We start from the raw sequence: 57,671 nt of genomic DNA on the forward strand, positions 1-57,671 counted from the left end.
TTGCGCCCACGCGCTACCGCGCGATAATACAGAAATGAAGACGGCAATCGCAATCGGATTTTAAAGGCAGTTTGTATCAGGTCGTAATTGCCGGATTAAATGGATGCCCATTGCATATCGGCAAAAAACACCCTGAACGCACGCATAGGATTTAACAATTCGATTGAACGGCAATCATCTCCGGATTGCGTTGATAATCAAACGTTAATCGGCGTTTCACAATTCCAATGCATGAAGGATAACCGCCGATTGCGGCTACCCAGCCGTCTACCCCGCACTCGGATTGAACGCGTCAGAGCAGAATCACATGGTCGCTGACGCAGACGCAGTTGCGGCCACTGCGTTTCGCGTTATACAGCGCCTCGTCGGCATCTCTTGTGAGTTGCTCGATGGTTGCTTCGCTTGCGGCCATACACGACACGCCAATGCTGCAGGTGTAGCCCGGCAGCGTCGCGTCGTCTTTCTGTGTGATGCGCTCGCGAATGCGTTCGGCATGATCGCGCGCTTCGTCGGGATGCGCGCGCGGCAGCAGCACTGCAAATTCTTCGCCGCCCCAGCGCGCGACGTGGCCAGATTCCGGCAGCATATCGGCGACGCGTTTCGCGAAGTCAGTCAGGATGCGGTCGCCGGTTGCGTGCCCATAGGTGTCGTTCACCCGTTTGAAATGATCGAGATCAATCAGCAGAAACGACAGCAGTCCACCCGTACGAAGCGTTCTATCGCGCTCCTGCTGATGCACACTCAGAAATGCGCGGCGGTTGAGCAGACCCGTCAGCGGGTCCATGAACGATTGCTGCTCGAGCTGGTTGCGCAGGCGTTCCATGGCGACGAGCAGCAAACCGACCGTCACGGTGAGCGACATTAGCGCACCCGTCGTCAGGTAGATCTTCTGGACGAGATCGGGAGCGAACAGCCCGGTACTCGCCCACGACGGCATGAACATCGACACGCCGCGCGCCGCCGTCGCGACGGTCTGCACCAGTTGCATCGAGCCGACGAAGAGTGCCGTATTGCTGCTTTTGCCGAAGCGCAGCATCGTGAGGCTGTTCAAGCCGAACGTTACCGTGAGCATCGCGGACATGCACAGCGTGCGTCCGCCCGCCGATGAATGCACCCACGTCATCCAGCTCATCGCGATCGTACCGACGACGAGCAGCAGCGCGATGAAACGCCGCGACGGACGCAACCCGAAGAACATCTGACTGCCGATCAGCCACAGACCCGTGCCGAGAATCAGACCGACGTTCGCGACGACAATCGAAAGCCAGTCGGCGATACCGCCGCGCAGCGCGAGCAGAATTGCCGACAACGACACGACGAGAGCACCCGACGCCCAATGTCCGACACCGCGAATGTTCGCGGGAAAACCGCGCCCCAACGAAAACATCACGAGCGCCATCAAGCCGGGCATGACTGACGACATCAGAATGACGGTGCGAAGATCGAAGGCTGGCATACGGTTCCGGAGGCGGGCACGGTGCTTGTGGTCCCGTGCGGGTAGCCTCGCAATATACCTTAGTGCGATGGGGGTGCGCGGTTGGGTTTTTTTGTGGTTTGGGTTTGGGTTTGGGTTCGCGGTGCTTTGGTGTGGTCTGCTTGTGTTTTTGCTGGCATCCGCATTTTGTTATCGGTGCTTCACGCGTTGCCCCTGTGCGGGGCGGCACTTACTTTCTTTGCCGCCGCAAAGAAAGTAAGCAAAGAAAGCGGGCTAACACCGCCCGTTCTTGACCTCCGCCTGAGGGCCCCCAACAGTTCCTCCACTTCACACGCCAACCGCTCCGTTCAATGCCCGTTGCCAGCGGCTTGAACCGGCGCCTCACCCACTTCAATCACCCGTAGCGCAGCCAGCGGCAGCGAATGATAACGGCCGCCCAGGTGGCAAACTGCGTGTACGTCGTAGTACTCCACACCTCAGCGCTCCTACGACACCGATGGTGCTTTTCAGTCCGGAGTGGTGCGTGTATGGCGCGACAACCTACACACAGTTTGCCGCTATAGAACGTGGGCGATTTGATCGCGCATGCGGCGACGCGGGAGTGTGAAGTGGGTGAGGCGTTTAGCCGAAGCGTTAGCAGCGGGCATTGAGAAGAGCGACGCCGCCTGAAGGAGAGGAACCGTTGGGGGCCCTCAGGCAGTGGTCAAGAACGGGCGGTGTTCAGCGGCTTTCTTTTGCCTACTTTTCTTTGCCGCGGCAAAGAAAAGTAGGTGCCGCCCCGCACAGGGGCGACGCGTTAACGACCGATAACAAATCGCGGATGCCAACAAAAAACAAAACAAAGCAAAACAAAACAAAACAAAGCGAACCACCCGCATGCAAAAAAAACCAACATGCGGGGCCCCGCATCAAACAGACACGCTATTAGAACTTATGACGAATGCCAACAATAGCAATCTCTTGCGTACTCGTCCCGTTATACCCATACGAGCCGATCGATGCCTGCGCTGCCTGCGTCGTGCCATCCGACAGACGCTGCGTGCCACTCGCATGCTGATAAGCCGCGACAGCGTAAAGATCGGTGCGCTTGGACAGGTTGTAATCCGCGCCCAGGCTGACCTGATGATAATGCGCCGACGTATCGCCCGAAGCAGCCGTATACGCGTAACCCACACCCGCGATCAAAGCAGGCGTTGCCTGATAGGCGAGGAATGCCTTGCCGCTGTTGTACTTCTCGGTCGTCGAGAAGCTCGAGCTCGCATCCGCCTTCAGCTGCGTGTTGCTGTACGACGCACCCATCGTCAGGGAACCGAGCACGTACTGGCCGCCCACCTGCGCAATGCTCACCGACTTCGCGCTCGCGTAGCCGTCGTTGATGCGGCTGTCGAAAATCGAATCCGTCGTGCTGCTCGCCCAGCTCGTGCGTGCGCCCGTCGCGGAATCGTTCGTGGCGCGCAGATAGCCTGCCGCCAGCGACAGATTGCCGATCGAATACGTCGCCGCGCCGCTATACGTGTAACCCTGGCCCGCCTGGCCAGCCACGCCGCTGAATGCATACAGGCCTTCGAACTGGAAGCCCGCGTAACTCGGCGACACGTACTTGACTGCGTTCGACACGCGCGCGCTGTTGTCGTTGTTGTCGACGTCGCCCGGCGTTGCGAACGTGGAGCCGAAGTAGTTATCGGCGGTCACGCCTTGAACCGTGTCCGTGATCGGATCGTATTGACGGCCCACCGTGACGGTGCCCCACTTGTCGCCCTGGAAGCCAACGTAAGCCTGGCGGCCGAACAGGCGCGAACCCTGACCCATCTTGCCCGTGCCGACGTCGAAGCCGCTTTCCAATGCGAAGATCGTCTTCAGACCGCCGCCAAGATCCTCACTGCCCTTCAGGCCCCAGCGGTCGCCGCTGAGATTGCCGTTGATCATGCCCGTCAGGTTCTTGTTCGAGTCTGCGTTGTGCACGTAGCCGACGCCTGCATCGATAAGCCCGTAGAGCGTGACGCTGTTCTGCGCGTGAGCCGCAGCCGTCATCGTGCCCAGTGTCACTGCTACAGCCGCAATGGTAGTTCTCTTCATCTGTTCCTCTATCACTCGTTTAAAAATGTATTGCGCCGCGAGAATACAAGTGCCGAAAAATAGATAAATTACTTGTTGGTTATATACAACTAGTTAGCGATCCTATGTTTATAGAAGCAAAAAAGGCTATGTGAATACACATAGCCGAAGTCTGAAATCAATATTCATCTGCGTGGAATAGAGAATATGAAGCGAATTCCAGACAGGCGCCAATCTAGGTGACACGATTTTTGGCGTCAACGAATGCGGCGCGATTGCGCGTTTCCCAATCTTTCTTTCTTGCCGCGAATAACGTGATAGATACCGCGCACAAGTGCTATCACTCATGTGCGCGACATATGCGCGATGCGATGTCCGACAAGCTGGAAGATCGGTCGACCATCGCCCCGTTCCGAGCTTTAGCCACGCGTCTGAGATGGTGGCACGATCGTGCGCCAGCCTCGGCTTTTCGTTGTAGGACAACGTATAATGAAGGCAAATCTTGAAAATCCCAGGAGCGTTACATGGCCGCGTCTGCAGCACCAGGTTCGACCCCAAGGCGGGCACGCGGGAGCCTTGCTGATCAGGTCGTCGCTTATGTCAATGAGCAGGTCGCTTCGCACGCGCTCAAACCGGGCGATCAACTGCCGACTGAAACGACGTTGATGTCCTTGCTCGGCGTGAGCCGCACTGTCGTGCGCGAAGCCATTTCGCGCCTGCAGGCCAATGGCGTGCTCGAGACGCGTCACGGCATCGGCAGTTTCGTGCTGGAACCGCGGCGCGAACCGCTCGGCCTCGAAATGGTGCCAGCCACCACGTTGAACGACGTGCTGTCGGTACTCGAATTGCGTATCAGCCTCGAGACGGAATGCGCGGGGCTCGCGGCACAGCGCGCGAGCGAACGCGACATCGCGAAGATTCGCGCGGCACTGGACGCCGTCGAAACAACCAGCCGCGCAGGCGGCGACAGCACGGCCGCCGATCTGCGCTTTCATATTTCCATTGCGACCGCGACGGGCAACCGTTATTTCGTCGATATCCTCTCGCAACTGGGCACGGCGCTGATTCCGCGCCATCGCGTGGATTCGCCGTCGCTCGCGCAAAGCGATCTGAACGCATATATGGCGCGCGTCAATCTCGAGCACGAGAATATTCTCGATGCAATCGCGCGTAAGGATCCCGATGGTGCGCGCGCCGCAATGCGCATGCATCTGTCCAGCAGCCGCGAACGCTTGCGCCGCGCGAGCGCGCAGGCAGAGGAAGCGGCCGCGACGCGCACGCCTTGAGGCGCGAACCGGACAAAACAAAAAGCGGCCATGTGGCCGCTTTTTCATTACACCGGTAACGTAGTCAGATCATCACGCGTTGACCATATGCCCATCGCGACGTCGCCAGAGTGCGAGCGGATTGTCGTCGGCCAGCGCCTCGGGCAACAGCTCTGCCGGAAAGTCCTGGTAACACACGGGACGCAGAAAGCGATCGATCGACGTGGATCCGACCGACGTCACGCGGCTATCCGCCGTAGCCGGGAACGGTCCGCCGTGCACCATCGCGTGACACACCTCGACGCCCGTCGGAAAACCATTGACGAGCAGGCGCCCCGCCTTGCGTTCCAGAATCGGCACCAGCTTCTTCGCCAGTTGCACGTCGTCGCGGTCCATGGCGAGCGTCGCCGTCAACTGCCCTTCGAAATGTTCAGCCACGGCAAGCAGTTCCTGCACGTCCCTGCATCGCACGATGGTGGAGACAGGACCGAACACCTCGTCTTCCAGCTCGGACTTCTTCAGGAAAACAGCGGCATCGGTAACGAACAGCGCCGCGCATGCCTGCGTCGGTCCCGTCGCTTCGAGACCATGTGCGACGGCTTGTACGCCTTCGATAGCCGCAAGCCTTGCCTCGCCTTCCTGATAGGCGGCGTGAATGCCTGACGTCAGCATCGTCTGCGCGGGCTTCTGGTTGAGCGCCTGCGACGCGGCTTGCTCGAAGGCACGCAACTCAGGACCGTCGATACCGATCACCAAGCCAGGGTTCGTACAGAACTGACCTGCGCCGAGCGCGAGCGAATCGACGAATCCGCGCGCAATTGCTTCGCCACGCGCGGCGAGCGCAACAGGCAACGCAAACACAGGATTGATGCTGCTCATTTCCGCGTAGACGGGAATCGGCTCGGGCCGGTTCGCCGCAACCCGCATCAGCGACGTGCCGCCCGCGCGCGAACCCGTGAAGCCGACTGCCTTGATGGCCGGATGCGCGACGAGCGCCTCGCCGACCGTTGCGCCCGCGCCGACGATCATCGAAAACACGCCTTCGGGCAGATTCATCTCGGCCGCGACGCGCTGAATGACGCGCCCGACCATCTCCGACGTGCCGAGGTGCGCGCGATGCGCCTTGACGACGACGGGGCATCCCGCGGCGAACGCTGCCGCCGTATCGCCGCCCGCCACCGAAAACGCGAGCGGGAAATTGCTCGCGCCGAACACCGCCACCGGCCCCACCGGAATCTTCTGCATGCGCAGATCCGAACGCGGCAGCGGCTTGCGCTCAGGCAACGGCGAATCGAGCGTAGCCGACAGCCACTGGCCCGCGCGTACTTCGCTCGCGAACAGCTTCAACTGACCCGTGGTACGTCCGCGCTCGCCTTCGAGACGCGCTTTCGGCAGCCCGGACTCGGCGTGCGCGCGCTCGATCAGCGCGTCGCCGAGCGCGGTGATGCCGTCCGCGATCCGTTCGAGAAATTCCGCACGCGTCGCGAGCGGGAGCTGCCGGTAGGCGTCGAAAGCCTGCGCGGCCAGTTCACACGCACGCGCGACGTTTTCGACCGTACCGCTGCCGAACACGGGCGAGTCGATCTCCGCGCCCGTCGATGGATTGAATGCGCGCAGCGCCCTGTCCGTACCACGGACCGCTTGCCGCCCGATCAGCATGTCGCCTGTCAATTGCACGATGTCTCTTCTCCATTTCACGGTTAACGTCGGTCATCGTACAACACATCTGTCAGCCAACGCAATCCGAACCATACGCCAGCAGGCCCAAGCCGTAATGGGTCAGGGTTTACCAGCCTACCTCCCGGTCAACTGACAACGTATCTTGTGTTCGGACGTCCTATGACATACCATGTTTCGCAAGACGCACTTTGCCGGGCAGGCATCGCCCTGCCCCAAGGAGATCAAGATGGCCTTGTCGTCACCGTATCAACCGCTGCCGAACGGCTTTCGCGCCGCTGTCAAAAACGGCGATCGCCTGATCGGCTGCTGGGCTTCGCTGGCCAGCCCGATCACGACCGAACTGCTCGGCGGTGTGGGCTTCGACTGGATCCTGCTCGACGCCGAGCACGCGCCGAACGACGAACTCACGCTGATACCGCAGCTGATGGCACTGAAGGACAGCCGCTCGGCGCCCATCGTGCGCCCGCCGGCCAACGACAACGTCATCATCAAGCGCATGCTCGACGCGGGCTTCTTCAACTTGCTGATTCCGTTCGTCGACAGCGCCGACGATGCGCGCCGCGCCGTGGCTGCAACGCGCTACCCGCCGCATGGCATTCGCGGGGTGTCGGTGGGGCATCGTGGCAACCGGTATGGTTCGGTGACAGACTACCTGCAGGTGGTCAACGACAACATCTGCGTCATCGTGCAGATCGAGAGCCGCGCGGCGGTGGCCGCGATCGACGACATCCTTGCGGTCGAAGGCGTGGATGGCGTCTTTATCGGCCCATCGGATCTCGCTGCTGCATACGGCCACCTGGGCAATGCCGGTCACGCCGACGTTCAGCAGGCCATCGCGCATGTCTTTGCGCGAGCAAAAGCGGCGGGCAAGCCGTCCGGCATCCTCGCGCACGTGCAGCAGGACGCCGACCGTTATCTCGGCATGGGCTGCACGCTGGTTTCCGTCTGCGCGGACATGGGCCTGTTGCGTAGCGGCGCGCTGGGCGTGCGTCAGCACTTCATGCCCGCCTGAGCCGCGCAAACGGACGTCACCACACATCACACACTGGAGTAGCGAATGCAAACAGCAGGCTTCATCGGACTCGGCATCATGGGCAAGCCCATGGCCGCCAATCTCCGCAAGAACGGCGTCGAACTCTCGGCCTTCACGCGCAGCGGCGTGCCTGACGAGCTGACGCAAGCGGGCGTGACGTCATGCGCAAGTCCTGCCGACGTCGCGGCCAAAGCGGATGTGATCTTCATCATGGTGCCCGACACGCCCGACGTCGAACGCGTGCTGTTCGGCGAAAACGGCGTCGCCAGCAAGCTGCGCGCGGGGCAGATCGTCGTCGACATGAGCTCGATTTCCCCCATCGCCACGCGCGAGTTCGCAGCCCGCGTGCGCGAGAAAGGCGCGGATTATCTCGATGCGCCTGTTTCGGGCGGCGAAGTGGGCGCGAAAGCGGCATCGCTGACCATCATGGTCGGTGGCGCGCAAGGCACGTTCGACAAGGTCAAGCCGCTCTTCGACATGATGGGCAAGAACGTGTCGCTGATCGGCGAAGTGGGCGCGGGCCAGATCTGCAAGGTCGCGAACCAGGTGATCGTCGCCGCGACGATCGAAGCCGTCGGCGAAGCGCTGCTGCTTGCATCGAAAGCGGGTGTCGACGCCGAGAAGGTACGCAAGGCATTGATGGGCGGCTTCGCATCGTCGCGCATTCTCGAAGTGCATGGCGAGCGCATGACGAAGCGCACGTTCGATCCGGGCTTCCGTATCGAACTGCATCAGAAAGATTTGAACCTTGCGCTTTCCACCGCGCAATCGCTCGGCGTTTCGCTGCCGAATACGGCAACCTGCCAGGCGCTGTTCAACGCATGTGCCGCGCACGGCGGCAAGGGTTGGGATCATTCGGGCATGGTTCGCGCGCTCGAATATCTCGCCGATCACGAAATCGGGCAGCAGCAGAAATGACGTTTTTCGCGATCGTTTCGAACGCGGTGGACGGCGATCTCGCCGTGTTTCGTGTCGAGGGCGCGACGGGCGGCATCGAACGCATTGCGCGCCATCCAGCGGGCGACACGGTGATGCCGCTCGCGCTCTCCGCCGACCAGCGCACATTGCACGCCGCCACGCGCGGTGCACAGCGCAGCATCGTCACGTATTCGGTCGATTCGCACACGGGCCATCTTGCGCATCTTCACACCGCGTCGATTGAACCGAGTTTCGCGTATGTATCGCTGACACCTTCGGATGACTGGCTGCTCGGCGCGTCGTATGGCGAGTCGTGCGTGAGTCTGTATCGCGCCGCCGCATTGCAGAACGCTGAAGCAAAACCGCGTCAGGTCATCGAGGGCATTCAGCATGCGCACGCCGTGATCGCATCGTCGGACGGACGCTTTGCGTATGCAACCTCGCTCGGTTCCGACACGGTGTTCTGTTTCGCAATCGCGCGCGACGCAGACGATACGACGCTCGAACCCGTTCAGAAAGTGCCGGTGGAACCGGGCTTCGGCCCGCGTCATCTGCGCTTCTCGCCCGATGAAAAAACGCTGTATGTGTCGAGCGAATTTCGCGCGACGGTCGCCGTCTTCTCACGCGATAGCGAAACGGGCGCGCTATCGGCCCGCAGCGTCGCGCCGCGCGCACCGTCGCTCGCGCATCTGAACGATGGCTGCCCGCGCACCGCTCAGATCGACCCGGCCACGGCCGCAAAGCTTGTCTGGGCCGCCGACCTGCAGATGACGCCCGACGGGCGCTTCATCTACGTTGCCGAGCGCACGTCGAGCCAGTTGATCACTTATCGCGTGAACGACGAAGGCTCGCTCGATTACGCAGGCTTCACGGAAACAGAAGCGCAACCGCGGGGCTTCAGGATCGACCCGACGGGCCGTTTCCTGGTGGCGTGTGGCGAGCGGTCCACGCAGGTCGTCGTGTACGAGATCGACGCCAGCTCCGGCGCCCTCTCCGCCGTATCGCGCTGCGAAGGCGGACACGGCGCGAACTGGGTCGAGATCGTCACGCAGACCTAGCCGTTCGCAGCACGCGACACTCATCGAATTGCACTGATTTTCACAGGCCCATCCCAGGGCCACTTATGGGCACCCAACCCAGGACCGACTCACATGTCTACGATTGCATCCCAGACCCAAGGCGCTCCCAAAGTCACCGAATTGCGCGTGGTTCCCGTCGCCGGCCGCGACAGCATGCTGATGAACCTGAGCGGCGCGCACGGCCCGTTCTTTACGCGCAATATCGTGATTCTGCGCGACAGCGCGGGTAATACCGGCGTTGGCGAAGTGCCGGGCGGCGAGAACATCCGCAAGACCATCGACGACGCGCGCCCGTTCGTGGTCGGCCAGTCGATCGGCAATCTGCAGGCGGTGCTCAACACCGTGCGCAAACAGTTCGCGGATCGCGATGCGGGCGGCCGCGGCCTGCAGACCTTCGATCTGCGCACGACGATCCATGCCGTGACGGCGCTCGAAGCCGCCTTCCTCGATCTGCTCGGCCAGCACCTTGGCGTGCCCGTAGCCGCGCTGCTCGGCGAAGGCCAGCAACGCGACGAAGTCGAAATGCTCGGCTATCTGTTCTACATCGGCGATCGCAAGAAAACGGATTTGCAGTATGCGAGCGGCGCCGAAGGCCGCGACGACTGGGAGCGTCTGCGCACCGAAGAAGCGCTGACGCCCGAAACCGTCGTGCGCCTTGCTGAAGCTGCGCAAGCGCGTTACGGCTTCAACGACTTCAAGCTGAAAGGCGGCGTGCTCGCCGGCGATGCCGAAATCGAAGCGGTGACGGCACTCGCCGAACGCTTCCCGGAAGCGCGCGTGACGCTCGACCCGAACGGCGCCTGGTCGCTTGCCGAAGCGATCCGCCTGTGCCGCGACCAGCACGACGTGCTCGCCTATGCGGAAGATCCGTGCGGCGCGGAGAACGGCTACTCGGGCCGCGAAGTGATGGCCGAGTTCCGCCGCGCGACGGGTCTGCCCACGGCGACCAACATGATCGCGACGGACTGGCGCCAGATGGGCCACGCAATCCAGCTGCAATCGGTCGACATTCCGCTTGCCGACCCGCACTTCTGGACAATGCAGGGCTCGGTGCGTGTCGCGCAGATGTGCAACGACTGGGGTCTGACGTGGGGCTCGCACTCGAACAATCACTTCGACGTTTCGCTGGCGATGTTCACGCACGTCGCGGCCGCCGCGCCGGGCAAGATCACCGCAATCGACACGCACTGGATCTGGCAGGACGGCCAGCATCTGACGCGCGACCCGCTGAAGATTGTCGGCGGCAAGGTGAAGGTGCCTGCGAAGCCGGGCCTTGGCGTCGAACTCGACATGGACGCAATCGAAAAGGCGCATGCGCTGTATCAGCAGCACGGTCTCGGCGCACGTGACGACGGCGTCGCGATGCAGTACCTGATCCCGAACTGGAAGTTCGACAACAAGCGCCCTTGCCTCGTGCGCTGATCGATCGAACAACCTCTCGACTTTTGAACGATGCGGCCCACGTGGCCGCCAACACTGACTGACATTTCAACGCGAACACCATCATGACCACGCCACAAGAACTCAAAGCGATCGTTTCCGAAGGCCTTCTGTCGTTCCCCGTCACCGACTTCGACAGCAACGGCGACTTCCGTCCCGACACTTATGCTGCACGTCTCGAATGGCTTGCACCGTACGGCGCGACGGCTCTCTTTGCTGCAGGCGGCACGGGCGAGTTCTTCTCGCTGACGAAGTCGGAGTACTCCAATGTCATTCGTACGGCGACGGAAACCTGCAAGGGTAAGGTACCGATTCTTGCGGGCGCGGGCGGCCCGACGCGCGTTGCGATCGAATACGCGCAGGAAGCCGAGCGTAACGGCGCGCATGGCGTATTGCTGATGCCGCACTATCTGACGGAGGCATCGCAGGAAGGCGTTGCAGCGCACGTCGAGCAGGTGTGCAAGGCGGTGAAGAACATGGGCGTGATCGTCTATAACCGCGCTAATTCGAAGCTCAATGCCGATTCGCTCGAGCGTCTTGCGGACAAGTGCCCGAACCTGATCGGCTTCAAGGACGGTGTGGGCGATATCGAGAGCATGGTGACGATTCGTCGTCGCATGGGCGACCGGTTCTCTTATCTGGGTGGTCTGCCGACGGCTGAAGTTTATGCTGCCGCGTATAAGGCGTTGGGTGTGCCGGTTTATTCTTCTGCCGTGTTCAATTTCATTCCTAAGACGGCGATGGAGTTTTATCGCGCGATTGCGGCGGATGATCATGTCACGACTGGCAAGCTGCTGGATGAGTTCTTTTTGCCGTATCTGGCGATTCGGAATCGTCGTCAGGGATATGCAGTCAGTATTGTTAAGGCTGGCGCCAAGCTCGTTGGGCATGATGCTGGGCCTGTGCGGGCGCCGCTTACTGATTTGAATGAAGAAGAGTTGGGGTTGCTGGATGCTCTGATCAGGAAGCTTGGAGCGCAGTAAGGGGTTTTTTTGTCTGCGACGCTGGGGTGGTTTGGTTTTCGCTTGTGTCTACGCGGCGCTGGTTTGGTTTGCCCGCGTTTGTGCTGGCATCCGCGTTTTGCCTTCGTGCTCCATGCGTCGCCCCTGTGCGGGGCGGCACCTACTTTTCTTTGCCGCGGCAAAGAAAAGTAGGCAAAAGAAAGCCGCTGAACACCGCCAGTTCTTGTTCCCGCCTGAGGGCCCCCAACGTGTCCTCCGCTTCAAACGGCAACCTGCCATTCAATGCCCGTTGCCAACTCCCTGAATCGGCGCCTCACCCGCTTCACACTCCCGCGTCGCCACACGCGCGATCAAATCGCCCACGTTCTATAGCGGCAAACTGTGTGTAGGCTTTCGCGGCGTACACGCATCACTCCGGACTGAAAAGCACGATCGGTGTCGTAGAAACGCTGACGCGTGGAGCACTACGACCTACACACAGTTTGCCACCTGGGCGGCATCAACCATTCGCTGCCGCTGGCTGTGCTACGGGTGATTGAAGTGGGTGAGGCGCCCATTCGAAGCGTTGGCAACGGGCATTAAATGGCAGAACGCCGTGTGAAGTGGAGGAACGGTTGGGGTCCCTCAGGCAGCGGTCAAGAACGGGCGGTGTTAGCCCGCTTTCTTTGCTTACTTTCTTTGCGGCGGCAAAGAAAGTAAGTGCCGCCCCGCACAGGGGCAACGCGTGAAGAACCAATAACAAAACGCGGATGCCAGCGCACATCCATAAAAAACCAAAACCAGCGCCACGCGGATGCCAGGACAGCAAAAGCAAACCGAACAAAGCGTCGCAAGACAAAAACCAAAAAACCAAACCCTTACCCCAATTCCCCAAAAATCCAATCCTGAAAACTCTTAACCTTAGGCAAATCCGCCCGGGACTTAAGCAAATTCATGGTGTAACCATTCACGCGCAACCCATCCAACCCTAGCGGAGCAACCAAAACACCAGCCTTAAGCTCCCGCTGCGCGAGCAGCAAACTCTCGAGACAAACGCCAAGCCCATCAACGGCCGCACTAATCGCCATAAACGACCGATCAAACCGCGGCCCGCGAGTAATATCCAGCACGACCTTCCGATGCAACCGCATCCAATCCCGCCAGCCGACAAGACACCCTTCGCTATGAATCAGCGTGTGATTCCGTAAATCCGCAACAGACCGAATCGGAAACTCGCCCTCAGCAAGCCGGGGCGAACACAACGGCACAATCGTCTCCAAAGGCAAATCCAGCACCATCGTCCCCGCCGGCTGCAAACGCCGCGCGCCATAACGGATATCGATATCGACCGCCTCCTTGATCAGATCGACAGGCGCCGAAGAAGCATTCAACCGCACATCGATATCCGGATGCATCGCACTAAAGCGCGCCAATCTCGGCATCAGCCACTGCGTCGCGATGCTCGGCGTCGCATGCACCGTCAGGATGTCGCTCTTCTCGACGCGGCCGATATCCCGCGTCGCCTTGTCGATCCGCGCAAACGCCGCGCCGATTTCCTCTGCATATTGCCGCCCCGTGTCAGTCAGGATCACCGCGCGATGCACGCGATGAAACAGCCGCACGCTCAACTGGTCCTCCAGCAGCTTGATCTGATGGCTGATCGCGGAAGGCGTCACGAACAGTTCGTCTGCTGCGAGCGCGAACGACGAGAGCCGCGCCGCCGCCTCGAATGCCTGTATCGACTTGAGTGTGACCCGATTGTGCATCGCAGTATCCAGATGAATTCAATTCAACGATAAGCCACTTTAATTCGTTTGAGCCAATGCTTTCAAGCCGATACGCTTGTCTCACTCGCAGCACACACGGAAGCAAGGGATTACCCGGAGCCGCGAGCAGCACGAAGTATCCCGCCATGAATCACCGGACGCCCGGCCTCATCGAGCCAGGCGCTGCAAGAAGGAGACACGCGTGAATACGAGCGAAGCCGGGCGCACCGCCCAACTCGCGGAGCACGCCTACCGCATCCGCCGCAACGCGCTGCTGATGGGCGAAGTACAGGGCCAGGGCTATATCGGCCAGGCGCTCGACATTGCCGACGTACTGGCCGTCGCCTACTTCGGCGCGATGCGCTATCAGCCAGAAGACCCCGAATGGGAAGGCCGCGACCGCTTCCTGCTGTCCAACGGTCACTACGCGATTGCGCTGTACGCCGCCCTCTTCGAAGCCGGCATCCTGCCCGCCGACGAACTCGAAACCTACGGCAGCGACGACAGCCGCCTGCCCATGTCCGGCATGGCGAGCTACACGCCCGGCATGGAAATGTCAGGCGGCTCACTCGGCCAGGGTTTGACGATTGCCGTCGGCCGGTGCCTGGGCCTCAAGCGCAAGAACTCTGACGCCTTCGTGTACACGCTCTTTTCCGACGGCGAACTCGACGAAGGCGCGATCTGGGAAGGCATCATGTCGGCCGCGCACTGGAAGCTCGACAACCTGATCGCGATCGTCGATGTGAACAACCAGCAGGCCGACGGCCCGTCGACGCAGATCATGGCCTTCGAGCCGCTCGTCGAAAAACTGGAAGCGTTCGGCTGGTACACGCAACGCGTCGACGGCAACGACATCGAAGCCGTCACACGCGCATTCGATAACGCCCGAAACCACGACAAGCCGCAGCCGCGCATCATCGTGTGCGATACGAAGATGGGCTGCGGCGTGCCGTTTCTCGAAGAACGCGAGAAGAACCACTTTATCCGCGTCGATGCGCACGAATGGAAACTCGCGCTCGAAGCACTCGACGCCGGGAGGCAAGCATGAGCACCGTCCTCAAGAAGCCGCGTCTGAAGACATCGGCCATGATCGCGTCGATTGCAGGCGAAGGCCAGATCACGCGTTCGGCGCCGTTCGGCCACGCGCTCGCCGAACTGGCGCGCACGAAGACCAACGTGATCGGCATGACAGCCGACCTCGGCAAGTACACCGACCTGCATATCTTCGGAAAGGAATTTCCTGACCGCTACTATCAGATGGGCATGGCCGAGCAACTGCTGATGGGCGCAGCAGCCGGTTTCGCGCATGAAGGCGCACAGCCGTTCGTCACGACGTATGCCGTGTTCGCCACGCGCCGCGCCTATGACTTCATCCATCAGACGATCGCCGAAGACAACCTCGACGTGAAGATCGTCGCCGCGCTGCCGGGTCTCACGACAGGCTACGGTCCAAGCCATCAGGCCGCCGAAGACATCGCACTGATGCGCGCCATGCCGAACATGACGGTAATCGACCCGTGCGACGCGCTCGACATCGAGCAGATGGTGCCCGCCATCGCCGCGCACAAAGGCCCTGTCTACGCGCGTCTCTTGCGCGGCAACGTGCCCGCCGTGCTCGACGAATACGACTACAAGTTCGAACTCGGCAAAGCGAAGCTGCTGCGCGACGGCGATGAAGTGCTGCTGATTTCATCCGGCCTGATGACGATGCGCTCGCTCGAAGTCGCAAAAGCGCTGGAGGCGGACAACATCGGCGTCGGTGTGCTGCACGTGCCGACCATCAAGCCACTCGATACGGCGACGATCCTGCGTGAAGCGAAGCGCACAGGCCGCATGGTGATCGTCGCGGAAAACCATACGGTGATCGGCGGACTCGGCGAGGCGGTGGCGCGCACGCTGCTCGGCGCCGGCGTCACGCCGCCGTTCCGGCAGATCGCGCTGCCCGACGAGTTTCTCGATGCCGGCGCGCTGCCCACCTTGCATGACCGCTACGGCATCTCTACTGAAGCCATGTGCGACACCATCAAAGGCTGGCTGGGCTAAGACCCTGTAACACCCGATTGCCACGCCATAACCCTTACTCAAAAATCCATTATCAGGAGAACAGCATCATGTCAGAGTCGCGTCTTCTCGACGGCAAGATCGCCGTCATTTCCGGCGCCGCATCGCCGCGTGGCATCGGCATGGCCACCGCGCGCATGTTCGCACAGCATGGCGCGAAGGTCGCGATCCTCGATCTCGACGCATCGGCGGCACGCGACGCAGCGGCGTCGATCGGCCCCGAACATCGCGGCTACGCCTGCAACGTGACCGACCGGCAAGCGTGTGCCGCCGCCGTCGAGCAGATCGTCGCCGACTTCGGCGCCATCGACGTGCTCATCAACAACGCCGGCATCACGCAAGCCGTGAAGCTGCTCGACATCGACTCCGAAAGCTGGGACCGCATTCTCGACGTGAACCTGCGCGGCGTGCTGTATCTGTCGCAAGCCGTCGTGCCGCAAATGAAGAAGCAAAAGAGCGGCTCGATCGGCTGTATGTCGTCGGTGTCGGCACAACGCGGCGGCGGCATTCTGGGCGGCCCGCATTACTCGGCCGCAAAAGCGGGCGTGCTCGGTCTCGCGAAAGCGATGGCGCGGGAACTCGGTCCCGATGGCATCCGCGTGAACTGCGTGACGCCCGGCCTGATTCAAACCGACATCAACGCGGGCAAGATTCCCGACGACAAGCGCGGCGAAATTCTCGCTGGCATTCCGCTGAACCGGCTCGGCGTACCCGATGACGTAGCCGGCGCATTCCTCTTTCTCGCCTCGCCGATTTCGTCGTACATCACGGGCGCCGTGATCGACGTGAACGGCGGCATGCTGATTCACGGCTAACAGCCACAGCACGGATTCACCCTGCGCGGCCGCGTCCGGCCGGCCGCGCGCAACGAAAGAAAGCCGCCTGACGCAGGCTAACGCGCCGCAGAGCGTGTTGCCGGGGAACACAACTATACCGATACATCCAATCCGTATTGGAGGAGCACATCATGAGCAACCGCACGACCATCCGCGGCGGTATCGACCGACGCACGTTCCTGAAAGCGGGCGCAAGCGTCGCCGCCGCCACGTCGCTCTGGGGCCTGCCGATCCGCCGCGCATCGGCCGCCGACTTCTCGTACAAGCTCGCGACGGGCCAGGACCCGACCCACCCGGTCAACATCCGCGCGCAACAGGCTTGCGACAAGATCCGCGCCGCCACGAACGGCAAGCTCGACATCAAGGTGTTCCCGGCCAACCAGCTCGGCTCGGATACCGATCTGCTGTCGCAGGTGCGCAGCGGCGGCGTCGAGTTCTTCAACCAGGCATCGTCGATTCTCGCGACACTCGCGCCTGCCGCCGGCATCGTCAACACGGGCTTTGCGTTCCCCGACTACGACACCGTCTGGAAAGCGATGGACGGCGACCTCGGCACGTATATCCGCTCCCAGATCGAGAAGACGGGCATCGTCACGGTGTCGAAGGTGTGGGACAACGGCTTCCGGCAAGTGAGTTCGTCGACGAAAGTCATCAAGACGCCGGCTGACCTCAAGGGCTTCAAGATCCGCGTGCCGCAAGCACCGATGCTGACGTCACTGTTCAAGGCGCTCGATGCCGGCCCCGCGCCGATCAACTTCAACGAGCTGTATTCGGCGCTGCAAACAGGTGTTGTCGAGGGACAGGAAAACGCGCTGCCGATCATCGCTACGGCCAAGCTCTACGAAGTGCAAAAGTCGATCAGCCTCACCTCGCACGTGTGGGACGGCTACTGGATCCTCGGCAATCGACGCGCGTGGGAAAAGCTGCCGCCCGACATGCGCGCGATCGTCACGCGCGAATTCGAAGCCGCAGGCATGCTGCAACGCGCGGATATCGCGTCGCTCAACGGCTCGCTGCGCAACGACCTGAAGGGCAAGGGCGTCAACGTGGTCGATGTCGACCGCCCCGCTTTCCGCGACGCGCTGCGCAAGACCAGCTTCTATAGCGACTGGAAATCGAAATACGGCGACCAGGGCTGGAGCCTGCTCGAAAAGTACGTTGGAAAACTGGTATGACTACCATGCACACCATCTCTTTCCCGCATCCGTCGCCGCGCCGTGTCGTCAGCGTGATCGACAATCTGCTCGCGTATATCGTCGAGATTCCGGCGGCGCTGCTCGTGGTCGCCGAAATTTTCGTGCTGCTGGCGGGCGTGACGAGCCGCTATCTGCTGCATACGCCGCTCGTCTGGTCCGATGAACTCGCGTCGATGCTGTTCCTCTGGCTCGCCATGCTCGGCGCCGTCGTCGCGTTGCGGCGCGGCGAGCATATGCGGATGACGGCGCTGGTCGGCAAGGCATCGCCGAACGTGCGCGCGTTTCTCGATGTCGTCGCCATTGCCGCACCGCTCGCATTCCTGCTGCTGGTGATCGGGCCCGCCGTCGAGTTCGCGCAGGACGAAGGCTTCATCACGACGCCCGCGCTCGAGATCTCGAACACGTGGCGCGCGGCGGCGCTGCCCGTCGGCTGCGCGCTGATGCTGGCGGTCGCCTGCCTGCGGCTGATCCGCACCGCGAACTGGCAGATGACGCTCGGCGCGCTCGCGCTGGTTGCGGCCATCGCAGGTGGCTTCGTCGCGATCGGCCCGCTGCTGCACGATCTCGGCAATTTGAACCTGCTGATCTTCTTCGTCGGCCTCGTCGCGTTGTGCGTGCTCGCTGGCGTGCCGATCGCGTTCTCTTTCGGCCTCGCGACCTTCGGCTATCTCGCGCTGACGACCAGCACGCCGCTGAGCGTCGTGGTCGGACGGATGGACGAAGGCATGTCGCACCTGATCCTGCTGTCCGTGCCGCTCTTCGTGTTCCTCGGGCAACTGATCGAAATGACGGGCATGGCGGCTGCGATGATCGCGTTTCTCGCGAGCCTGCTCGGTCATGTGCGCGGCGGTTTGTCGTACGTGCTGGTCGGCGCGATGTATCTGGTGTCCGGCATTTCGGGCTCGAAGGCCGCCGACATGGCCGCCGTCGCGCCTGTGCTGTTCCCCGAGATGAAGGCGCGCGGCGCGAAGCCCGGCGACCTCGTCGCACTGCTCGCCGCGACAGGCGCGCAGACCGAGACAATCCCGCCGAGTCTCGTGCTGATCACGCTCGGCTCGGTGACGGGCGTATCGATCTCGGCGCTGTTCACGGGCGGCATGCTGCCCGGCATCGTGCTGGCGATCACGCTGAGCGCCGTGGTCTGGTACCGCTATCGCAGCGACGATCTGTCGGGCGTGCGGCGCGCGACGCGTGGCGAAGTAGTGCGCAAGCTTGCGATTGCGGTGCCTGCACTGGCACTGCCGTTCGTGATTCGCCTGGCTGTCGTCGAAGGTGTGGCGACGGCGACGGAAGTCTCGACGATCGGCATTGCATACGCCGTGCTCGCAGGTCTGCTGATCTATCGCCGCTTCGAATGGGCGCGCCTCAAGCCGATGCTGATCGATACCGCCGCACTGTCGGGCGCGATCCTGCTGATCATCGGTGCGGCGACGGGCATGGCGTGGGCGCTCACGCAATCCGGCTTCTCCGGCCAGCTCGCGCAGACCATGGCAAAGCTTCCGGGCGGCGCCGCGATGTTCATGGCCGCATCCGTGCTCGTGTTCATCGTGCTTGGCAGCGTGCTCGAAGGCATTCCCGCGATCGTGCTGTTCGGCCCGCTGATGTTCCCGATTGCACGGCAGATGGGCATTCACGACGTGCACTATGCGATGGTCGTGATCCTGTCGATGGGCGTGGGTCTGTTCGCGCCGCCGTTCGGCGTCGGCTACTACTCGGCGTGCGCGGTGAGTCGCATCCATCCCGACGAAGGCATGAAGCCGATCGTCGGCTATATCGCGGCGCTGATCGTCGGTCTGATCGTCGTGGCCGCTGTGCCGTGGATTTCGATCGGGTTCCTGCACTGATCTGTGCATGGCGCTGCGTTCGATGCTGAACGCGGTGCCCTTCCCCCTTCCCTTAACACACGCTCAAGAGAGCCGCTGCGCGAATGATGCAGCGGCAAGGAGAAGTCATGTCCGCACTCATGCCGTCGCCTGACACGTCGAACGAGTTATCGATCGAGACGCGACCGCTCGCGAACGCCATCCGTTTTCTGGCCATCGACGCCATCGTGCGCGCCGGCGAAGGCCATCAGGGCGTGCCGCTCGGCATGGCCGAAATTGCGACGGCGCTGTATACGCAGCACATGAAGTTCAATCCCGCCGATCCCGAATGGCCCGACCGGGACCGCTTTGTTCTCTCGAACGGACATGGCTCGATGCTGCTTTATGCGCTGCTGCATCTGACGGGTTACGCGCACTTCGGCATCGATCAGATCAAAACGTTTCGCGAGATGGGCTCGCATTGCGAAGGGCATCCCGAGTTCGATACGGCGGCGGGGATCGAAGTCACGACCGGTCCGCTCGGCCAGGGCATTGCGAACGCGTTCGGCATGGCTGTGGCTGAGGCATATCTGAACGCAAAGTTCGGCGACGGCATTGTCGATCACTACACGTATGCATTCGTCGGCGATGGCTGCTTGCAGGAAGGCATCGGCCAGGAAATGATTTCGCTTGCAGGGCATCTTAAACTCGGCAAGCTGATTCTCTGCTGGGACGACAACCGCATCACCGACGACGGCAGCACTGCACTGTCGATCAGCGAGGACGTGAGCGCGCGGTTCCGCGTCGCGGGCTGGCATGTGATCGAAGTGGACGGGCACGATATCGAAGCCGTATCGGCGGCACTTGCTGAAGCAAAGCGCGATCCGCGCCCATCGATGCTCGCGTGCCGCACGGTGATTGCGCGCGGCATCGCGCGTTTGCAGGGACAACGCGGCGGCCACAGCGGCAAGCTGTTCGATGCAGACGCCAACGCCGCGCGCGAAGAGTTGAACTGGCCTCACGCGCCCTTCGACATTCCGCGCGACGTGCTCGACGAATGGCGCGCGGCGGGACGACGCAACGAGCGCGACTATCTCGCGTGGCACGAACGCCTTGCCGCGTTGCCCGACGATACGCGTGCCGAATTCGAACGCATCCAGGCAGGCCGCTTGCCTGAAGGCTGGCAGCAGGTACTCGACGACTACAAGCAACGTACGCTGGAAAACGGCGAAGGCCAGGCGGGCATCATGATTTCCGCCGAGATCAACGATCTGCTCGCGCAGTTGCCGGAACGCATGGTCGGTTGTGCGGACCTCGAAGCGCCGACCAGCCACAAGCGCAGCCTGCATGCGTTCACCGCGGAAGACCACAGCGGCGCCTACGTGCATTGCGGCGTGCGCGAACATGTGATGGGTGCAATGGCGAACGGCATGGCCGCGCACGGCGGCGTGATCCCACTCGCGGTCACCTATCTCGCGTTTTCCGACTACGAACGTCCCGCAATGCGCATGGCCGCGCTGATGGGTCTGCCGGTGAAGTTCGTCTTCAGCCACGATTCGATTGGCGTGGGCAGGAACGGGCCGACGCATCAGCCGGTGGAGATCATCGCGTCGTTGCGCGCGATGCCGAACATGCACGTGTTCCGCCCCGCCGATGCCATCGAAGCTGCCGAATGCTGGGCACTCGCCTACGAACATCGCAGCGGCCCGAGCACGATGGTGTTCGCCCGACAGACCTTGCCGCTGGTACGCACGCGTTCGAATGCAGGCAACCTGTGCGCGCGCGGTGGCTATGTGCTCGCAGAAGCCGAAGGCGGCAAGCGTGCCGTCACGTTACTCGCAACAGGCTCCGAAGTCGCGCTCGCCGTGGACGCTCGCGAACGCCTGCAACAGGAAGGCATCCCGACAGCCGTCGTCTCGCTGCCGTGCTGGGAGCGCTTCGACGAGCAGGACCGCGCCTATCGACAGAGCGTGCTCGGTGTGGACACGGTGCGTGTCGGCGTCGAAGCGGCCCTGCGATTCGGCTGGGACCGCTATCTCGGCGAGCGAGGCGGCTTTGTCGGCATGACGGGCTTTGGCGCGTCGGGCCCGGCGGAAGCTTTATACGAACACTTCGGCATCACGCCCGCGCATATCGTCGCGGAAGCAAAGCGTCATCTTTGAACGATCGCAATTCAACAGGAACCAGCATGCAGAAGATCGTCTTTCTCGACCGCGCGACGCTTGCGCCGCAAATCAGGCTCGCGCGGCCTTCATTCGAACACGAGCTGATCGAGTATGGCCATACGAGCGCGGATCAGGTGGCCGCGCGTCTGGACGGCGCCACCATCGCGATCACCAACAAGGTGCCGCTTACTGCCGATACGATCGCACGCCTGCCTTCGCTGAAGCTCGTCGCGGTCGCGGCAACAGGAACGGATTGCGTCGACAAGCAAGCGTGCGAGCGGCACGGCATCCGAGTATCGAACATTCGCGGGTATGCCGTGAATACAGTGCCCGAGCATACGTTCGCGTTGATGCTCGCGTTGCGGCGCAATCTGATCGCCTATCGCGATGACGTGCTCAACGGCGAATGGCAGAAGTCCGGGCAATTCTGCTTTTTCAATCACGCAATACACGATCTCGGCGGAATGACACTCGGCATCATCGGCGAAGGTGTGCTCGGGCAACGTGTGGCGGAGATCGCGAAAGCATTCGGCATGCGCACGCTGTTCGCTGCGCACAAAGGACGTGACGGACTTGGTCCGCTCTACACGCCCTGGGATGAAGTGCTCGCAACGAGCGACGTCATCACGATACACAGCCCGCTTACGCCACAAACGCGCGGCATGCTTGCCATGCCCGAGTTTCGCGCGATGAAGCGCAAGCCGCTGATCATCAACACGGCGCGCGGCGGGCTGGTGGATGAAGATGCCCTGGTGCGCGCGCTCGATGAAGGACTGATCGGCGGCATCGGCTTCGACGTGCTGACAAGCGAGCCGCCCACCGACGACAACCCGCTGATGCGCATCGCGAACCGTCCGAATGTGATCGTGACGCCGCACGTCGCGTGGGCATCGGATGAGGCGCAGCAGGCGCTCGCGGATCAGTTGATGGACAACATCGCGAAGTTCGTCAGCGGTTCGCCGGTGAACGTCGTGGTGTAACGCGAACGCGTTTCTGACGAATCGCCACGATACGGCTTGCAATGCATATGAGCGCCGCTTACACGCAACGTAAGCGGCGTTTCTCGACGTTTACGTTTGCATCACATCGCAGCCTTCTTTTCTGCTGACTGTTTTTACCTAAGCATGTGCGGCGGCACAGTCTTGACGACTGGCGGGTAGTGACGATAACAGACCGTTAGTCGCGTTTGCGCCCGTACATCAGCACGCTTCGCGTTTACCGCAGATAACACTTCCCTTCCCCACGCCCGCCATCGCTGAAACGAGACTGACATCTATTTCGAGCGCGACACACCGTAACGCGAAGCAACACCCACGTAACCCGTCGTCGCGCGAGCGCTCCTAGCATCGTTGTCACTTCGCCCGCTGCGTACCCTCGCGCGCCGGGCCGTCTCCGACAACCGCCGATGAACCTTTCGCGTCCCTTTATCGAACGCCCGGTGGCGACGACGCTGCTTTCGCTTGGCATCGCGCTCGCGGGCATATTTGCTTTCGTCAGGCTTCCAGTCGCGCCGCTGCCGCAAGTCGATTTCCCCACTATCTCCGTGCAGGCCAGCCTGCCCGGCGCGAGTCCGGACACGGTGGCGAACAGTGTCGCCAGTCCGCTCGAACGACATCTCGGGCAAATCGCCGACGTGACTGAAATGACGTCGCAAAGCTCGGTCGGCATGACGCGCATCACGCTGCAGTTCGGACTCGACCGCAACATCGATGGCGCGGCGCGCGACGTGCAGGCCGCCATCAACGCGGCGCGTGCCGATCTGCCTTCGAGCCTCAAGAGCAATCCGACCTATCGCAAGGTCAATCCCGCCGATGCACCCGTGCTCATCCTCGCGCTCACGTCGCACACGCTGACACAGGCAAAGCTCTACGATCTCGCGTCGACGATACTCGTGCAGTCGTTATCCCAACTTCCCGGCGTCGGCGAAGTCGATGTGAACGGTTCGGCCAATCCTGCTGTGCGCGTCGAGCTGAATCCGACTGCGCTTTATCACTACGGCATCGGCCTCGAAGATGTGCGCGCCGCGCTTGCGTCGGCGAATGCGAACAGCCCGAAGGGAATCATCGAAAGCGAAGGCCGACGTTTTCAGCTCTATGCGAACGATCAGGCGCGCACCGCGGCACAGTACAAGGATCTCGTGATCGCGTATCGCAACGGCGCGGGCGTGCGTCTGTCGGATGTCGCCGAAGTCGTCGACTCCGTCGAAGACCTGCGCAACCTCGGCCTCGCGGGCAACAACCAGCCGTCCGTGCTGGTGATTCTCTACCGGCAGCCTGGCGCGAACATCATCAGCACAGTCGACACAATCCGCGCGACCATCGCGCAACTCAAACCCGCGCTGCCCGCCGACATCGACATTCTCGAAGCCTCGGACCGGTCGACCACGATCCGCGCGTCATTGCGCGACACGGAAGCGACGCTGCTGATCGCGGTTGTGCTCGTGATTCTCGTTGTGTTCTTCTTTCTCGGCAGTGCGCGCGCCGCATTGATTCCGAGTGCCGCCGTGCCGGTGTCGATCATCGGCACGTTCGCGGTGATGTATCTGCTCGGCTATTCGATCGACAACCTGTCGCTGATGGCGTTGACGGTTGCGACGGGCTTCGTGGTCGACGATGCGATCGTCGTGCTGGAAAACATCGCGCGTCACATCGAAGCGGGCAAATCGCGCATGCAGGCGGCACTGCTCGGCGCGCGCGAAGTGGGCTTCACCGTGCTGTCCATTTCGATCTCGCTGATTGCCGTGTTCATTCCGATTCTGCTGATGGGCGGCATCATCGGGCGGCTGTTTCGCGAGTTTGCCGTTACGTTATCGGTGGCGATACTGGTTTCGCTGGCTGTGTCGCTTACGCTGACGCCCATGATGTGTTCGCGCCTACTCGCTAACCAGAAGCACGACGGCGGCGCTTCCGTATCCAGATCGCGCATGCAGCGTTTCGCGAATCTGCTGGCGCAGCCGCTGGATCGCATGCGTGACGGTTATGCGCGGACTCTTAACTGGTCACTGCGTCATCCCGTGCTGATGATGTCACTGCTGCTCGTCACCATCGCGCTCAATGTATTTCTCTACATCGCGATTCCCAAGGGTTTCTTTCCGCAGGAAGACACGGGCCGGTTGATCGGCGGCATTCAGGGCGACCAGAGCGTGTCCTTTCAGTCGATGGAAATCAAGCTCAAGCAACTGATGCAGATCGTTCGCTCCGACCCTGCGGTGGCGACGGTTGTCGGCTTCACAGGCGGACGACAGACGAACACCGGTTTCATCTTCGTATCGTTGAAACCTCTGTCACAGCGCAATAAAACTGCCGATGAAGTCATCGCGCGACTGCGCCCCGCGTTGAACCACGTGGCGGGCGCGCGGCTCTATCTGCAACCGGTGCAGGATATCCGCGTGGGCGGCAGGCAGAGCAATGCGCAGTATCAGTTGACGCTGCTGGGCGACACGAGCGCCGAGGTTTACAAATGGGCACCCCGATTGACGCAGGCCATGCAGGCGCTGCCCGAACTCGAAGACGTCAACTCGGACCAGCAGCAAAGCGGACTGGAAGCCGATGTCGATATCGATCGCGCGACGGCGGCGCGTCTTGGCATCACGCCGTCGCAGATCGACAACACGCTGTACGACGCGTTCGGCCAGCGGCTCGTCTCGACAATCTACAACGCGATGAACCAGTACTACGTGGTGATGGAAGTCGCGCCGCGTTACTGGCAGCATCCCGAAACGCTCAACGATCTGTACGTCAGCACATCGGGCGGCAATCCGAGCGGCACACAATCGACCAACTTCGTCGCCGGCACGGTAAGCGGCCCCACCACGGCGAGCACGACGCAAAGCAGTTCGAACGCTGCGCAGGCGGCCGGAACCGTGCAGGCTGTCACGACGCCCGGCGGAACGGCGACGCCCACTGAGCCCATTGCCGCCTCCACAAGTGCAGCATCGGCGGCGAGCGCAGACGCCGCCAGCAGCACCAGCGCGGCATCCGACGTCACCGTCACGCTTCCCACACCGGGCGCTACGTCGTTCGCACTCGCCGTTCCCGCGCTGAACAGCACGAGCACGAATAGCACGACGTCTTCTACATCGAGCACGGCCGCCAGCGTCGCAGCAGATTCGGCCCGCAACCTGGCACTCAATTCGCTTGCGGCAAGCGGGCATTCGAGTGCATCGGCAGGCACGTCCGTCAGCACCGCGCAGGAAACCATGATTCCGTTCAGCGCGTTCGCCCGCTTCAAGCCGGGACACACCGCGCTCGGCGTCAACCATCAGGGCAACTTCGTCGCGACGACGATTTCGTTCAACCTGCCGCCGCATGAATCGCTTTCCACAGCGATGTCGGCGATAAACAGCACGATGGTCAGCATCGGTATGCCCGCGTCGATCCACGCGAGCTTCGAAGGTACGGCGCGTACCTTCCAGCAGTCGTTATCGGATGAACCGCTGCTGGTATTAGCCGCCCTGCTTTCCGTGTACATCGTGCTTGGCGTGCTCTACGAGAGCTACGCGCACCCGCTCACGATTCTCTCGACGCTGCCCTCCGCCGGCGTTGGCGCACTGCTTGCGCTGATGCTGTTCCGCGTCGAATTCACCGTGATGTCGCTGATCGGCGTGATCCTGCTGATCGGTATCGTCAAGAAGAACGCGATCATGATGGTCGACTTCGCAATCGAAGCATCGCGCAACGGCATGTCGCCGCGCGATGCGATCTACCACGCGAGCCTGATGCGCTTTCGCCCCATCATGATGACGACCTGCGCCGCGCTGCTCGGCGCGCTGCCGCTGGCGCTCGGTACCAGCGAAGGTGCCGATCTGCGCCGGCCGCTGGGGATTTCGATTGTCGGTGGCCTGATTGTCAGTCAGATGCTGACCTTGTACACGACACCCGTCGTCTATCTGTACGTCGATCGTCTTGGGGGCTGGCTGCGCACGCGTTTTGCGCGGCAAGCGCTTCAGTGAGCACGCGCGTTCCGCGACCCATTCCTCAAGTCTGCTCGAATTCCCGTTTGGGTCATCGGCTTGCTCTCTGTTCTGGACGGCTTCTTCCGTTGACGAAGCGGTCGTCAACGCTCCGCCATTTTCCAAAGGCCGTCTGCTATTTCCTGTCTGTCGCGACACTGATAATAGGAGCAGTCCTCGCCAGGTTCTCCGTCAGAAGTTCAGCGCGTGTCCGCTCTGCGTCTGTGAGACTGGCACGAGCGCGCGTCTCGACGGCCTGGACAGGTTCGACGAAACGCCGCCAGCCAGGTTCGGCTGCCAGGCCGGCCAGCGCGCGCCGGAGCCATGCATCACCGAGCGCCCTGTCCCGTGTCACGCCGTCTCCTCGCCAGAACAGAACACCCGTCTCGATCTGCGCGAACGGACTTCCCGCGAGCGCCTTGTTCAACGCTGAAAGTGCGTCCCAGGCCGCACGGTCCCCATCGTGCCTCGATACGACAGACGCCGGCGCGGTGTGCCGATCGTCGTTAGACGTGTCGCCTTCAAGTGCGAGCCAGTATTGTGCTTGCGTGGTCGCTGCGATAGCCGGGCCGTCGTCCGGTTCGCGCAGCGCAAGTGCTATCACGGCCTCGCGTGAGCCCAGCGCCGCTGCCTTTCGATACCAGCGGACCGCAAGCGCGTCGTCGCTTGCTACGCCGTTTCCCGTCAGGTAGATATTGGCAAGCTGATTCGCCGCATCTGCCGAACCTGCAGCAGCCGCCTTCTCCAACCATTGCCGGGCGGTCAGCGGATTTCTCTCTACGCCTCGCCCATAGAGGTAGGCTTCGCCCAGCAGGTCCATTGCACTGGCGCTCGTCGTCGCAGCGCGGCTCGCCCAGTCCAGTGCCTCGCGGTCATCCGACTCACCGCCGAGCCCCGTGAAGAGATGTGATGCCAGAGCGGACTGCGCATCAACATTCCCGTGCCCGGCAGCGCGTCGAAGCCAGTAAAGCGCCGCGCCAAAATCAACTGCCACACCACGCCCCAGGTCGTATGACTGCGCGAGCATCGACTCGTAAGACGCGTCGCCCGTCGATGCGAGCCGCCATTGCCAGTAAGCACGCGTTGCCAATGGCAGCGCCCGCTCACTTGTGAAACCGGTTGCCAGCTGCCGCATCGCAACGGTATCGCCCGCCTCGGCAGCCGTCGTGCACCAACGCTGCGCCTGCGTCGCATCGGGCGCCACGCCCGAGCCGGTCGCGTAGGCAAGGCACAGGACGCGTTGAGAGACTCTGTCATTCGACTCCGCGCCTCGTGTGAACCAGCTCAGCGCAGTTGCCTGATCGGGTGTTGCCCCGTCACCTTTCGCATACAACGCGCCCATCGCCGCATAGGCTGGCGTGAACCGCTGGGCGACCGCTTTGAGCAGCCACTCCCTGGCGGTGGCGTGTTCGTCCTGTGAAGGCCGCTGAAGCAACATCATGGCCAACGCCGTTTGCGCCTGGGCGTCACCGTGGATCGCAGCGCGCTTCAGGTAGGATTCGCCCAGCGACTCGTCGCGCGGCACCCCGTTGCCGTTGATGTAAAGCATTGCAAGGATGCGCTCAGCTTCCCGGTTGCCGCCATCGGCCGCTTTGCGATACCAGCCAAGTGCTGCCGCTTTGTCCGCCACTGTGCCTTCACCCGCAAACAGCATCCCTGCCGCCAACACTTGCGCCTGCGCGTCGCCCCGCTGTGCGCCGAGTCGCGCGAGACGGTAAGCACGTGCGAGATCGCGCGGCTCGCCGAGACCGGCGCGCGCCAGCGACGCGAGGTTATACGCGGCAATGCCGAGTCCCTGCTGCGACGCCCGTTCGTACCAGAGCCGGGCTTCCGCGATATCGCGGCGGGTACCTTCGCCGGCCTGCAGCATCGTGCCAAGATCGTTCTGCGCGACAGCGAGACCAGCCTGCGCCGCGCCGCGCATCCAGCCGATCGCAGCGTCGAAGTCAACAGGAACACCCTGTCCCGCCCGGTATTGCACAGCCAGCGCGAACTGGCCATTGACGTCGCCATTGAGTGCGGCCTTGCGATGCCACTCAAGCGCCAATGCGTCGTTCCGTGCGACACCCGTGCCCTGCGCGTATAGATCGCCCACGCGGCGTTGCGCGTAGATCAGGCCACTGCGCGCAGCTTCCGCCATCAGCGAAAAGCCGCGTGGAGCATCTGGCGACACCCCGTTGCCTGACAGATAGAGTTCAGCAAGGATCGCCTTCGCCTCGCTCTGGTTCTGCGCCGCCGCTGCGGCAAGCCAGCCCGCGGCGGCATGCGCATCCGCGGCGACGACGCTGCCGCGCAGCAAGGCCACGCCGAGTTGAAACTGGGCGTCGGCGTCACCCTGCTGCGCGCCCTGAATGAACCATGCGACGCTGCCTGCCTCGTCGCGCGGCACGCCTGGTCGGCCAATGAAGAGCATGCGGCCGGCATTGGTCGCACCGTGAGCGTCGCCGTATCCGGCGGCACGGACGAAAAAGCCGTACGCGGAAGCAAAATCGACTGGGCCGCCTTCACCGTTGTAATACATGAGACCGAGCGTTTCGGCGGATTGTGCATCGCCGCTGTCCGCCGCACGGCGAAGCCACAGACGCGCCGAGCCGGGATCCTTCGGCACCCGGTAGCCATAGCGGTAAAGCGAGCCGACGAGCCCTTGAGCGCGCGCATCGCCCTCCACGGCCGTTTGCGTGAGGATCACGAGCCCATTGTCGTCAGGCGCCGCGGCATATCCGACCAGGACCATCTGACCGTAGATTGCGCGGGCGGCAAGGTTGCCAGCAGCAGACTCGGTGGCGCAAGTCTGGCGCAACTGGGCAGGCGTACCGAGCGGTGTCAGCGAAAAACGGTTGCCCGCGGTCATGATCAGCAGACAAGGCGAAGCTGTATCCCTGAACGGCAGCGCAATCGATGGGACGGATACTCGTTTTGCGGCACCCGTGTGCGCCGCTGGAAGCGCGTGCGTCGTTATTGGCCAGCCTGCGCCAATAACCAACGCCAGCGACGAGAAGCGCGCAGCGGCCGCGACTGTCACACTGCGCCCCTTGTCACCAGCCCCCACTCGCTGGTCCCGTACGGTTGAAGATCGTTGATACGATCGACGAAAACACGGGACGCTGCGTCGTCATGTTTCACGTAGCGCTCATAGGCGGCCGCCATGAACCACGTCTCCGCAAGCGCGTTTTCGAGCATCTCCGGCACGGGAATCATGACTGCCTGCGAATACACCATGTCGATCGGCACGCGGCCCTGCATATACAGCAACAGCCAGCGTCGATAGTTGCCAGGTATCAACTGGGCGTTGCGCCGGATGTAGTCATCAAAGTACGCGTTTGCGGGCGCCGAACCGCCGCTGCGGGCACGGACATACAGGTAGACGGTCGCCAGATAGTCCTGATCGAACGCTGCCGATCCCTGCGCGCTGTCTGCAAGAAGATCGATGCCTTTGGCCGGCTCGCCCTTCAGGATGTACGCCCATGCGAGCGACGTTGTCAGCTCGGTATATTTTCTATAAATGGCTTTTTTGTCCGTCGCGCCCTCCAGTTCACCATGCATCTTTGCCACGAGGGGAACTGATTGCGCGATGGCGTCGTCCAGACGGTTCAACGCAATCAGCGTAGTGATCTTTGACTGCCGCAACGCGGTGTCGTCCGGCGCCAGGGCAATAGCCTGGTCGATAGCCTTTAACGCTTCCTGATGTCGATTGGAATTGTCGAGGTAGGCAGAGATGTCGCCATAGGCCTTGGCTTTTTCCTGCGGCGTTGTCGCTGACTTCAGCGATGTCTGCGCGTCGCTCAGCGCATGTGTTGACAGTTCACGCAACGGGTTCGCGGCGCCAAACGGATGACGGCGCTCGCTGACGGGATCGATCTTCAGCGCAGTCAGCTTGGCGCGCATCGGGGTATCGATGCCCTGATCGGTGGCCCAGCGCGCAAACGACAGATAGTCGTCTCGCGCGCCCGCTTTATCGCCTATAGCCTCGCGCTCAGCTGCACGCAGTCGATAAGCATCTGCGGATGCAGACTGAATCGCAAGCCCTTTGGAGGCCGCATCGATTGCGTCCTGGTGCCGTCCCAATCCGGCGAGCGCTTGAGCAAGCGCCAGGTAATAGGGCATGCCGAGTGCACTGTTCGGCTCGTGTTTCGCTTCGTGCGCCGACTGGATCCGATCGAGCGTGTCGAGCGCTTCCTTGTAACGATGGTTGGCGTCGTAGAATTGCGCAAGCATCAGGATTTGCAGGTCCGTCGGTGCTGCCGTCAAAGCAACCGCTGCCTCTTGCGCTTCTAACGCTGCATCCGGGTGCTTGAGAACTGTTTCGACTACCGCCCGCTGGAAAAGCATGGCCGCTCGCATTTCGACGGTGAGGCTCGGCGAGGCAAGACATTGTCCTGATAGTTCAACCGCTTCGTTGAATCTACCTGCACCAGTTGAGATAAGCGCGCCGCGACAGGCAGCCAGCACGTCTGGCGGCACGTGCGACCATGCCTCTGCGGCTTTCGCGGCGGGTGTCGCAGTGTTTGTTGCTGCGACGGACGGTGACGACTGGTGTGCACACGCACTCAAACCTACCGCGACGAATGTGAGGATGGCGCGATGAGCGATGTTCTTCATATTGTGTTCCGAAGGGCCAATTCGGTTTTGCCACGCGATACAGAACGCATGACTGTTCGAGGATGAATCAGGAATATTTATCGGCAGATGCTTGGGGATTCTTGAATAAAACCGCGTGCGCGGTCTGGCCTTAGCCGCGATCGCAGTGCTGCATTCCGTGCAAGAGCGGCACCGAGTTGACGTTAAAACTGAGCCGTCAATTGAAAACCGACGGTTACACGTGCGGTTGGAAAATTGGCTGGCTTATACACGGGTGTGCCAGCGAAGACCTCATACGCCGCGCCCATGATTCGCGTCGGCAAGCTGCCACGAATGCCGATAACCGCGCCCGCCAGTTGGGTGCCCGCGAGAAACGCCGTATTCGGGCCGTAGACGTGCCCGTAATCGATTCCCGCATAGAGCGCCTGTCCCGTCTGTCCGATCGCCCATTGCAGTTCATTGCGCCAGTAGAAGCCCTTTTCCGCGGCGAGCATCGTCTCGCCGTCAAAACCGCGAACCGTGTAGCGGCTGCCGATCGTCAGATCGTCGATGTAGAACAACGTGTCGTTCGTGAACTGGCCGTGTACCGTACTCACGTAGCGGAAGTTCTGCTTTGCGACGGCAAACGGCACAGAGAGGTTCGCGTCGAGCACGGCCATATGGAAGCGATATGTCGGGCCATCCGTATAAGGATCTGGCGTCGCGCCCAGACCGCCGACACCCTGGCGATACCCAAGCGTGCCGTCGAACTGCGCCGCACCAAAGTAATGCCGATCGGTCAGGCCAGCTTCGATAAACGTGTTGTCGCGCTTTTGCGTTGGAATGCTGGTGTCGTCGATGAAGCTCTCGCCGAAGCGCTTCGATATCTGGAACTGCATACCGAACACATCGTTCTGACTGCGAGAGAGAACGCGCGCCAACCGGAACGCCGCAGTCTGTGAATTCCCGCTCGATACGAACGTCTGGTTCACACCGGCAATCTGCTCATAATAGGTATTCGTATTGCCGGAGAGCGTGGCTGTCCAGTAGCCCCACGGCACCGAATACGAGCCGTTGAATCCGTGCGAACCCAGATGCTTGTCGCCTAGCTCCAGATCCTGATTTGCGCTCAACGCGAGCACATCGTTAAGGCCCAGCGGGTTATCGAATCCGACGCTCAGATTGCCCTGCAACTTGCCCGTCGCACGCGTGCCCGAGTTGTCGACGGATGCAACGACACTCCACGGTTTCGTCCGCTTCACTTCGATGACGACATCGCTCTCTCCAGGCGATGACGTGGGCTCGATCTTCATGTTCACGTCCTGACTCGCGACGCGCTTCATCTGTTCGAGGCCTTGTTCGAGATCACGCAGATTCAGCATGTCACCATCGCGAGCCGGAAACGCAGATTTCCATGTGCCTCGCGTGTCCGGACTGGCGAAACGTAGATGACGGACTGTTCCGGGTACGAGTGCGACTGCTAGCGTGCCTTTCGATACGTCCTGCTCGGGCAGCAACACGCGTGTCGTGATGTAACCGCGACTCAGGATCAGCTGTTGCAAGCCTTTGGTCAGAACGTCGAAGCCTTGCTTTCCGATGCATTGGCCAGCGTAGTGATTGAGCCATTCCCGGGCGAATGCGAAACGGTCGAGTGGCAAAGCTGACGCGCCCTGCTTGCGGATATCAACCGGTAACGTGTCGGGAACGTCCAGCGCGAATGTATCGATGCGAAAGCATTGCGATTCGGCGGGAAGCACGGGAAAGCCGCCGGACTTTGGCGCAGTCGAGCGTACTGCAGGAGCATTGACCGCCTGGGATCGCTGTTGTGCCTCACGCTGCTGCTGTACCTGCTGATTCTGTTCGGCGTTCGCGCGTGCGGCGGCTGCCGTGTCTGCAGGAGTTGGCGCCTGCTGCGCCTGGCCCGTTAGTGATATCAGGGCTGTGAGCGGGAGTGCCGCCAGCCTCTTTCTGGTTTTCATTACTTATATCTGTCGCGTGTAGCGGAACGGCGGGAGATACGTGTGCCCGCCTTATCTATGCGTCGTTCAGGGACCAGTCTTGACCGGCCGGGCGGCTCGCACGGCGTCATCATCCGGGCATTTCGATGCAGGTGAGAGCTTCACGGGTTCGTCCATCCCGCGACCATCGATGTGGCGAGCCGAAAGCCAGCACTGTCTGCCGTTGGAATCCTGGAAGACGTCGTAATCCTGGCCCGCGACAGGTGTGAAGGTCATCGCAGGCGGTGAGCAGGAGTAGGAAACCGTTCCCGTCGACGACTGCACATTCGACGAAATCGTGAGTGGCTTTCCTGCTTCAACGACATATTCCTTGATCATGTCTTTGAAGTTCAAACCCTCGACGCGCATAAAGGGACGTGGGCTGGATGGCATGCCGATGGTTACGCTGTGCGACGAGTACTTCCAAGCAGCGAGATATCCATCGTCTACCTGAATTGCATCAGGATCGCTTTCCCACGCACTGCGGTAGCAAACGCTATTCGGACGGAACGACGTGCTTTTCGTGCCGTTTCCGGTTAGAAATCGGATGCGCGATGAAATCGCTGGATCGTAGGTCGGCTTCATTTCTGTTACATGATGCACAGGTTGAAGAAACGTGCATGCTGAGACCGGGACGACCACAAATACAATAAGGATCTGTCCTGTCGTCCTGTTTAATACTGAAAACATTGTGCTCTTCCCCGTTACTTCATTTTTTTAGTAGCGTGTACAGCCTATCGCGACGTTCATTTCGCTCCCGTCGTTCAGGCAGGTAGACAAAGCACGCCAACCGCAGCAACAAAGCACGCTCGATACCAATGCGTCATCTCTGAATTCTCTTTCCGACGGTACTGACGCCTTCGCGATTTCTACCAAATCCCATTCCTTAACTATCCTTCTGTCTGACTACCACATGGAGATTTCCGCAAGTGTGAAATAAGGGACTAGTCCTACCTCACCAAACTTCATACCAGCTTGATTCCGGCAAGGTTATCGCGCACCGTAAGGATTGCGTTCGGCGCATGAAAAAACTTGCCGCCTCACGTAGAGTTTCCGCCTTTGACTAATTTCACTGTTTTTTGTCCCGCTCTGAAAGCGGTCCCACTGCCTTTAGAGCGCTGGCACGACCATTCAACTCCCTCGCGAGTACCGGCTAACCACCTACTTGTGAATTCCCATACTTCATGCGCCTTCGCCGCGAATTGTTACGCGAGTTCCGAACGACGCCTCTCTCAATTTCCGCACCATTTGACCTGAAATATTTCAGTAAACGTCGAGATCGATCACTTCAAGGTTCGCGAGCGTATCCTCGCCCCCGAGGAAAAGCGACCGCTTGTAACCGACGCACTGTGTATATTGGGGTTGATGGCCACCCGATTCCACCCATTGAAGAAAGAATGGCTCTGCTAATACGGCATCGCGATATCCCACAAGCTCTTTGTCGTGAAATGATTCAATATCACATGGGATCTCAAGTGCCTGTCCCGTACCGGGCTCGTACATGAGTACTCCATAACCGTTCCCGACTCGTCTCCGGTGGTCTAAGGAAAAAAAGCGACCGAGCCAATCGAAAGCGAAGCATTCAATGTATTGCGCCAGTTCCGGGAAGGCCATAAAAATCATGCGATTCCAATGACGCCACTGCCCGCATCAACGATGCGATAAAGGCCATCGTTGAAAGACACGCCGCCAAATTGAAGCCGCAGTTGTTCGATAGGCTGATGGTCACGCAGGTCAACGGGGACTTCGCCGCCAACTTGGGCCGCCCTGTCGTCCCGGACAAATGTAGACGCAAATCGCTCAAACATTTTCTACCGGTCCATAATGATCACACTGTTGATCGGAGTATTTGGCGGCAAGTCCTTGATCTGCTGCTGAACCTGTGCTTCACGACTGCGATTCACACTCGCGTCGAGCGGAGACATGTTGCCGACATGTATCTCGGCCACCCGATTGCCAATCCTGAACATGATCGACATCGCTTCCGAGCTGCCCTTGCGTCGGCCAATGCTTCCATTAACAGTCGAATACTGCGCCAATCAGTCTATGTCCTCACTCATGTCCAGATTCGCCTCGAATTTCGGCTTCAAGCAAATGAGCGTACTTCTCCAGTCTGGTTGCATCTATTTAGCGTACTCCCTTGATTTTCACAAATTTTTTCCTTTCTTTCCGTCCCGGAGAAACCATGAGCCAAACTTTTCCGGCGAATCGCTCAACATCCCTGCTTTGCGAAGGGGTTTTGGCAAAAATTTAACGAACACCGCAAATAACACCACAAAAATCGGAACTCCAATCGCATAGACAGCGATGTGATCGCTAAGTCCGATCAGCCTTCTGGATATTCCAATTGCAACCACTGTGTAGAATCCCGCGCTAAATATCGATGCAATTAAAACTACAAACCAAGTCTGTAGCGTTGCGTAAATCCGACTCCAGTTCACATTTACTCTCCTGCACGACGAACGTCTTTGACCACAGTAGCACCCTTCGATGCCACGCCCAGCAACAGCAAGCTCTGGGTGGTTCCGTATGGCATCGGGGAATTGATACCTGGAATCAGCGTGTTGTTGTTTATGCGTGGTACCGTCACGTCGAACATAGTACCGGGACGATTCAAGCCGTCTGCATTACCCATTTTTAGAGGCACTGGCGCTCTCAATGCCAGGATCGTTGCGGCAAGATTCAAACCGTCGTAAGCGACATCTCCCCAGCCCGCAGGCATTGCCAGATTGAACTCGGCGCGCAGCGGATTTATACCTGGAGAATTGATCCCATTATAGCGGTTGTACAGGCTATCAAGTCCTTCAGCCACATCACTCAAACCGAATGCGAGCATGCCACCGCCAGCAGCACATCCTACGCCAGTTGTACATAATCCCAGCCCTGTTTTAGCGGTTGCCAATCCCGTTACCACCTTGATTGAACTCTTCACTACGCCCCAAGGATCATTCGAAATCGCATCGCCAATCTTCTGCAACGGGGTATAGACGAATTGTCCGGTCTCTTTTTGACGATTAACCCAATCCAACTCTGGGCCAAGTTGTGACGCCTCAACCTCCCCTACGTAGTTCGCAGCATATTGTTCGCTGCCGACTGGGTATTCGGCCCAACACTTCACCGAATAACACGCGGCTTTAGTGAGCTTGTCTTCTTCTGCTTTGTCACCGTCGGCCTTTTTGGCAATTGACGCCTTCTCGTCGTCGTGCAACTGCCGGTTATACATGTCTGCATTCGAAGCCGCGAACGCGCCCGCACTTCCACCGACTGCCGCACCAGCCGCCGTCGCAATCAGATTCGCCAGCCCGTTCCCGAGTCCATGTCCGATCGTCCCCGGCGCCCCCATTGAATCGGCGAGATCATTCAACTGCCCCGAGAGCGCGGAAGAAACACCAGCACCTGCGCCACCGCCAATCGCACCCGTCAGGCTTCCGGCACCCAGCCCGCCGAGCAAGGCGCCGCCGGCCACATGTAGCAGTATTCGGTCGGTCCCACCTTCGCTCCAGTCTTTCGCTTCCTGCCCGTACTGTGCAGCTACATCCGTCTCGCCTAGCAACGTGGCGGCCTTTTCACCACTCTTCGCCTGATGCTCCTTGTAATCGCCATACGTGCCGATCGCCTGCGCCACTTGCGCGCCTGCAGCGTTCGCAGCATTCATGACGTCCTGCTGCTGCGATACGAGATCGTTCACATCAGGCAACTTCGATACCGTGCCGTTGAGATCCGTTGTATCGCGGTTCAAAGAAGCGACATCCTGCTTCTGGTTCGCTGCATCGGTGATGACCACGTTGCCGGCCGCAACGCCACTTCGGGTCGTCGCATGCTCGCTGCCACTGTCCGACTGTGAAATCATCGGTGTGATACCGAGGCCGCCTCCGCCGAATGTCATACCGCTACTCGAGGCGCTGTATTCGGAGTGATTCTGTATGTCCGACCAGCTCAGCGTTCCCGTCGTCAACGTGTTCTGCGACGCGTCCGCACCGCTCGCGATGTACGCGCCCTTCAGGTCGGTATTGCCTTTGACATTGATATCGAAACCGCCCGCCCCGGCCTGAATGCCCGCCTGTTCATTCACGGCCGCATAGCTCCCGCTTGCGCTGCCGTGCTGGGTACTGTAACTCCCGCTGGCACCGCCGCCCTGGCTGATGCTGAACCCTCCGCCCGAACTCGACTGATGCGCGGAACTGGTCGTCGAGTCCTGGACGCTGGCGATATTCAGGTTACCGCCGATGTCGGCGCTCACCTGTTTGCCGCTCACATTTGCGCCGATGATATTTGTGTCGCCACCCGACACAATCGTCACGGTGTTCGCGCCCTGTACGTGCGTATTGGTCTGCGTCGCCGCGTCGCTGTTCGCGTCGCCATGTGCCTTCGACATCGATGCGGACACGCCCCAACCATTCGTGCCATACGACACACCAACACTGGCGCTGCTCGATTCATTCGTGCTGCGCGTCGTGTCTGTATTGGTGGTGTTGAGCAGGTTGACCTGATTCTTCGCAGCCAGCAGTACATCATTCGCGTTGACATTCGAGCCGGCAATCGTGATGTTGCCGCTTCCGGGCGTGCCATCACCCGTAGCAGCAAATGCCGCTGTCCCGCCCGCCATCACGCTCGATCCTGTGCGGGTCGTCTGGTCTTCGGCGGACGTGCTCTTGCTCTGGCTCGATCCGAAGCTCAACTGCACGCTGATATCGGGCTTCTGTCCGGGACTCAGTGCCTGGCCCGCGACGGCATTGCCGATCGCACCCGCTGCAGCGATCGAATGAAGCGCCTTGGCGCGTCCGTTTTCACTGTGCGACGCGGCCTGGCTCTCGCTGATGGCCGTGTTGATCGCATTGCCGATGCTTCCCGCAAGTCCAAGCGTGAAGCCGGTGGTTTTCACCTCATGCGTTTCGTCGTGATGCGTCGTACCCGTGGCCGCATCGATGATCACGTTTGCGCCCGTGCCAACGATGTTCTGCCCAGCGATCAAATCGCTGCCCGTTATATGCAGATCGTTGCCGGCCGACAGATGCAGACTGCCACCCGTACTGCCGATAAGGCTCGCGTTGTTCGTCACGGCGCTATCGTGCGTCGTGTCCTTATGATCGTTCGAACCATATGAAATACCCGCGCCGCCCGAACTACCCAGTCCCGTTTTCTGATCCTCATGAAAGTGACTGCTCTCGCTCGTATCCTGCGACGTCGTGATGCTGAGATCATGCCCCGCCGACAGCGTCACGTCATGCGTCGCAGCGACTGTGGACCCCGCGATCGTCATATCATGGCCAGCCGCACCCGTCACCGTATCGCCCGACACCGTCGAACCGTTCGCCACCACCTGATGCGAACTGGTCGAATCGGTCTCCTTCTCGCTGGACAGAAAGCCCGAGTGATTGTTTTGCGACCAGCTTTGCGAATCGTGCGTCTCGCTGACGCTGCCAATCGTGACATCTCCCGTCGATATCAGTTTGACACCGCCGCCGTCCGCATCCGTTGCGACGGATGAACCGAGAATCGACAGATTGCCGCTGCTTCCCTGACCCGCCGCAAGCGTGATGTTGCCGCCCGCGCCGACGCTTGAACCCTGTACCGCTTCGTCGTAGCTGGAACTCGTATGGTGCGACAGCTCGCCGCCCATCGATTGTTCGCTGTGGGTGTGCGTGTCTTTCGCGGCCGTGACCGTCAGGTTGCCGCCTGCCACCATCGCCGCGTCACCGCCTGCCTTCAACGTCGCATCGGTGAGCGTCGTGTCCCGCCCTGATACCGTCGTGAGATTGCCACCCGCGACAATCGCGCTGCCAAGGTTTTGCGTGACCTCGTCGTGTCCGCCATTGAGCCCGTCGTTTGTCCTGACGTCCTGCGTGCTGGTCAGCGTAGTCGTACCAACGTTCAGATCACGGCCTGCAGCAATGGCCGCATCGTTGCCTGCCACAATCGTCGCACCCCTCAGATTCACATCGCGGCCCGCGATAATCGTCGCGCTGCCTGTCGCCGAGATCGTACCGACCGCATCGATGCCCGTTCCCGTCACGCTGCCTGAGAACGTATTCGAACCGAACGCCTTCGAAACGCCGTAAGTCTGCGTCTCATTGATAACGTCGCGTCCGGCCTGCACAACGACATCGGCTCCGCCAATCCGCCCGCTCGTGTTGCGCACATCCTGCACCGCCGATACCGTCGTCGTTCCGGCACTACCAATCACTCCGCTATTCGTGATGTTATTGCCGATGATCGTTGTCGCCACATCGCTGACGATATGGCCACTGTTGTTCACATCGCCGCTTGCATTCAGGCTCACGCTGTTGCCGGCAACGAGCGCGCCGCTCGCTGACAGATCAACCGTATCCGACTGCGCGAGATACACCTGCGGCACGAGCACGCTCTGATGCGAACCGTCTGGCAACGTCACGTCCTGCGAGACGAGCCACACCATATCGGTCGTGAGTTGCGACATCTGTTCGGGCGTCAGCGCAACCCCCGCTGTCAGCCCGAACTCCTTCGCATACTTCACGCCGTTGTTCATCAACGCCGTGTATTCGTCGAGATTGTCCGTATAACCGGTGAGGAACGTGCGGCCGGTCAGTTGCGTGATCTGGTTGCGCACGAGCGTCTCTTCGTACATACCGTCGCCAACCCGCTTCTCAAGCTTCGAAGGATCGAGGCCGAGCTGGTTGAGCATGTAATCGCTCGATACGAAATTCGTGTACTGCGTGAAACGCGGGTCGGTCGCGACGAGATAGGTCGTGCCGGGCGCCGTGTTGTACTTGTACAGACCGTTCGATGGCAGTTTCAGGTTGGGAATGCCGCCTGCCAGACCGCCCATCGTTTGCGGACGGCCAGGTCCACCCGTCAAACCACCGGCTTGCGCGCCACTGAGCGCCTGCGGATTGGCAGACTGTCCGCTAATCGAACCAGTCTGGGTTCCGTCCGCGCTGCCGCCTGTCACACCCGAGCCGATCACCGTCTGCCCCTGGCGGCTCACCGACCCGATCGTGATGTTCTGCGCAGTCGTCTGCACGCCCTGATTCGATGTAGCGATCGCGGGCAACGAAGCAACCGTCGTGGTGGATTGCGTGATGCCGTCGTCGACCGTCTTCGTGTCGTTGCTGCCGCCCGTTTTCTGATGCCAGTAGAACGTCGACTGCTCGTCCTGCGTGATGGTCTGCTGAAGAACGATGCCCGTGTCGTTCACGGTGCCGCCACTGGCATGACGCACAAGGCTACCGCCCGCGCTCATTGTCGACGACTGGTTGTTGATCGCGCCGCCGTCCGCATTGATGCGGATCGCGCCCTGCGCCTGGATCGTCGCGGCATTGCCCGCACTCAGCAACTGATCCGTCGTCGTGGTCGTGTGGACGGTGCGAGACGTCTCGCTGTAGTCGTGCGAGTCGGGACCGAGGTCGAAACGCGTTTTTACCTGATCCGGACGGATGTTTTTGTTCGGGTCGAAATCCGGCCAGAAGGTGATCGTGTACGAGTCGCCGTTGTCGGCGATGCTGTTGTACCACTGGGTCGGGTTCGTCGCGATGTTGCGGGTTTGCGGAACCGGTTGTTGATGACAGAAATCGTGGCTGTTGCAAACTTCTGTCGTAACCGACCAGTCGAGATAGTTTTCGGTGAGCGGCTGCGTCAGCGAGAACGTCTGCGCACTGCTATTCAGGTTGGTTACCTGCGACTTCGGCACCGTCACGCTGATCGGTGTCGCCAGTTTTCCAACGATTTCCGCTTTCAGCGGCGCCTCATCGCCCGACCAGTTCCATTGCGAAAACGTAATGCTTTGATGGGTGCCCAGCGAATCGCCAATCGGGATGCCCGCTGTCCAGATAGTCAACGTCTGGTCGCCCGTGTCCTGCGGCGTACCCGCCACAGTCACAACACCCGTACGCACGTTATTCACCGTATGCGCAGCGATATCGATACTGCCATCCGCTTCGATAGTCGCCGCGCTATTCGTCAGCACGTTCGTCTGGTTGGAGAGCATGCCCGAGCCGTCGCGTGCGCCGTTGCGCGCGATCTCCAGATTGCCTGCGCTGTAGATCAGCGCGCCGTCTGCGTTCGTCACGGAATTTGCCGCATAGAGGTGAACGCTGTTGACGCCCGCGATGACCGCCGCCGCGCCCGTGTTCTGAACATCCGTTGCATTGACGGTCACGTCGTTGCCAATGACGGCGCCCGTGTTCGCCAGCGTGGCGCTCGTCGTCGTGACCGAGTTACCTTCGATGCGCCCCGCGCTGGAAATCGTCCCCGCAGCCTTGACCGTCGTAGTCGACGAATTGATATCGGCGCCTGCGGCGTTGACGACGTTCGCGCCGCTCACCGTCAACGCGCCGTTTGCGGCAAGCGTGCCTGTATTGGTCAGCGTGCCTGTCGCGCTGACGGTCATATTGCCGTCGGCGTGCAGGTTGTTCGCAGCCGTGTTCACATAATCGCCCGCGGCGTTGAGCGTCAGGTCCCGGCCGGCAACGATATTGCCGTTGCCACTGATTGCGCCACCCGCCACGATGTCGCGGTTAGCGCGGATAGCGCCGCCAGCATTAACAAGCGTAGCGACCGCAAGCGACGCATCGACGCCTGCGAGAATCGCGCCGCCATTGTTGGTGACGGCTGCGCCCACCTGGTTGAGCGTGAGCGCCGTGCCGCCATAGAGCGTGCCGCCCGCGTTGTTGATGCTTTGCGTGACGTTGAGGTTCGCCGCGCCGCTCGCGACGACGTTCGCGCCGGCATCGTTCGATAGCGTCTGCGCGTTCAGCGTGAGATCGCCGTTGCCGCCGAGCGTGCCTCCCGTATTCGTCACGCCTGTCGACGACGTCACCGTCATCGCGCCATCGCCTGCATTCGTGAGCTTGCCGGCCGTGTTGTCGACGCTCGCCGCGCTGACGCTCACCGTGCCATGCGCGCCATTGGCAGATAGCGTCCCGTGTGCGTTCGATATCTGTCCGCCCGCGTCGATCGTCAGGTTGCCAGCCGTTTGGGCCGAGCCGCCTGTATTGTCGACAGCGCCGGATGTCTCGAGCGTCAATCCGTCATTGCCGTAAAGCGCGCCGCCGCGATTCGTCATGCCCGTCGAGACATTGAAGCGTGCCGCCTTCTGTGCGGACAGCGTACCCGCGCTGTTGTCCAGGCTTGCGGCCGTCATCGTCAACGCGCCGTTCGTCACCATCCTGCCCGACGTGTTGGCCACAGCACCCGCTGCATCAACAGTCAGCGCGCCCACGCCCGCGTGCTGGATCGTGCCGCTATCGTTGACGATGCGATTGGCGAACACGCTCAGATTGCCCGCGTTCGACGCGATCGTGCCGCTCGTATTGTCGAGCGCGCCGCCTGCGTGAATGGTCTGGTCGCTCGTGCCGTATTGCGTGAGCTTGCCGCCGCGATTGGTCAGATCGCCTGAAGCGGAGACACTCAACGCATCGCCGTCGATGCTGCCGTTCGTGTTGTCGATCGACGCAGCCGCGACGCTCGTCGTCGAACCCGAAAGCGTGCCGCCCGTGTTGCTGAGTGCACCTGTCGCCGTAGTATCGAGTGCGCCACCTGCCGTGACGTTGCCTGCATGATTGTCGACCGACTGTGCGCGCACTGTCGTGTCACCGGCCGCGCTCAGTTGCCCCTGATTCGCAACCGTGCCTGCTGTGACCGTCAACGCGCCATTCGTCCCGATCACACCGCCTGTGTCTCCCGATGCAGTTGTTCCCGTCGCGTTGACGAGTGCACCTGTTGTGGTCAGCGTCATCCCGTCGCTGTTGAGCGAAACGATGCGGCCAGCACTGTTGTCCAGGGACGCCGCGGTGATCGCCGCGGCACCCGCTGACTGTATCGTGCCCTTCACGTTGGATATTGCGCCGCGCGATTGGACCTCGAGCGCACCGTTCGCGATGATCGTCCCACTGTCGCTGACGATGCCGTTCGCGGCGACCGTCAGGCTGTTCGCATTCGATGCAACTGCCCCGCCCGTGTTGTCGAACGTGCCGCCCGCGTTGATCGACTGGCCCGTGGTGCCGTATTGCGTGAGCTTGCCGCCACGATTGGTCAGGTTACCGGCGGCCGATACGCTCAACGCATCGCCGTCGATGCTGCCGTTCGTGTTGTCGATCGATGCAGCAGAGACACCTGTCGTCGTGCTGGAAAGCGTGCCGCCCGTGTTATCCAGCGCACCCGTCGCGGCCGCATCGAGCGCGCCGCCAGCGGTGATGTTGCCAGCATGGTTATCGATCGATTGCGCGTGAACGTTTGCGTCGCTCGCCGCGTTAAGTTGGCCCTGATTCGACAGCGCGCCCGCCGATATCAGCAACGCGCCGTTCGTGCCGATCACGCCGCCAGCGGATCCTGACGCGGTCGTTCCGGTCGCGTTGACGAGCGCACCCGTGGTGGTCAGCGACAGGCCATCGCTGTTCAGCGACACGACCCGGCCAGCGGTGTTATCGATCGATCCCGCATTGACCGATGCACGCGCGGCCGACTGAATGACGCCAGTACGATTGTCGAGTGCGTGCAATGCGCTCACATCGAGCGTCGACTGCGAGACGATCTGCCCGCCGACATCGGAGACATTCGACGCCGTAAGTTGCATCGCACCGCCGCTCGACAGTTTGCCCTGCGCAACGGATAACGTGCCGGCAGCATTCGCATTCAATGCGCCGCCTGCCACCGTCGACGTGCCTGACAGGTCGATATCTGAACCGCTTGCATTGAGCGCGAGATTGCCGCTGCCAGCAAGCGTGCCATCGCCGTTCACGCCCGCGCCAAGCGTGCCGCTCGACTTGATGCTCGCCGCACTGAGTGACGCGCTCTGCTGCGCGGCAAGTGTGCCGCTGTTCGTGAGCGCGCCTGTCGTGCTGGCATCGATGTTCTGTTGCGCGTACGTCGTCCCGCTATTGTCGATGCCATCCCGCGCACTTGCGCTAAGGTTGCCGCTTGCGTTCGTCTGCCCCGCAAGCACCAGCTTGCCTTGCGTCGTCAGTATCAGGTCGCCCGCCTGAGCGGCAAGCACACCCTTGTTCGACACACCGACACCGTTCTCCGTGCCGACCAGCACGATGCGGTTCGCGTACATGCCGCCGAGACTGCTCACATCGATCGATACGCCGGGCGCCGGGCCGTCCCCCGCGATGGGCGTAGCGTTGAGCGTATCGTGATTGACGCTGTTCGCGCCCGTCACGACATTCAGGTTCCTGGCGTAGATCGCGGCGTTCGCCTGCACGGCGCGCGAAATCAGATCCACCTGGTCGACGTTCGACGCGTTCAGGCCCGCGCCCTGAATGCTGATGTTGCCGCCCGTGACGTTAAAGCCCGTCAGCGATCCATCGGGACCGTAGTTCGGCGTGCCTGTCGTCAGAATCGCGCGCGACGTATTGATGAACCCGCCGCCATTGACCGATATCCCCGAGCCATTGGCGATGACGACTTCAGCCCGGTTGCCCGCGACCTCGACATAACCGTTGATCTGGCTCGCCGCGCGGCTGTTGACCTGATTGACGATGATCTTCGCGGACTGGTTCGCGCCGAAGTTCGGATTGCCGTTGATGTACCCGGCCTGCTGCGTGTTGACGATGGTCGGCGAGTTGTTCAGGACCACGCCGGCCTTCGGCACGTCGAACTGCGTGTAGCCGTTGATCGACACGCCTGCCGCCGACGGACGCGTGACGTTGACCTGCTGGATGCCATTCGCGGTCTGGATAACCGTCGGGCAATGCGCGCCTGCGTTCGGATCGGCGACGACCTGTGCGAAGCCGACCGGCATGCCGGCAGCGAATACGCCGATGCCCGACGCCAATACGCGCAACGCAAGCCACGATGCACCACGCATGGCCACCGTCGCGACAACCCCCGATTCACCTTGTTCTTTCTTGCCAGCCGCAGCGGCCGTTTCCTCGACTGCGACCAGCATGCCCCGGATCCGGCTGAATACCAGCCGGAAAGCTCTCTTGTTCATTTTTATGTGTGCGGTAGTTCTAGTAAGCGCGCGCAATTTACCAGAAACATTTAGTAACAAATGTCAAACCACACAAGGTTGATGTGTCGATGCAACATCTAATGCAAACAGCATGATGGCGCTTGCGATGGCGGCACTCATCGCCCGATCAAGCGGTGATCGCCTCCAGTTCGAACGAAAAGACTCTAGTGCATTTGGATAGCAGAAATAGTTGGTTGGATGGCCCCATAGCGTTCACTAGACTGCAACTCATCTTGTCATAACAAGTTGAGCCATGTCGAAAACGGCCAGCCCACTCGTCCCCGTCACATCCGTGCCGCTCTACGCGCAAATCAAAGATGCGTTGCGCGCGCAGATTCTGGACGGCACTTACGCGCCGCATTCGCAGATGCCGTCCGAGCACGAACTCTGTGCGATGTTCGGCGTCAGCCGCATCACCGTGCGCCAGGCGCTCGGTGATCTGCAGAAAGAAGGCCTGTTGTTCAAGCTGCATGGCAAAGGCACGTTCGTGTCCAAACCGAAGGCGTTCCAGAATGTCAGTTCGCTTCAAGGCTTTGCGGAAGCGATGTCGTCGATGGGCTATGAGATCGTCAACCAGTTGCGCAGCTTCCGCGTGGTCGAGGCCGAGCGCAACGTGGCCGCGCGTCTGGGTCTCGAAGAAGGCGCGCCCGTCATTGAAATCCATCGTGTGCGGCTGCTCAATCGCGAGCCGGTCTCGCTCGAGTTGACGTGGCTGCCTGAAGCACTCGGCACGCGTCTCGCGAATGCGGACCTCGTTACGCGCGACATCTTCCTGATTTTAGAAAACGACTGCGGCGTGCCGCTCGGCCATGCGGATGTCGCCATCGACGCGATCCTCGCCGATGACGAAGTCGCCGACGCACTGCGCGTGGAAGAAGGCAGCCCCGTGCTGCGCATCGACCGCCTCACGCACGACGCGTCGGGCGCGCCTATCGACTACGAGCACCTGTACTTTCGCGGCGATGCGTTCCAGTACCGCTTCCGGATCGACCGCGACAAGCCCGCAAAAAACGCGAAAAACAAGGCAACGAGGAAAGCACGATGAATACCCATGTACTCGAATACGACATCGTCGTGGTCGGCGGCGGCACGGCGGGTCCGATGGCGGCTGTGAAGGCAAAGGAAAGCAATCCGCAACTGAAAGTACTGCTGCTCGAAAAGGCCAACGTCAAACGCAGCGGCGCGATTTCGATGGGCATGGACGGCCTGAACAACGCCGTCATTCCGGGCCACGCCACACCCGAGCAATACACGCGCGAAATCACGATTGCCAATGACGGCATCGTCGATCAGGCCGCCGTTTATGCCTACGCGAAGCACAGTTTCAAAACGATCGAAGAACTCGACCGCTGGGGCGTGAAGTTCGAAAAGGACGGCACGGGCGATTATGCGGTGAAGAAAGTGCACCACATGGGTTCGTATGTGTTGCCGATGCCCGAAGGCCACGACATCAAGAAAGTGCTGTACCGGCAACTGAAACGCGCGCGCATCGCGATCACCAATCGCATCGTGGCGACGCGGCTGTTGACGGACTCGCATGGCAACGTCAACGGCGTATTGGGCTTCGACTGCCGCACGGCGGACTTTTACGTCGTGCGTGCGAAGGCGGTCATCCTGTCGTGCGGCGCGGCGGGCAGGCTCGGCTTGCCCGCATCGGGCTACCTGATGGGCACATACGAAAACCCCACCAACGCGGGCGACGGCTATGCGATGGCGTATCACGCAGGTGCGGCCCTCGCGAACCTCGAATGTTTCCAGATCAACCCGCTGATAAAGGACTATAACGGTCCTGCCTGCGCATACGTGACAGGACCGCTCGGCGGTTTTACGGCGAACGGCAAAGGCGAACGCTTTATCGAATGCGATTACTGGAGCGGGCAAATGATGTGGGAGTTCTATCAGGAACTCCAGAGCGGCAATGGTCCTGTTTTTCTGAAGCTCGATCACCTCGCCGAAGAAACCATCCAGACCATCGAGCAGATCCTGCACACGAACGAGCGTCCGAGCCGTGGACGCTTTCACGCGGGACGCGGCACCGATTACCGGCAGCAGATGGTCGAAATGCACATCTCCGAGATCGGGTTTTGCAGCGGGCATAGTGCGTCGGGCGTCTATGTGAACGAGCGCGCGCAAACGTCGGTCGGCGGCCTGTACGCTGCCGGCGATATGGCGGCGGTGCCGCACAACTACATGCTCGGCGCGTTCACGTATGGCTGGTTCGCAGGCCAGAATGCAGCCGCGTATGTTGCAGGCCGCGAACTCGCGCCGCTCGATCAGCAACAGATCGACGAAGAACGCGCGCGTGTCTATGCGCCGCTCGAATGCGAGCATGGGCTCGCGCCCGCGCAGGTCGAATACAAACTGCGCCGCATGGTCAACGATTACCTGCAACCGCCAAAGGTCACGCGCAAGATGGAAATCGGCCTCCAACGTTTCGAGGCCATCGCCGATGACATTGCGTCGATCAAGGCCACGCATCCGCATGAACTGATGCGCGCCGCCGAAGTACGCGCGATTCGCGATTGCGCCGAGATGGCCGCGCGTGCATCGCTATATCGCACGGAAAGCCGCTGGGGCCTCTATCACCATCGCGTCGATTATCCGCAGCGTAACGACGCCGACTGGTTCTGCCACACGCATCTGCGCAAGGACGCGACGGGCCGCATGGTCAGCGAAAAGCGCGCCGTCGAGCCCTACATCGTGCCGCTCGACGAAAGCGAGCGCGGCTCGTACAGCAACCTGCGCATTCACGACGCTACGCCCAATCCGCACGCGAACGCCCACGCGCTCGCCGATGCCACCGCCTGACAGGAGCACCCACGATGTCCTTTACTCCACACGACATTCTTCATCGAAGCTCAGCGCCCGTCACGATCGACGAAAGCAAATGCATCGCCGATAAAGGCTGCACGGTATGCGTCGACGTGTGCCCGCTCGATCTGCTCGCGATCGACGTCAGCAAAGGAAAAGCCTACATGCAGTTCGACGAATGCTGGTACTGCATGCCGTGCGAACAGGATTGCCCGACAGGTGCGGTGAAAGTCGATATTCCGTATCTGTTGCGCTGAAGCGATCTCACATCATCCATACCAACGAAAGAGCCGACAACATGACCACTCGCTACGCTCTGCCCCGCCTGCTTTCCATCGCCATTGCTCCTTTTGTGTTCGCACTCGCGGCAAACGCGGCACACGCTGAAACGATCCGCGTTGCCATCGGCACGCAGGACACGACCATCAACTGCGCGACCGGCGGTCTGCTGATCCGCGAACTGCATCTGCTCGACAAGTATCTGCCGCATACGGGCAAGTACAAGGACGTGACCTACGACGTGCAATGGAAGGACTTCACGTCCGGTGCGCCGATCACCAACGAGATGGTCGCGGGCAAGCTCGACTTCGGCGTGATGGCGGATTTTCCGGGCTCGCTGAATGGCGCGGCGTTCCAGAAGGCGGGACGCAAGAGCGTGTTCATCACCGTGCTGTCGGGCAGCGTGGATGGCAGCGGAAACGGCATCGTCGTGCCTGACAATTCGTCGATACGCTCGATCGCCGATCTCAAGGGCAAAACGATCTCCGTGCCGTTCGCGTCGACAGCACACGGCATGTTGCTGCGCGCGATCAAGGCACAAGGCTGGAACCCGGATACCGACGTGAACATCATCACGCAGGCGCCGGAAGTGGCGGGCAGCGCGCTAAAGGCGAACAAGATCGACGCACACGCGGACTTCGTGCCGTTCGCCGATCTGTTTCCGTATCGCGGCATCGCGCGCAAGATCTACGACGGCGCGCAAAGCCACGCGCCGACGTATCACGGCGCGCTCGTCGATTCGGCCTATGCGCAGAAGTATCCCGAAGTGGTGGTCGCGTACCTGCGCGCCGCCATCGAGGCAAACCGGCTGATCGCGCAAGACCCCGAAAAATACAGCTTGCTGATCCAGAAAACGACGGGCATCGAAGCCGCTGTCGACTATCTGTATCACGGCCCGCTCGGTCTGCAAACGCGCGATCTCACCTGGAAGCCGGAGTACCGCCAGGCCACGGCGACGGCCATCGAAACGCTCAAGCTGCTGAAGAAGACCGACGTCGATCTGGATGTGAACACCTTCATCGACGACCGCTATATCCGCGAAGCATTCAGGCAATCCGGCCTCGACTACGACGCCGCGCTGAAGAACTACGCGAAGCAGCCGCTTGTCGCCAACGACGCAGTAACCGGCAAACCGATCCGCGATTTCAACGATGTCGCCCAGGTCTGGCTCGACAGCGAAGCGAAGGTCCGCAATTACGTATCGGCGGATGAAGCGTTCGCCGCGCTCGCCAAGGCCGAACAGTCGGGCGGCAAGGCGCGGGCTGTGTTCGTCCATGACCATACAAGCGGGCTGAAGCTGTTCGCGGACCAGGCGTGGTACGTGAAGGACGCACATGGCGCGATCACCGCGTTCCTGCTGAAAGCCACAGCCGACCGCTACGCGCAGCAGGTTTCCGGTTCCGTCGTCGAGTATGCGGCCGCGAAAACGGGCGCAGCACAAGCCGTCGCGTCGCGCTGAACGCATCGCATCGTCACGCAACATCGGGAGAACATCTATGGCTGCGATCTTCGGGATCGACGACAGACGCACATCGGCACGCGAGCGCCCGCCGCTCCTCTCGCCGTCGGCAGTACGTCGCGCGTGGCGCGCGGCATCGCTCGCGATGTGCGTCGCGCTGTGGCAACTGGCCGTGCACTTCAAGGTGTCGGCGGGTTTCATCACGTTCGCGAACGTGCCCGCGCCTTCCGATACGCTGCCCGCGTTGTGGTCGCTGCTGCACTCCCCCAAACTGCCGATGCATCTCGCCGCGAGCATCTGGCGCGTGCTGGCGGGCTTCTGCGCGGCAGCCGTGGTGGGTATCGGGCTGGGGCTCGCGATCGGCCGCTATCGCGCCGTCGAAGATACCGCGCTGCCCGCGCTCGAAGTGCTGCGCCCGATTCCCGCCGTCGCGTGGATACCGCTCGCGATCCTGATGTTTCCGTCGTCGGAACTCAGCATGATGTTCATCACGTTCATCGGCGCGCTGTTTCCGATTCTGCTCAACACCGTGCATGGCGTCGAAGGCGTCGATCCGCGTCTCGTCGCAACGGCGCGCAGCCTCGGCACGAAACCGCTCGCGCTCTATACGGAAGTCGTGCTGCCGGGCGCGGCGCCCGCCATTTTCACGGGCCTTGCTATCGGCATGGGGACCGCCTGGTTCTGCCTCGTGACCGCGGAGATGATCGCGGGCCAGTATGGCATCGGCTACTTCACGTGGGAGTCGTACACGTTGCAGAACTACCCGGACATCGTCGTCGGCATGGCGTTGATCGGCGCGCTTGGAATGGGCAGCAGTGTGCTCGTCAAGCGACTGGGCGTTGCGCTCACGCCGTGGTATCGATTGCAGGAGACCCGCCGATGAGCACCGTCGTCCTTCAAACTGCCAGCGTGCCCGCGAGTATCCGCGTGCGCGACCTCGCCGTCGAACTCGGGCCGCCGCATGCACGCATCGCCACGCTCGACGGGCTAGACGTCGATATCGCGCCCGGTCAGTTCGTCTGCGTGCTCGGCCCTTCCGGCTGCGGCAAATCGACACTGCTTGGCGCGATCGCTGGTCACATCGCGGCCTCGCAGGGCTCGATCGCCGTGGACGATGAAACCGTCGATCGCCCTCATCCCGAACGCGGTCTGGTGTTTCAGCAGCACACGCTGTTTCCGTGGAAGCGCGTGATCGACAACGTCGCGTTCGGCCTCAAGATGAAGGGACTCCGCGCGAACGAGCGGCGCGCGCAAGCGGCCGAATTGCTGGAGCTTGTCGGACTTGGCGGCTTCGATGCGCACTATCCGGCGCAGCTATCGGGCGGCATGCAGCAACGCGTGGAGATCGCGCGCGTGCTGATTAACCGGCCTCGCGTGCTGCTGATGGACGAGCCGTTCGGCGCGCTCGACGCGCAAACGCGACGCATGATGCAGAGTCTCTTGCTCGATATCTGGGCAAAGGTGCGCACCACCGTCGTGTTCGTCACGCATGATATCGAAGAAGCGCTGTTTCTCGCCGACCGCATCCTGATGCTGTCGCAACGGCCCGCACGCGTGATTGCCGATATTGCCGTACCGCTGCCGCGTCCGCGCCGCGACGACACGACGCTCGATCCCGCGTTCATCGATATCAAACGCCAGTGCCTTGCGCTGCTGCGCGAAACGGCATGACGCCGCGCCCATTTACTCTCGAATCGTTCATGACCGAGCCGACCTTTCTGACTTACGATCCCCACTCACTCGCGCCGGAAGCGGCTGCGTTACTGCCGCGTCTCGCCGATGCGGACGCTGTCGTGCGACGCATCGCGTTGCTCGAACTCGCCGATCTCGAAGATCCCGACGCGCTGCAACCCATCGTCGCCGCGCTGAAACACGACACATCCGCCGACGTGCGCAGCGAAGCGGCGCGCGTACTCGGCGCATGGGAACAACGGGAGATCGTCGCTGCATTGTGCGAAGCGTTGACAGATGCAGAACGAGACGTGCGCGTAGCCGCTGCATCCAGTCTGTCGGCATTGAAAGATGCGTCTTCCGGTGACGTGCTGTGCGATTGGATCGACCATCCCGAGCCCTTCGTGCAAGCGTCCATCTTGCGTGCGTTGCGCGAGTTGCGTTACGCCGACGCATTTTCGAGTGCCGTGCGCGCGCTCGATCACGATGATGCCGACGTGCGCGTCGAAGCCGTCGGCGTGCTCGGCTGGCTCAAGGACACGCGCGCGCTCGCGCCGCTAGCGCGTGTCGCGACGCACGACACGAACGCGGAGATTCGTCGCGCGGCTGTTGGCGCATTGGGCTTTGCGCACGAAAGCGATGGCGCGACATCGGCCGCGCTTCTGCACGCGTTGAAGGATCCTGCGTGGCAAGTACGCGAGGAAGCGGCGACCACGCTAGGCAAGCTACACGCCCAAGCCGCGCTCGATGCACTGATCGCCGCGCTCGATGACGCCTATTGGCAAGTGCGGCTGCGCGCTGCCCGTTCGTTGGGCCAACTGGCTGACCGCGCCGCCGCGCAACCGCTCGTCACGCTGCTATCGCATGCAATCAGCAACTTGCGCAAGGAAGCCGCGCTCGCGCTCGGCGAACTGCGTGATCCGTCGACCAAAGACGCGCTCGAGCATGCGTTAAACGACGCCGACCCCGAGGTCCGTAAAGCCGTGCGAATTGCGCTACAGCAGATCGGAGACAACGCGCGATGAAAGCACCTGAGCAGATCGAAATCGACAGGAAAACGGTCACGCTGCATTGGCCCGACGGTTCGACGAGGCGCATTGCGCATCGCGTGCTGCGGCAACTCTGCCCGTGCGCAGAGTGCAAGCGCAGTCGCCTCGATGGCGCGCAGTCTGCCGTGCCCGACGACATCGCCGTGCTGGAGCTTCGCCCTGCCGGATACGGCGTACAGCTTCTATTCAGCGACAAGCATGAACGCGGCATCTTTCCATGGGCCCTTCTGCAGCAACTGCCCACAGCATCATGAAGCGCCGCGTCTAACATGCGCACCCGATATCTTTATCTGAATTTACTATTTAATTTTTGCATAACGCGCTGATAACCTGAATTCGACCTGTGGACGCCGTGTGCGTCTGCTTTCACACTCAAACGTCCGTCGAAGCGGAACATACGGCAAGGAGCCAACGTGAGCGTCGAATTCATCGGCATGATCCAGCAGCGCAAGGTATCGGAAACGCATCTCCCGCAAGGCCCGGCGATCGATACCGACTACGTGCGCACCTTCGCGCAGGCCCACGAAAACGCGGGCTTCGACCGCATCCTGGTGCCGCATAGCTCGACGAGCCCCGATGCGACGATCACGATTGCCTATGCCGCAAGCGTCACGTCGCGCGTGAATTTCATGCTCGCGCATCGTCCGGGGTTTGTCGCGCCGACGCTGGCCGCACGGCAACTCGCCACACTCGATCATTTCTCCGGCGGACGTCTCGCCGTGCACTTCATCTCCGGCGGCAGTGACGAAGACCAGCGCCGCGACGGCGACTATCTCTCGCACGACGAACGCTATGCACGCACCGACGAGTATCTGCAGATTCTGCGGCGTGTCTGGACCGAAAACGAACCGTTCGATCATGAAGGCCGTTTCTATCGCTTCGAAAAGGCCTTCTCCGACGTCAAGCCGAAACAGACGCCGCATGTGCCGATCTATTTCGGCGGCGCATCAGGCGCTGCCCTCACGGTTGCGGGCAAGCATGCCGATGTCTACGCGCTGTGGGGTGAATCGAAGCAGCAGGTCGCGGAACTGATCGCGCGCGTGCGCGCCGAAGCCGCGAAACACGGCCGCGATGTGCGCTTCTCCGTGTCGTTCCGTCCGATCCTTGCATCGACGGAAAAGGCCGCGTGGGAACGCGCCGAACACATTCTGGAAGAGACGCGGCGCCTGCGCGTCGAACAGGGCTTTTCGCGCAGCGGCCCGCAGCAGAGCGAAGGCGCAAAACGTCTGCTCGCGGCATCCGGTGACGGCGTGCGTGCCGACGACCGGTTGTGGACAGCTGTCGCGAAGGAAATCGGCGGACGCTCGAATTCGACTGCGCTGGTCGGCACGCCTGCACAGGTCGCGCAAACGCTCTCCGAATACTATGAACTCGGCGTGACGACGTTTCTCGTGCGCGGCTTCGATCCGCTCGAAGATGCGATCGACTATGGCCGCGAACTGATTCCCGCGACGCGCGAACTCACGTCCCGCGCCCGCCGCGCGGCGTGATAACGGAGCAGACCAGCATATGAGCACCGTACTCCACGATACAAAGGCCGCCGATTTCCGCCGGACACCCGTGCGCAAGTTCTGGTTCGACGATGACACCGCGCCGCAGCGCACGATCGCTCAGGAGCGTCGCCATCGGCAGGAACGCCTGGCAGGCGCATTCCGTCTGTTCGCGCGTTACGGCTTCGCGCAAGGTCTCGCGGGACACATCACTGCGCGCGATCCCGAATGGACCGATCATTTCTGGGTCAATCCGCTCGGCAAGTATTTTGGGCGCATCCGCGTGTCCGACCTGTTGCTCGTCAATCGTCATGGTGAGATCGTTGTTGGCGACGGCCCTGTAAACCAGGCCGCGTTCGCGATACACGCGGCGATTCACAAAGCACGGCCCGACGTCGTGGCCGCGGCACACACGCATTCGCTCTATGGCAAGGCGTGGTCCGCGTTGGGACGCAAGCTCGATCCACTGACGCAGGACGCCTGCTCGTTCTACGAGGACCATGCGCTATTCGACGACTTCAGAGGCGTCGTGCTCGACACGGACGAAGGCGCGCGTATCGCCGATTCACTCGGCCAGCACAAGGCTGTGATCCTGAAGAATCACGGCATCCTGACAGCGGGGCCAACCGTCGAAGCAGCCGCGTGGTGGTACATCGCACTCGACAATGCATGCCACGCGCAACTGCTTGCGCAAGCCGCAGGCACGCCGCAACCGATCCCGCACGATATGGCCGCGCTGACGCATCAGCAGGTTGGCCGTCCAGGCGGCGCACAGCACGCATTCGAGAGCCTGTACGAAGGCCTCGTCGAAGCCGAGCCGGAGTTGCTCGACTGATGGCGAATCACAAACTGCGTCATTTCGTAGGTGAAATCGCGGCGTTGGTCGATGCGAAAGCCGATGAACCCGAGTTGCTCGAGCGTGGCGCGAATGCATTGCGCGAACTGATTCACGTGGACGACTGGTTGCCCGACGCTTACGCGCAGCCTTCTGCCGAGCGCTATCAGCAATACCTGCTCTATGCCGACGTGCAGCAGCGCTTCTCGGTTGTCAGCTTCGTCTGGGGTCCGGGACAGCAGACGCCGATTCACGATCACACCGTGTGGGGATTGATCGGTGTGCTGCGCGGCGCGGAACTGGCCGCGCCGTACTCACGCGAAGACAACGGCACCTTCCGGCAGACGGGCGACGAAATACGCCTTGAAACAGGCGCTGTCGAAGCCGTGTCGCCGCAAATCGGCGATATTCATCGCGTGCGCAATGCGTACGACGACCGCGTGTCGGTCAGCATTCACGTCTATGGCGCTAACATTGGTGCCGTGCTGCGCTCGACTTACGCACCCGATGGCGTCAGCAAGCCCTTCATCTCCGGCTATTCGAACGAAACCATCCCCAATCTGTGGGATCTCAGCAAGGAACGTCGTCATTCATGAAGTCATATCCCGTGCGCACGTATCAGGACGTACGCGAAGCACTGCTCGCGAAGCGTGAAATCGCGCTGCTCGACGTGCGCGAAGAAGATCCGCATGCGCAGTCTCATCCGCTGTTCGCAGCCAATCTCTCGCTGTCGCGTATCGAACTCGACGCGTGGACGCGTCTGCCGCGTCGCGATGTGCCCATCGTGCTGTTCGATGCCGGCGAAGGTTTCGCCGAGCGCGCCGCCGACAAGCTGACGTCGTTGGGCTACACGAACGTCGCGCTGCTCGATGGCGGCCTGGACGGCTGGATACGTGCAGGCGGCGAAGTCTTTCGCGACGTCAACGTGCCAAGCAAGGCATTCGGCGAGTTCGTCGAGGCGCAGCGGCATACGCCGTCGCTGTCGGCGGAAGCGGTCGATGCGCTGCTGAAGAATGGCGACGACGTCGTGGTGCTCGACGCGCGCCGCTTCGACGAATATCAGACGATGAACATTCCCGGCAGCATCAGCGTGCCGGGCGCAGAACTGGTGCTGCGCGCGCGTGCGCTGGCGCCAAAGCCGACCACGCGTGTGATCGTCAATTGCGCGGGACGCACGCGCAGCATCATCGGCACGCAGTCGCTCGTCAATGCAGGGCTGCCGAATCCCGTTGCGGCGCTCCGCAACGGCACGATCGGCTGGACGCTCGCGGGCCAGCAACTCGAACATGGCAGCGACCGGCTCTTCGATCCGCAAGCGGGACTCGACAACGCAGACCTGGACGCATCGCGCCGCGCGTCACTGGCGCTCGCGCAACGCGCCGGCGTGAGCCGCACGACGCTCGACGAAGCCGCACGCTGGGCCGCCGATTCCTCGCGCACCACTTATCGCTTCGACGTGCGCACGCCCGCCGAATACGAACGCGCGCACGCACCTGGTTTCCAGGGCGCGCCGGGCGGACAACTGGTGCAGGAGACCGACATGTTCGCGCCCGTGCGCGGCGCGCGTGTCGTGCTGTTCGACGACGACGGCGTGCGCGCGAACATGACGGCTACGTGGCTCGCGCAGATGAACATCGACACCTATGTGGTGGACGGCGCATCGCTCGACGCTCTGACCGCCAGCGGACCATGGCAGGCGGCCAAACCGCAGCCCGCCGCCACGCAGACACTGAGCCCATCTGAACTCGCGGCATGGCTCGCGGACGACGCGAGCGGCACCGTCGTGCTCGATGTCACGACGAGCGCGAATCATGTGAAAGCGCATATACCCGGCGCTCACTGGATCGTGCGCTCACGTCTTTCGAATGCATTCGACGATCTGCGCGCGTTGCCCGATGCGAAGCGCTACGTCGTCACATGCGGGACGGCTGCGCTGGCGCCGTACATCGCGCCTGAGATCGCCGCATTGACCGGCAAACCCGTGCATGTGCTAGAGGGCGGAACGTCAGCGTGGACACGCGCGGGCTTGCCTGTCGAAAGCGGCGAAGCGCATCTCGCGTCGCCACGCATCGACCGTTATCGGCGTCCGTATGAAGGCACCGATAACGCTCGCGAAGCCATGAATGCATATCTGGAGTGGGAATACGGTTTAGTCGCGCAACTGGAACGCGACGGCACGCATGGGTTCTTCGTGATCTGATCTGCGCTGTAGTTCAGGCCGCGCGCGACAGACGCGCGGCCTTGAAGCTTCGTTCGATGCTGTCCGCCAGCACTGTCAACGCCGATTGCATCTTGCCGAGCGCACGCGAACGCACCATCCACACCGCGATTTCAGGCTTGAAGTCACTGAGTTGAATTACGTCGAGTTGCGCTGCATGCGTGCTTGCGTTCAACAGCGGCAACGGTACGAGACCCAACCCGACACCATCCGCAACGAGGCCGAGTTGCAGCTCGGTGCCGAGCGTTTCCAGATTCAGCTTCAATGCGTAGCCCTGTGCAGCGAGCGCGTGCTGTAATCCAGCACGAAAGCCGCAGCCATCGGGATTCAGCACCCAGCCTTGTGCCTGACAGTCCGCGAGCGTATGGATCCGCTTCTTCATGCTCCCCTTGCGTGCGACGACAGCCAGCTTCAACGGCCCGAGCATGTCGCCAACCAGTGCTTCGGGTAGCGTCCGATTAACGGGCAACAGCACGACGGCCGCATCCAGTTCGCCGTCTTCGACCTTTTGCAGCAGCGGACTGCCCCAACCCGTCGATACGCGCGCCTGCAATTCCGGGTGTGCTTCACGCAGCGCATGCAGCGCCCTGAGCATCGCGACGTCCGCAACCGTCTGCGCAACGCCGAGCCGTAATACGCCGGCGAGCGGCGCATCGTCGGTGACGAGGTGCCTGAGCATGTCGACCTCGCGCACGATTGCGCGGCATTGTTCATAGACGGCGCGTCCCATCGGCGTCGTCTTCAACGGTT

At 61.5% G+C, this 57,671-nt stretch carries 40 protein-coding genes (1 of these 40 running past the window's edge); 26 read left to right on the forward strand and 14 right to left on the reverse strand.

Annotated elements, in window-relative coordinates; translation table 11 throughout:
• Nucleotides 1–292: 292 nt before the first annotated feature.
• Both G3O01_RS32550 and G3O01_RS32555 read right to left on the reverse strand, forming a co-directional pair.
• Nucleotides 293–1,456, reverse strand: a complete 1,164-nt coding sequence (locus tag G3O01_RS32550; RefSeq protein WP_205811091.1) for a GGDEF domain-containing protein — start codon at nt 1,454–1,456, stop codon at nt 293–295.
• A 903-nt stretch (nt 1,457–2,359) separates the two neighbouring features.
• Nucleotides 2,360–3,511 (reverse strand): porin, encoded by a 1,152-nt coding sequence (locus G3O01_RS32555; RefSeq protein WP_205811092.1) that lies wholly within the window; start codon nt 3,509–3,511, stop codon nt 2,360–2,362.
• A 503-nt stretch (nt 3,512–4,014) separates the two neighbouring features.
• On the opposite strand from G3O01_RS32555, the gene G3O01_RS32560 reads away from it, so the two are divergent.
• The gene (locus tag G3O01_RS32560; RefSeq protein WP_205811093.1) at nt 4,015–4,776 is read left to right on the forward strand and encodes a FadR/GntR family transcriptional regulator; all 762 of its coding nucleotides are present in this window, start codon (nt 4,015–4,017) and stop codon (nt 4,774–4,776) included.
• Nucleotides 4,777–4,848: 72 nt separating this feature from the next.
• On the opposite strand, the gene G3O01_RS32565 is transcribed toward G3O01_RS32560, so the two are convergent.
• Entirely contained in the window at nt 4,849–6,432 is a 1,584-nt protein-coding gene (locus G3O01_RS32565) for an aldehyde dehydrogenase (NADP(+)) (protein ID WP_205811094.1), read from the reverse strand.
• 229 nt (nt 6,433–6,661) lie between these two features.
• Here G3O01_RS32565 and garL point away from each other — a divergent pair, with 229 nt between their 5' ends.
• The 5 genes from garL (at nt 6,662) to kdgD (ending at nt 11,888) form a co-directional block, all read left to right on the forward strand.
• Complete coding sequence (gene garL / locus G3O01_RS32570) at nt 6,662–7,447, forward strand: 2-dehydro-3-deoxyglucarate aldolase (protein WP_205811095.1); 786 nt, start codon at nt 6,662–6,664, stop codon at nt 7,445–7,447.
• A 45-nt stretch (nt 7,448–7,492) separates the two neighbouring features.
• The gene (locus G3O01_RS32575) at nt 7,493–8,386 is read left to right on the forward strand and encodes a 2-hydroxy-3-oxopropionate reductase (protein WP_205811096.1); all 894 of its coding nucleotides are present in this window, start codon (nt 7,493–7,495) and stop codon (nt 8,384–8,386) included.
• Complete coding sequence (locus G3O01_RS32580; protein WP_205811097.1) at nt 8,383–9,444, forward strand: beta-propeller fold lactonase family protein; 1,062 nt, start codon at nt 8,383–8,385, stop codon at nt 9,442–9,444. Before G3O01_RS32575 ends, G3O01_RS32580 begins: the two co-directional genes overlap by 4 nt.
• A 93-nt stretch (nt 9,445–9,537) precedes the next feature.
• Nucleotides 9,538–10,887 (forward strand): glucarate dehydratase, encoded by a 1,350-nt coding sequence (gene gudD, locus G3O01_RS32585; RefSeq protein WP_205811098.1) that lies wholly within the window; start codon nt 9,538–9,540, stop codon nt 10,885–10,887.
• An 83-nt stretch (nt 10,888–10,970) separates the two neighbouring features.
• On the forward strand, nt 10,971–11,888 hold the full coding sequence (gene kdgD, locus G3O01_RS32590) for a 5-dehydro-4-deoxyglucarate dehydratase (protein WP_205811099.1): 918 nt from the start codon (nt 10,971–10,973) through the stop codon (nt 11,886–11,888).
• Nucleotides 11,889–12,724: 836 nt separating this feature from the next.
• Here kdgD and gcvA read toward each other — a convergent pair.
• Nucleotides 12,725–13,612: a transcriptional regulator GcvA gene (gcvA, locus tag G3O01_RS32595; protein ID WP_205811100.1), complete on the reverse strand. Its 888-nt coding sequence runs from the start codon at nt 13,610–13,612 to the stop codon at nt 12,725–12,727.
• A gap of 202 nt (nt 13,613–13,814) precedes the next feature.
• On the opposite strand from gcvA, the gene G3O01_RS32600 reads away from it, so the two are divergent.
• The 8 genes from G3O01_RS32600 (at nt 13,815) to G3O01_RS32635 (ending at nt 26,623) form a co-directional block, all read left to right on the forward strand.
• The gene (locus tag G3O01_RS32600; protein ID WP_205811101.1) at nt 13,815–14,660 is read left to right on the forward strand and encodes a transketolase; all 846 of its coding nucleotides are present in this window, start codon (nt 13,815–13,817) and stop codon (nt 14,658–14,660) included.
• Nucleotides 14,657–15,655 carry a transketolase family protein gene (locus tag G3O01_RS32605; protein WP_205811102.1) on the forward strand — a complete coding sequence of 333 codons (999 nt, stop codon included), beginning with the start codon at nt 14,657–14,659 and terminating at the stop codon, nt 15,653–15,655. The genes G3O01_RS32600 and G3O01_RS32605 overlap by 4 nt, the downstream gene beginning before the upstream one ends.
• 68 nt (nt 15,656–15,723) lie before the next feature.
• On the forward strand, nt 15,724–16,488 hold the full coding sequence (locus tag G3O01_RS32610; RefSeq protein ID WP_205811103.1) for a glucose 1-dehydrogenase: 765 nt from the start codon (nt 15,724–15,726) through the stop codon (nt 16,486–16,488).
• Nucleotides 16,489–16,640: 152 nt separating this feature from the next.
• On the forward strand, nt 16,641–17,684 hold the full coding sequence (locus tag G3O01_RS32615; protein ID WP_205811104.1) for a DctP family TRAP transporter solute-binding subunit: 1,044 nt from the start codon (nt 16,641–16,643) through the stop codon (nt 17,682–17,684).
• A 5-nt stretch (nt 17,685–17,689) separates the two neighbouring features.
• Nucleotides 17,690–19,549, forward strand: coding sequence for a TRAP transporter large permease subunit (locus tag G3O01_RS32620; RefSeq protein WP_205811190.1), 1,860 nt, complete (start codon nt 17,690–17,692; stop codon nt 19,547–19,549).
• A 107-nt stretch (nt 19,550–19,656) separates the two neighbouring features.
• Nucleotides 19,657–21,669: a transketolase gene (gene tkt, locus G3O01_RS32625; protein ID WP_241024450.1), complete on the forward strand. Its 2,013-nt coding sequence runs from the start codon at nt 19,657–19,659 to the stop codon at nt 21,667–21,669.
• A 26-nt stretch (nt 21,670–21,695) separates the two neighbouring features.
• Nucleotides 21,696–22,652 (forward strand): D-2-hydroxyacid dehydrogenase, encoded by a 957-nt coding sequence (locus G3O01_RS32630; RefSeq protein WP_205811105.1) that lies wholly within the window; start codon nt 21,696–21,698, stop codon nt 22,650–22,652.
• Between the two features lie 425 nt (nt 22,653–23,077).
• Nucleotides 23,078–26,623, forward strand: a complete 3,546-nt coding sequence (locus tag G3O01_RS32635) for an efflux RND transporter permease subunit (protein WP_205811106.1) — start codon at nt 23,078–23,080, stop codon at nt 26,621–26,623.
• A 136-nt stretch (nt 26,624–26,759) separates the two neighbouring features.
• Here G3O01_RS32635 and G3O01_RS32640 read toward each other — a convergent pair whose 3' ends face one another.
• The 9 genes from G3O01_RS32640 to G3O01_RS32680 all read right to left on the reverse strand — a co-directional run bounded on the left by G3O01_RS32640 (nt 26,760) and on the right by G3O01_RS32680 (nt 45,088).
• Nucleotides 26,760–29,474, reverse strand: coding sequence for an SEL1-like repeat protein (locus G3O01_RS32640; protein WP_205811107.1), 2,715 nt, complete (start codon nt 29,472–29,474; stop codon nt 26,760–26,762).
• 167 nt (nt 29,475–29,641) lie between these two features.
• Nucleotides 29,642–31,084, reverse strand: coding sequence for a tetratricopeptide repeat protein (locus tag G3O01_RS32645; RefSeq protein WP_205811108.1), 1,443 nt, complete (start codon nt 31,082–31,084; stop codon nt 29,642–29,644).
• Nucleotides 31,085–31,404: 320 nt separating this feature from the next.
• Nucleotides 31,405–33,159, reverse strand: coding sequence for a ShlB/FhaC/HecB family hemolysin secretion/activation protein (locus tag G3O01_RS32650; protein ID WP_205811109.1), 1,755 nt, complete (start codon nt 33,157–33,159; stop codon nt 31,405–31,407).
• Between the two features lie 66 nt (nt 33,160–33,225).
• Nucleotides 33,226–33,762 (reverse strand): hypothetical protein, encoded by a 537-nt coding sequence (locus G3O01_RS32655; protein ID WP_241024452.1) that lies wholly within the window; start codon nt 33,760–33,762, stop codon nt 33,226–33,228.
• A 678-nt stretch (nt 33,763–34,440) separates the two neighbouring features.
• On the reverse strand, nt 34,441–34,800 hold the full coding sequence (locus G3O01_RS32660; protein ID WP_205811110.1) for a T6SS immunity protein Tdi1 domain-containing protein: 360 nt from the start codon (nt 34,798–34,800) through the stop codon (nt 34,441–34,443).
• Nucleotides 34,797–34,985 carry a hypothetical protein gene (locus tag G3O01_RS32665; protein WP_205811111.1) on the reverse strand — a complete coding sequence of 63 codons (189 nt, stop codon included), beginning with the start codon at nt 34,983–34,985 and terminating at the stop codon, nt 34,797–34,799. Before G3O01_RS32665 ends, G3O01_RS32660 begins: the two co-directional genes overlap by 4 nt.
• Nucleotides 34,986–34,988: 3 nt before the next feature.
• On the reverse strand, nt 34,989–35,216 hold the full coding sequence (locus G3O01_RS32670) for a hypothetical protein (protein WP_205811112.1): 228 nt from the start codon (nt 35,214–35,216) through the stop codon (nt 34,989–34,991).
• A 108-nt stretch (nt 35,217–35,324) separates the two neighbouring features.
• Nucleotides 35,325–35,618, reverse strand: coding sequence for a hypothetical protein (locus tag G3O01_RS32675; RefSeq protein WP_205811113.1), 294 nt, complete (start codon nt 35,616–35,618; stop codon nt 35,325–35,327).
• Between the two features lie 2 nt (nt 35,619–35,620).
• The gene (locus G3O01_RS32680) at nt 35,621–45,088 is read right to left on the reverse strand and encodes a hemagglutinin repeat-containing protein (RefSeq protein ID WP_205811114.1); all 9,468 of its coding nucleotides are present in this window, start codon (nt 45,086–45,088) and stop codon (nt 35,621–35,623) included.
• Nucleotides 45,089–45,362: 274 nt separating this feature from the next.
• Between G3O01_RS32680 and G3O01_RS32685 the strand changes: the two genes are divergently transcribed.
• From G3O01_RS32685 to G3O01_RS32740, 12 genes are all read left to right on the forward strand, one after another.
• Nucleotides 45,363–46,154, forward strand: coding sequence for a GntR family transcriptional regulator (locus G3O01_RS32685; RefSeq protein WP_205811115.1), 792 nt, complete (start codon nt 45,363–45,365; stop codon nt 46,152–46,154).
• The gene (locus G3O01_RS32690) at nt 46,151–47,917 is read left to right on the forward strand and encodes a fumarate reductase/succinate dehydrogenase flavoprotein subunit (RefSeq protein ID WP_205811116.1); all 1,767 of its coding nucleotides are present in this window, start codon (nt 46,151–46,153) and stop codon (nt 47,915–47,917) included. Before G3O01_RS32685 ends, G3O01_RS32690 begins: the two co-directional genes overlap by 4 nt.
• Before the next feature lie 14 nt (nt 47,918–47,931).
• A complete protein-coding gene (locus G3O01_RS32695; protein ID WP_205811117.1) occupies nt 47,932–48,177 on the forward strand; it encodes a ferredoxin family protein in 246 nt (81 codons plus the stop codon).
• A gap of 41 nt (nt 48,178–48,218) precedes the next feature.
• The gene (locus tag G3O01_RS32700; RefSeq protein WP_205811118.1) at nt 48,219–49,658 is read left to right on the forward strand and encodes an ABC transporter substrate-binding protein; all 1,440 of its coding nucleotides are present in this window, start codon (nt 48,219–48,221) and stop codon (nt 49,656–49,658) included.
• Nucleotides 49,659–49,695: 37 nt separating this feature from the next.
• Nucleotides 49,696–50,541, forward strand: coding sequence for an ABC transporter permease (locus tag G3O01_RS32705; protein WP_205811119.1), 846 nt, complete (start codon nt 49,696–49,698; stop codon nt 50,539–50,541).
• Complete coding sequence (locus tag G3O01_RS32710; protein ID WP_205811120.1) at nt 50,538–51,329, forward strand: ABC transporter ATP-binding protein; 792 nt, start codon at nt 50,538–50,540, stop codon at nt 51,327–51,329. Before G3O01_RS32705 ends, G3O01_RS32710 begins: the two co-directional genes overlap by 4 nt.
• Nucleotides 51,330–51,358: 29 nt before the next feature.
• A complete protein-coding gene (locus G3O01_RS32715) occupies nt 51,359–52,354 on the forward strand; it encodes a HEAT repeat domain-containing protein (RefSeq protein WP_205811121.1) in 996 nt (331 codons plus the stop codon).
• Nucleotides 52,351–52,632, forward strand: coding sequence for a gamma-butyrobetaine hydroxylase-like domain-containing protein (locus tag G3O01_RS32720; RefSeq protein WP_205811122.1), 282 nt, complete (start codon nt 52,351–52,353; stop codon nt 52,630–52,632). The genes G3O01_RS32715 and G3O01_RS32720 overlap by 4 nt, the downstream gene beginning before the upstream one ends.
• A 159-nt stretch (nt 52,633–52,791) precedes the next feature.
• Complete coding sequence (locus G3O01_RS32725) at nt 52,792–53,868, forward strand: LLM class flavin-dependent oxidoreductase (protein ID WP_205811123.1); 1,077 nt, start codon at nt 52,792–52,794, stop codon at nt 53,866–53,868.
• A gap of 19 nt (nt 53,869–53,887) precedes the next feature.
• Nucleotides 53,888–54,703, forward strand: coding sequence for a class II aldolase/adducin family protein (locus tag G3O01_RS32730; RefSeq protein WP_205811124.1), 816 nt, complete (start codon nt 53,888–53,890; stop codon nt 54,701–54,703).
• Nucleotides 54,703–55,299, forward strand: a complete 597-nt coding sequence (locus tag G3O01_RS32735; RefSeq protein ID WP_205811125.1) for a cysteine dioxygenase — start codon at nt 54,703–54,705, stop codon at nt 55,297–55,299. The genes G3O01_RS32730 and G3O01_RS32735 overlap by 1 nt, the downstream gene beginning before the upstream one ends.
• Nucleotides 55,296–56,903 (forward strand): rhodanese-related sulfurtransferase, encoded by a 1,608-nt coding sequence (locus tag G3O01_RS32740; RefSeq protein WP_205811126.1) that lies wholly within the window; start codon nt 55,296–55,298, stop codon nt 56,901–56,903. The genes G3O01_RS32735 and G3O01_RS32740 overlap by 4 nt, the downstream gene beginning before the upstream one ends.
• A 13-nt stretch (nt 56,904–56,916) precedes the next feature.
• On the opposite strand, the gene G3O01_RS32745 is transcribed toward G3O01_RS32740, so the two are convergent.
• A protein-coding gene (locus G3O01_RS32745) for a LysR family transcriptional regulator (RefSeq protein ID WP_205811127.1) crosses the window boundary here: on the reverse strand, nt 56,917–57,671 show its 3' portion. Its footprint extends 157 nt past the window's final position; only the last 755 of its 912 coding nucleotides appear in the window; its start codon lies beyond the right edge, outside the window; it ends in the stop codon at nt 56,917–56,919.

The organism is Burkholderia sp. Ac-20365, assembly GCF_017104715.1.
In the GTDB taxonomy this organism is placed as follows: Bacteria; Pseudomonadota; Gammaproteobacteria; order Burkholderiales; family Burkholderiaceae; genus Paraburkholderia.

What these genes read in the sequence shown, in the direction of transcription:
- G3O01_RS32550 (WP_205811091.1), bottom strand. Translation starts at nt 1,456, where the DNA reads ATGCCAGCCTTCGATCTTCGCACCGTCATTCTGATGTCGTCAGTCATG.
- G3O01_RS32555 (WP_205811092.1), bottom strand. Translation starts at nt 3,511, where the DNA reads ATGAAGAGAACTACCATTGCGGCTGTAGCAGTGACACTGGGCACGATG.
- G3O01_RS32560 (WP_205811093.1), top strand. Translation starts at nt 4,015, where the DNA reads ATGGCCGCGTCTGCAGCACCAGGTTCGACCCCAAGGCGGGCACGCGGG.
- garL (WP_205811095.1), top strand. Translation starts at nt 6,662, where the DNA reads ATGGCCTTGTCGTCACCGTATCAACCGCTGCCGAACGGCTTTCGCGCC.
- G3O01_RS32575 (WP_205811096.1), top strand. Translation starts at nt 7,493, where the DNA reads ATGCAAACAGCAGGCTTCATCGGACTCGGCATCATGGGCAAGCCCATG.
- G3O01_RS32580 (WP_205811097.1), top strand. Translation starts at nt 8,383, where the DNA reads ATGACGTTTTTCGCGATCGTTTCGAACGCGGTGGACGGCGATCTCGCC.
- gudD (WP_205811098.1), top strand. Translation starts at nt 9,538, where the DNA reads ATGTCTACGATTGCATCCCAGACCCAAGGCGCTCCCAAAGTCACCGAA.
- kdgD (WP_205811099.1), top strand. Translation starts at nt 10,971, where the DNA reads ATGACCACGCCACAAGAACTCAAAGCGATCGTTTCCGAAGGCCTTCTG.
- gcvA (WP_205811100.1), bottom strand. Translation starts at nt 13,612, where the DNA reads ATGCACAATCGGGTCACACTCAAGTCGATACAGGCATTCGAGGCGGCG.
- G3O01_RS32605 (WP_205811102.1), top strand. Translation starts at nt 14,657, where the DNA reads ATGAGCACCGTCCTCAAGAAGCCGCGTCTGAAGACATCGGCCATGATC.
- G3O01_RS32610 (WP_205811103.1), top strand. Translation starts at nt 15,724, where the DNA reads ATGTCAGAGTCGCGTCTTCTCGACGGCAAGATCGCCGTCATTTCCGGC.
- G3O01_RS32615 (WP_205811104.1), top strand. Translation starts at nt 16,641, where the DNA reads ATGAGCAACCGCACGACCATCCGCGGCGGTATCGACCGACGCACGTTC.
- G3O01_RS32620 (WP_205811190.1), top strand. Translation starts at nt 17,690, where the DNA reads ATGCACACCATCTCTTTCCCGCATCCGTCGCCGCGCCGTGTCGTCAGC.
- tkt (WP_241024450.1), top strand. Translation starts at nt 19,657, where the DNA reads ATGTCCGCACTCATGCCGTCGCCTGACACGTCGAACGAGTTATCGATC.
- G3O01_RS32630 (WP_205811105.1), top strand. Translation starts at nt 21,696, where the DNA reads ATGCAGAAGATCGTCTTTCTCGACCGCGCGACGCTTGCGCCGCAAATC.
- G3O01_RS32635 (WP_205811106.1), top strand. Translation starts at nt 23,078, where the DNA reads ATGAACCTTTCGCGTCCCTTTATCGAACGCCCGGTGGCGACGACGCTG.
- G3O01_RS32640 (WP_205811107.1), bottom strand. Translation starts at nt 29,474, where the DNA reads ATGACCGCGGGCAACCGTTTTTCGCTGACACCGCTCGGTACGCCTGCC.
- G3O01_RS32650 (WP_205811109.1), bottom strand. Translation starts at nt 33,159, where the DNA reads ATGAAAACCAGAAAGAGGCTGGCGGCACTCCCGCTCACAGCCCTGATA.
- G3O01_RS32655 (WP_241024452.1), bottom strand. Translation starts at nt 33,762, where the DNA reads ATGAAGCCGACCTACGATCCAGCGATTTCATCGCGCATCCGATTTCTA.
- G3O01_RS32660 (WP_205811110.1), bottom strand. Translation starts at nt 34,800, where the DNA reads ATGATTTTTATGGCCTTCCCGGAACTGGCGCAATACATTGAATGCTTC.
- G3O01_RS32665 (WP_205811111.1), bottom strand. Translation starts at nt 34,985, where the DNA reads ATGTTTGAGCGATTTGCGTCTACATTTGTCCGGGACGACAGGGCGGCC.
- G3O01_RS32680 (WP_205811114.1), bottom strand. Translation starts at nt 45,088, where the DNA reads ATGAACAAGAGAGCTTTCCGGCTGGTATTCAGCCGGATCCGGGGCATG.
- G3O01_RS32685 (WP_205811115.1), top strand. Translation starts at nt 45,363, where the DNA reads ATGTCGAAAACGGCCAGCCCACTCGTCCCCGTCACATCCGTGCCGCTC.
- G3O01_RS32690 (WP_205811116.1), top strand. Translation starts at nt 46,151, where the DNA reads ATGAATACCCATGTACTCGAATACGACATCGTCGTGGTCGGCGGCGGC.
- G3O01_RS32695 (WP_205811117.1), top strand. Translation starts at nt 47,932, where the DNA reads ATGTCCTTTACTCCACACGACATTCTTCATCGAAGCTCAGCGCCCGTC.
- G3O01_RS32700 (WP_205811118.1), top strand. Translation starts at nt 48,219, where the DNA reads ATGACCACTCGCTACGCTCTGCCCCGCCTGCTTTCCATCGCCATTGCT.
- G3O01_RS32705 (WP_205811119.1), top strand. Translation starts at nt 49,696, where the DNA reads ATGGCTGCGATCTTCGGGATCGACGACAGACGCACATCGGCACGCGAG.
- G3O01_RS32710 (WP_205811120.1), top strand. Translation starts at nt 50,538, where the DNA reads ATGAGCACCGTCGTCCTTCAAACTGCCAGCGTGCCCGCGAGTATCCGC.
- G3O01_RS32715 (WP_205811121.1), top strand. Translation starts at nt 51,359, where the DNA reads ATGACCGAGCCGACCTTTCTGACTTACGATCCCCACTCACTCGCGCCG.
- G3O01_RS32720 (WP_205811122.1), top strand. Translation starts at nt 52,351, where the DNA reads ATGAAAGCACCTGAGCAGATCGAAATCGACAGGAAAACGGTCACGCTG.
- G3O01_RS32730 (WP_205811124.1), top strand. Translation starts at nt 53,888, where the DNA reads ATGAGCACCGTACTCCACGATACAAAGGCCGCCGATTTCCGCCGGACA.
- G3O01_RS32735 (WP_205811125.1), top strand. Translation starts at nt 54,703, where the DNA reads ATGGCGAATCACAAACTGCGTCATTTCGTAGGTGAAATCGCGGCGTTG.
- G3O01_RS32740 (WP_205811126.1), top strand. Translation starts at nt 55,296, where the DNA reads ATGAAGTCATATCCCGTGCGCACGTATCAGGACGTACGCGAAGCACTG.